This is a genomic window from Actinomadura soli (genome assembly GCF_005889715.1).
In the GTDB taxonomy this organism is placed as follows: Bacteria; Actinomycetota; Actinomycetes; order Streptosporangiales; family Streptosporangiaceae; genus Spirillospora; species Spirillospora soli.
This window is the reverse complement of record NZ_VCKW01000002.1, coordinates 1-56,848: the sequence shown is the minus strand read 5'-3', so window position 1 is coordinate 56,848 and position 56,848 is coordinate 1. Positions and strand designations below refer to the sequence as shown.

General features: G+C 72.0%; 50 protein-coding genes and 1 pseudogene (1 of these 51 cut by a window edge). 33 read left to right on the top strand and 18 right to left on the bottom strand.

The genetic code is table 11. From position 1 onward, the window contains the following. Positions 1-767: the 5' portion of an endonuclease/exonuclease/phosphatase family protein gene (locus ETD83_RS01015; RefSeq protein ID WP_138643131.1), read on the bottom strand. 211 nt of this gene lie to the left of the window's left edge; only the first 767 of its 978 coding nucleotides appear in the window; it begins with the start codon at positions 765-767; its stop codon lies off the left edge, out of view. 645 nt (positions 768-1,412) lie between these two features. Here ETD83_RS01015 and ETD83_RS01010 point away from each other — a divergent pair. Continuing rightward, on the top strand, positions 1,413-1,949 hold the full coding sequence (locus tag ETD83_RS01010) for a hypothetical protein (RefSeq protein ID WP_138643130.1): 537 nt from the start codon (positions 1,413-1,415) through the stop codon (positions 1,947-1,949). A 178-nt stretch (positions 1,950-2,127) separates the two neighbouring features. Beyond that, the gene (locus tag ETD83_RS01005) at positions 2,128-2,514 is read left to right on the top strand and encodes a hypothetical protein (RefSeq protein WP_138643129.1); all 387 of its coding nucleotides are present in this window, start codon (positions 2,128-2,130) and stop codon (positions 2,512-2,514) included. Between the two features lie 363 nt (positions 2,515-2,877). On the opposite strand, the gene ETD83_RS45220 is transcribed toward ETD83_RS01005, so the two are convergent. After that, positions 2,878-4,407 (bottom strand): amidohydrolase family protein, encoded by a 1,530-nt coding sequence (locus ETD83_RS45220; RefSeq protein ID WP_138643128.1) that lies wholly within the window; start codon positions 4,405-4,407, stop codon positions 2,878-2,880. Between the two features lie 111 nt (positions 4,408-4,518). Between ETD83_RS45220 and ETD83_RS00995 the strand changes: the two genes are divergently transcribed. Continuing rightward, entirely contained in the window at positions 4,519-5,103 is a 585-nt protein-coding gene (locus ETD83_RS00995) for a TetR/AcrR family transcriptional regulator (RefSeq protein ID WP_138643127.1), read from the top strand. Between the two features lie 11 nt (positions 5,104-5,114). Here ETD83_RS00995 and ETD83_RS00990 read toward each other — a convergent pair whose 3' ends face one another. The 3 genes from ETD83_RS00990 to ETD83_RS00980 form a co-directional block, all read right to left on the bottom strand. Continuing rightward, entirely contained in the window at positions 5,115-6,194 is a 1,080-nt protein-coding gene (locus ETD83_RS00990) for an amidohydrolase family protein (RefSeq protein WP_138643126.1), read from the bottom strand. A gap of 18 nt (positions 6,195-6,212) precedes the next feature. Continuing rightward, positions 6,213-6,443, bottom strand: a complete 231-nt coding sequence (locus tag ETD83_RS00985; protein ID WP_138643125.1) for a hypothetical protein — start codon at positions 6,441-6,443, stop codon at positions 6,213-6,215. Positions 6,444-6,505: 62 nt separating this feature from the next. Next, the gene (locus tag ETD83_RS00980; protein ID WP_138643124.1) at positions 6,506-7,009 is read right to left on the bottom strand and encodes a DUF1269 domain-containing protein; all 504 of its coding nucleotides are present in this window, start codon (positions 7,007-7,009) and stop codon (positions 6,506-6,508) included. Positions 7,010-7,403: 394 nt separating this feature from the next. Between ETD83_RS00980 and ETD83_RS45215 the strand changes: the two are divergent. The 5 genes and pseudogenes from ETD83_RS45215 to ETD83_RS00960 all read left to right on the top strand — a co-directional run. Then, positions 7,404-7,841: pseudogene (locus ETD83_RS45215) on the top strand (alkyl sulfatase dimerization domain-containing protein); the annotation flags it as partial. 21 nt (positions 7,842-7,862) lie between these two features. Further along, the gene (locus tag ETD83_RS45210) at positions 7,863-8,354 is read left to right on the top strand and encodes an STAS domain-containing protein (RefSeq protein ID WP_268920391.1); all 492 of its coding nucleotides are present in this window, start codon (positions 7,863-7,865) and stop codon (positions 8,352-8,354) included. A gap of 114 nt (positions 8,355-8,468) precedes the next feature. Beyond that, complete coding sequence (locus ETD83_RS00970) at positions 8,469-9,848, top strand: LLM class flavin-dependent oxidoreductase (RefSeq protein ID WP_138643122.1); 1,380 nt, start codon at positions 8,469-8,471, stop codon at positions 9,846-9,848. A 94-nt stretch (positions 9,849-9,942) separates the two neighbouring features. Continuing rightward, complete coding sequence (locus tag ETD83_RS00965; protein WP_138643121.1) at positions 9,943-10,467, top strand: flavin reductase family protein; 525 nt, start codon at positions 9,943-9,945, stop codon at positions 10,465-10,467. Between the two features lie 20 nt (positions 10,468-10,487). Beyond that, complete coding sequence (locus ETD83_RS00960; RefSeq protein WP_138643120.1) at positions 10,488-11,003, top strand: NADPH-dependent FMN reductase; 516 nt, start codon at positions 10,488-10,490, stop codon at positions 11,001-11,003. A 48-nt stretch (positions 11,004-11,051) separates the two neighbouring features. Here ETD83_RS00960 and ETD83_RS00955 read toward each other — a convergent pair whose 3' ends face one another. The 3 genes from ETD83_RS00955 to ETD83_RS00945 all read right to left on the bottom strand — a co-directional run bounded on the left by ETD83_RS00955 (position 11,052) and on the right by ETD83_RS00945 (position 16,102). Continuing rightward, entirely contained in the window at positions 11,052-11,462 is a 411-nt protein-coding gene (locus ETD83_RS00955; RefSeq protein WP_138643119.1) for a hypothetical protein, read from the bottom strand. A 97-nt stretch (positions 11,463-11,559) separates the two neighbouring features. After that, positions 11,560-13,326 carry a phospholipase D family protein gene (locus ETD83_RS00950; protein WP_138643118.1) on the bottom strand — a complete coding sequence of 589 codons (1,767 nt, stop codon included), beginning with the start codon at positions 13,324-13,326 and terminating at the stop codon, positions 11,560-11,562. Between the two features lies 1 nt (position 13,327). Next, positions 13,328-16,102, bottom strand: a complete 2,775-nt coding sequence (locus ETD83_RS00945; RefSeq protein ID WP_205717425.1) for a hypothetical protein — start codon at positions 16,100-16,102, stop codon at positions 13,328-13,330. 210 nt (positions 16,103-16,312) lie between these two features. On the opposite strand from ETD83_RS00945, the gene ETD83_RS00940 reads away from it, so the two are divergent. The 4 genes from ETD83_RS00940 to ETD83_RS00925 all read left to right on the top strand — a co-directional run bounded on the left by ETD83_RS00940 (position 16,313) and on the right by ETD83_RS00925 (position 19,700). Continuing rightward, entirely contained in the window at positions 16,313-16,876 is a 564-nt protein-coding gene (locus ETD83_RS00940) for a toxin-antitoxin system HicB family antitoxin (protein ID WP_138643117.1), read from the top strand. Between the two features lie 77 nt (positions 16,877-16,953). Further along, positions 16,954-17,811 carry a DUF4097 family beta strand repeat-containing protein gene (locus tag ETD83_RS00935; protein WP_138643116.1) on the top strand — a complete coding sequence of 286 codons (858 nt, stop codon included), beginning with the start codon at positions 16,954-16,956 and terminating at the stop codon, positions 17,809-17,811. 30 nt (positions 17,812-17,841) lie between these two features. Further along, positions 17,842-18,900 carry an ATP-binding cassette domain-containing protein gene (locus ETD83_RS00930; protein WP_138643115.1) on the top strand — a complete coding sequence of 353 codons (1,059 nt, stop codon included), beginning with the start codon at positions 17,842-17,844 and terminating at the stop codon, positions 18,898-18,900. Then, a complete protein-coding gene (locus tag ETD83_RS00925; RefSeq protein ID WP_138643114.1) occupies positions 18,897-19,700 on the top strand; it encodes an ABC transporter permease in 804 nt (267 codons plus the stop codon). Before ETD83_RS00930 ends, ETD83_RS00925 begins: the two co-directional genes overlap by 4 nt. 73 nt (positions 19,701-19,773) lie before the next feature. On the opposite strand, the gene ETD83_RS00920 is transcribed toward ETD83_RS00925, so the two are convergent. Next, positions 19,774-20,754 carry an NAD(P)-dependent alcohol dehydrogenase gene (locus ETD83_RS00920; RefSeq protein WP_138643113.1) on the bottom strand — a complete coding sequence of 327 codons (981 nt, stop codon included), beginning with the start codon at positions 20,752-20,754 and terminating at the stop codon, positions 19,774-19,776. A gap of 110 nt (positions 20,755-20,864) precedes the next feature. Beyond that, positions 20,865-21,632, bottom strand: a complete 768-nt coding sequence (locus ETD83_RS00915) for a TetR/AcrR family transcriptional regulator (protein ID WP_171063961.1) — start codon at positions 21,630-21,632, stop codon at positions 20,865-20,867. A 158-nt stretch (positions 21,633-21,790) separates the two neighbouring features. Here ETD83_RS00915 and ETD83_RS00910 point away from each other — a divergent pair, with 158 nt between their 5' ends. Beyond that, positions 21,791-22,900, top strand: coding sequence for a DUF6461 domain-containing protein (locus ETD83_RS00910; RefSeq protein ID WP_205717424.1), 1,110 nt, complete (start codon positions 21,791-21,793; stop codon positions 22,898-22,900). Here the strand turns inward: ETD83_RS00910 and ETD83_RS00905 are convergent. The 3 genes from ETD83_RS00905 to ETD83_RS00895 all read right to left on the bottom strand — a co-directional run bounded on the left by ETD83_RS00905 (position 22,897) and on the right by ETD83_RS00895 (position 26,129). Next, positions 22,897-23,568 carry a family 16 glycoside hydrolase gene (locus tag ETD83_RS00905; RefSeq protein ID WP_205717423.1) on the bottom strand — a complete coding sequence of 224 codons (672 nt, stop codon included), beginning with the start codon at positions 23,566-23,568 and terminating at the stop codon, positions 22,897-22,899. The genes ETD83_RS00910 and ETD83_RS00905 overlap by 4 nt on opposite strands. 22 nt (positions 23,569-23,590) lie before the next feature. Further along, positions 23,591-24,727 (bottom strand): non-hydrolyzing UDP-N-acetylglucosamine 2-epimerase, encoded by a 1,137-nt coding sequence (wecB, locus tag ETD83_RS00900; RefSeq protein WP_205717422.1) that lies wholly within the window; start codon positions 24,725-24,727, stop codon positions 23,591-23,593. Between the two features lie 154 nt (positions 24,728-24,881). Then, positions 24,882-26,129 (bottom strand): glycosyltransferase family 2 protein, encoded by a 1,248-nt coding sequence (locus ETD83_RS00895; RefSeq protein WP_205717421.1) that lies wholly within the window; start codon positions 26,127-26,129, stop codon positions 24,882-24,884. 501 nt (positions 26,130-26,630) lie between these two features. On the opposite strand from ETD83_RS00895, the gene ETD83_RS00890 reads away from it, so the two are divergent. Further along, the gene (locus tag ETD83_RS00890; RefSeq protein ID WP_205717420.1) at positions 26,631-28,472 is read left to right on the top strand and encodes a DUF2334 domain-containing protein; all 1,842 of its coding nucleotides are present in this window, start codon (positions 26,631-26,633) and stop codon (positions 28,470-28,472) included. Between the two features lie 84 nt (positions 28,473-28,556). Here ETD83_RS00890 and ETD83_RS00885 read toward each other — a convergent pair whose 3' ends face one another. Both ETD83_RS00885 and ETD83_RS00880 read right to left on the bottom strand, forming a co-directional pair. Further along, complete coding sequence (locus tag ETD83_RS00885) at positions 28,557-29,588, bottom strand: glycoside hydrolase family 113 (protein WP_138643111.1); 1,032 nt, start codon at positions 29,586-29,588, stop codon at positions 28,557-28,559. A gap of 115 nt (positions 29,589-29,703) precedes the next feature. Continuing rightward, positions 29,704-30,975 carry a S8 family peptidase gene (locus ETD83_RS00880; protein ID WP_138643110.1) on the bottom strand — a complete coding sequence of 424 codons (1,272 nt, stop codon included), beginning with the start codon at positions 30,973-30,975 and terminating at the stop codon, positions 29,704-29,706. Between the two features lie 235 nt (positions 30,976-31,210). Between ETD83_RS00880 and ETD83_RS00875 the strand changes: the two genes are divergently transcribed. From ETD83_RS00875 to ETD83_RS00855, 6 genes are all read left to right on the top strand, one after another. Then, on the top strand, positions 31,211-32,386 hold the full coding sequence (locus tag ETD83_RS00875) for an epoxide hydrolase family protein (RefSeq protein WP_138643109.1): 1,176 nt from the start codon (positions 31,211-31,213) through the stop codon (positions 32,384-32,386). Between the two features lie 398 nt (positions 32,387-32,784). Next, on the top strand, positions 32,785-35,631 hold the full coding sequence (gene lanL / locus ETD83_RS00870) for a class IV lanthionine synthetase LanL (protein ID WP_138643108.1): 2,847 nt from the start codon (positions 32,785-32,787) through the stop codon (positions 35,629-35,631). Further along, complete coding sequence (locus ETD83_RS00865) at positions 35,628-37,574, top strand: S9 family peptidase (RefSeq protein WP_138643107.1); 1,947 nt, start codon at positions 35,628-35,630, stop codon at positions 37,572-37,574. The genes lanL and ETD83_RS00865 overlap by 4 nt, the downstream gene beginning before the upstream one ends. A 4-nt stretch (positions 37,575-37,578) precedes the next feature. Continuing rightward, positions 37,579-37,734: a VenA family class IV lanthipeptide gene (locus ETD83_RS42195; protein WP_171063960.1), complete on the top strand. Its 156-nt coding sequence runs from the start codon at positions 37,579-37,581 to the stop codon at positions 37,732-37,734. 146 nt (positions 37,735-37,880) lie between these two features. Continuing rightward, the gene (locus ETD83_RS00860; RefSeq protein WP_138643106.1) at positions 37,881-39,680 is read left to right on the top strand and encodes an ABC transporter ATP-binding protein; all 1,800 of its coding nucleotides are present in this window, start codon (positions 37,881-37,883) and stop codon (positions 39,678-39,680) included. Further along, a complete protein-coding gene (locus tag ETD83_RS00855) occupies positions 39,677-41,380 on the top strand; it encodes an ABC transporter ATP-binding protein (RefSeq protein ID WP_138643105.1) in 1,704 nt (567 codons plus the stop codon). The genes ETD83_RS00860 and ETD83_RS00855 overlap by 4 nt, the downstream gene beginning before the upstream one ends. Positions 41,381-41,423: 43 nt before the next feature. Here the strand turns inward: ETD83_RS00855 and ETD83_RS00850 are convergent, their stop codons facing one another. Both ETD83_RS00850 and ETD83_RS00845 read right to left on the bottom strand, forming a co-directional pair. Further along, entirely contained in the window at positions 41,424-42,068 is a 645-nt protein-coding gene (locus ETD83_RS00850) for a GAF domain-containing protein (protein WP_138643104.1), read from the bottom strand. A gap of 129 nt (positions 42,069-42,197) precedes the next feature. Continuing rightward, a complete protein-coding gene (locus ETD83_RS00845) occupies positions 42,198-42,590 on the bottom strand; it encodes an STAS domain-containing protein (RefSeq protein ID WP_138643103.1) in 393 nt (130 codons plus the stop codon). A 176-nt stretch (positions 42,591-42,766) separates the two neighbouring features. Here ETD83_RS00845 and ETD83_RS00840 point away from each other — a divergent pair, with 176 nt between their 5' ends. From ETD83_RS00840 to ETD83_RS00790, 11 genes are all read left to right on the top strand, one after another. Continuing rightward, the gene (locus ETD83_RS00840; protein WP_138643102.1) at positions 42,767-43,636 is read left to right on the top strand and encodes an alpha/beta fold hydrolase; all 870 of its coding nucleotides are present in this window, start codon (positions 42,767-42,769) and stop codon (positions 43,634-43,636) included. A 155-nt stretch (positions 43,637-43,791) separates the two neighbouring features. Beyond that, complete coding sequence (locus tag ETD83_RS00835) at positions 43,792-44,799, top strand: MaoC family dehydratase (protein WP_138643101.1); 1,008 nt, start codon at positions 43,792-43,794, stop codon at positions 44,797-44,799. 269 nt (positions 44,800-45,068) lie between these two features. Then, positions 45,069-46,043 carry an ABC transporter substrate-binding protein gene (locus ETD83_RS00830; RefSeq protein ID WP_138643100.1) on the top strand — a complete coding sequence of 325 codons (975 nt, stop codon included), beginning with the start codon at positions 45,069-45,071 and terminating at the stop codon, positions 46,041-46,043. 58 nt (positions 46,044-46,101) lie between these two features. Next, positions 46,102-47,043 carry an LLM class flavin-dependent oxidoreductase gene (locus ETD83_RS00825; protein ID WP_171063959.1) on the top strand — a complete coding sequence of 314 codons (942 nt, stop codon included), beginning with the start codon at positions 46,102-46,104 and terminating at the stop codon, positions 47,041-47,043. Between the two features lie 52 nt (positions 47,044-47,095). After that, positions 47,096-47,920: an ABC transporter ATP-binding protein gene (locus ETD83_RS00820; protein WP_138643098.1), complete on the top strand. Its 825-nt coding sequence runs from the start codon at positions 47,096-47,098 to the stop codon at positions 47,918-47,920. Next, positions 47,917-48,711 carry an ABC transporter permease gene (locus ETD83_RS00815; RefSeq protein ID WP_171063958.1) on the top strand — a complete coding sequence of 265 codons (795 nt, stop codon included), beginning with the start codon at positions 47,917-47,919 and terminating at the stop codon, positions 48,709-48,711. Before ETD83_RS00820 ends, ETD83_RS00815 begins: the two co-directional genes overlap by 4 nt. Continuing rightward, positions 48,708-49,556: an ABC transporter permease gene (locus ETD83_RS00810; RefSeq protein WP_138643096.1), complete on the top strand. Its 849-nt coding sequence runs from the start codon at positions 48,708-48,710 to the stop codon at positions 49,554-49,556. The genes ETD83_RS00815 and ETD83_RS00810 overlap by 4 nt, the downstream gene beginning before the upstream one ends. After that, entirely contained in the window at positions 49,553-50,473 is a 921-nt protein-coding gene (locus ETD83_RS00805) for an NAD-dependent epimerase/dehydratase family protein (RefSeq protein ID WP_138643095.1), read from the top strand. Before ETD83_RS00810 ends, ETD83_RS00805 begins: the two co-directional genes overlap by 4 nt. 48 nt (positions 50,474-50,521) lie before the next feature. Continuing rightward, on the top strand, positions 50,522-51,349 hold the full coding sequence (locus ETD83_RS00800) for an alpha/beta fold hydrolase (protein ID WP_171063957.1): 828 nt from the start codon (positions 50,522-50,524) through the stop codon (positions 51,347-51,349). A gap of 49 nt (positions 51,350-51,398) precedes the next feature. Further along, a complete protein-coding gene (locus ETD83_RS00795) occupies positions 51,399-52,166 on the top strand; it encodes a GntR family transcriptional regulator (protein ID WP_138643093.1) in 768 nt (255 codons plus the stop codon). Between the two features lie 28 nt (positions 52,167-52,194). Then, positions 52,195-53,193 carry an asparaginase gene (locus tag ETD83_RS00790; RefSeq protein ID WP_205717419.1) on the top strand — a complete coding sequence of 333 codons (999 nt, stop codon included), beginning with the start codon at positions 52,195-52,197 and terminating at the stop codon, positions 53,191-53,193. Between the two features lie 12 nt (positions 53,194-53,205). On the opposite strand, the gene ETD83_RS00785 is transcribed toward ETD83_RS00790, so the two are convergent. Continuing rightward, positions 53,206-54,144, bottom strand: coding sequence for a LysR family transcriptional regulator (locus ETD83_RS00785; RefSeq protein ID WP_138643091.1), 939 nt, complete (start codon positions 54,142-54,144; stop codon positions 53,206-53,208). A gap of 86 nt (positions 54,145-54,230) precedes the next feature. Between ETD83_RS00785 and ETD83_RS00780 the strand changes: the two genes are divergently transcribed. Continuing rightward, on the top strand, positions 54,231-55,415 hold the full coding sequence (locus ETD83_RS00780) for a CaiB/BaiF CoA transferase family protein (RefSeq protein ID WP_138643090.1): 1,185 nt from the start codon (positions 54,231-54,233) through the stop codon (positions 55,413-55,415). 20 nt (positions 55,416-55,435) lie between these two features. Further along, entirely contained in the window at positions 55,436-56,602 is a 1,167-nt protein-coding gene (locus ETD83_RS00775) for an acyl-CoA dehydrogenase family protein (protein WP_138643089.1), read from the top strand. Positions 56,603-56,848 lie beyond the last annotated feature (246 nt).

The following is a 56,848-nucleotide window of genomic DNA, read 5'->3' as shown; positions in this document are numbered from 1 at the left end:
AGGAGATTCGGTTCGTTGTTGAAATAGAAGCTGCCGTCCGGGGCGCCGATGGCCGGCCACATCAGGTTCCACAGGCGCGGGGTGTCGGCCTCCAGCACGCGCCGCCGCTGGCGGGTGCTGAGGGCGTGGGTGACGAGGGAGGTGTCGGACGGTTCGTCGTTGAAGTCGCCCATCGCCAGCACCGGCGTGTCGGCGCCGTGCTCCTCCAGCACCCGCTCATGGAAGAACGCGAGCGTTTCGGCGGCGATGTGCCGGTAGCCCGCGGACTCGAACGCGCCGCCGCTGCGGGACGGCCAATGGTTGCCGAACACCGCCCATGTGCGGCCGTGCCGGGTGCGGAAGTTGACCTGAACGATTTCCCGCGTGGCGTTGCGCCGCATCACCACATGGAAGAACACCTGGTCCGCTGGGGCCTCCAGCAGCTCCGGGTCGTAGAGGAACGCGACGTCGATACCGCGGGCATCGCTGGTGTCGGCGTGGACGATCGAATACCGCCGCCGCGGAAGCCGCTCGTGGACGGCGCCGGCGAGCAGATCCAGCACGAACCGGTTCTCCACCTCGCACACCCCGAGCAGGTCCGGCCCGGCGCCGTCGTTCATCTGCGCGATGACCGACGCCAGCTGGGCGACCTTCCGGTCCCGGAGCCGGGGCGTCCACCCGGCGATGCTGTTCTTGATCACCCGCGCCACCTTCTCGGTGCGGCGCGGCGAGTTCTCCTCGTCGAAGAGATTCTCCAGATTCCACCAAGCCGCATGATAAGTCGCCATCGCCGCGCCCCCCAGCCCGGATCCAGACCCGTCCACTACCGAATATGAGAACACAATGTTCTAACGGGTAAAAGGCTCGTCGATAAACGCCCGCCCCGGTTGGACGCGCGCCGCCCGGCACCCGGGCCGCCGGCCTTCGGGACGGCGCGACCGGCGCCCTCGCACGGCCGGATCGGCGCGGACTCGCCGCCCCTCGGCATGGAACCGGCGGACACGGCCCGCTGGCCGGATGCGGCCCTCCGGCGGGACCCGCCGCGCCGAAACCGGGGCCCGCGCCCTCGATGGGCGGCGGACTCGGTCGCGACCGCCGGGCGTCCGCGGCCGCTTCGTACGATCGCCGGCGCCCGGCTTTGCCCGAGCGGATGGCACGGTCCCACTGGTCAGGGAGCCATACGGACGGGCCGGACGCGTTCGCGCCCGTTCCGGCCCGCCTCCCCGCCGGAAGATCTTTCCCACCAAGATTTCGTTTTCGTTGCCTGCAAAAGGCGAAACCCATAATCTGGGATTCGCCGTCACGCGATGCCGGCCGCCGGTAAGGCCGACTGCTTGATGGCGGCCCATTGGGTGGGTGGGCTTTATGCACGCGAGACGCCGAAATAGCCTGGGGAGATCATGCGGCCCGACCGGGGACCTGCTTCCAGCTCCGTGCCCGAAAATCCCGCCGACCGGGTGCGGCGCCGCGTGGTCGAGGCGGTCAGCGACTCCATGCGCTCGGTGCAGCACAGGGAACACGGTGAGCTGCACCTCTACCTGTCGCTCCTGCAGGACCGGCTACCGGTCTACGTGGGCACCGTCGCCGACCTTCTCTCCCATGTCGGACAGGCCAGCGTGCACAAGAACCTCGTGATGGTCGCGGAGGCGACCATCGGTTTCTACAACGAGGTCCTGGCCGCCAAGGTCGCGGTCCTGGCCAACCCGGTGCAGCTCGTCCGGCTGCGGCAGGTGATGGAGCCTCGCCAGCTCGGGCCCCACCAGGCCGAGAACTCCGTCGCCGCCTACCTGCAGAAGGAGCAGGAGCTGGGACGGGTGGCCGCGCGGGTGGAGCCGCTGGGCGCCGCCCGGCTGCTGATAGGCGCCTGCCTCAATTGCGCCTTCACCGTCCTGCTGCTCGGAGACGACGCGCTGCCGCCGCGCCACGAGTACGCCACCGGTCTAGTCCATGGCCTGCACCTGTCTCCCTGATGGACGCCCTCCCCGGTGGCCGACTGCGGACAAGGTCATCGGCTTGAAATGTCGCTGGAACGTTCGATAGATCTATCGATGTCGAACACAGTGTCAATTCATCCTGGGAGAACACATGAAATTACGGGCATCTCATCGCCTGGCGGTCGTCACGGGGGCGGCCGTTCTCGTCACCGCAATGAGCGGAACGGTCGGCGCCGCCGCCGAGTCAACGGAAACCGTCTGCGGAACAGAGGTCGAGCTCGGCTCCCTCGTTTACCAGATGTGCAGCGACGTCGTCCACGTGGGGGAAACGTCCTACGGCACCCAGCCGTTCATGGAGGCGCGGAACCGCGGCATCTCATCGGTCGATCTGAGCCTGACGCTCCAGCACTGGGACCCCGCGGCGAGCGGCTGGGCCACCGACTCCAACGGCTCGCGGACGCTCGAGGCGGGCTCCTCGACCCGCTACTTCGGCCCGCCGAGCTTCTGGCCGTGCGGCCTGAACGCCCAGGAGCGCGGCCAGGCCACCACCACCGTCGGAACCGGCGACTGGGCCGACGTGATCACTCCTCCGGCCTGCTGACGGCCTGCTGAACCAACCGCCCCGCCCGTCGTGTCATGACGGGCGGGGCGCGGCCGATCGCGCGCGGAACACGCCGCCCGGCCGGATCCGGAGCCCCTCATCTCATCCAACCGGCGCTCTTGAACGAACACCCCTCGACCGAGACCGGCAGGTCCGCTCGGCGGCAGGTCTTCGAGAGCGAGGAGGGCTCGATGCGTCGACCATGCATCGCCACGCGCGTGGAACTGTCCGGTCTACAGGACACCGCGTTCGTGGTGCGCGATGCCGAAGGCATCCCGCACTTCAGGGCGAAGAACGCCCGGGACCGGTGACCGCGACGGCCGTCCCGGCCGCGTCCCGCGCGCGGCCGGGGCGGCCATCGCCTCAGCGGGGTCTGCGCGGGGTGTGGCAGCCGCAGCCGATGGGGGCGGCGCGCGTGGTCGCGTCCGGGGTGCGGGCGGCGGCCTTCTCGACGTCCGCCAGCATCCGCCTCCGCCGGGCGGACGTGATCAGCCGGCCGTCCGCGACCACCGCGTGGATCCTCGTCGTGTTGGTGATGTCGGCGAGCGGATCGGCGTCCAGCACGACCAGATCGGCGCGCTTGCCGGGACGGATCGACCCCAGATCCCGCTCCATGCCGAGGTACCTGGCCGGTTCGAGGGTGGCGGTGCCGATCGCCTCCAGCGGTGTCAGCCCGGCGCGTACCAGCAGCGCCAGTTCCTCGTGCAGGCTGAAACCGGGATAGGCGAAGATGAATCCCGCCTCGCTGCCGTTCAGCAGGCGGACCCCGGCGCGCCGCATGGCGCCGACGAAGCGCAGCCTGCGGTCGAACAGCTCGCGCTGCTGCTCGATCTCGGCGGGCGCGCGTCCGGGAAGGTAGATGTTGTCCACGGCCCACTGCCACCACTCCCGGTCCTCGGCCGGGATGTACTTGAGCCGCTGGTCGTCCCGGACGAGGTCTTCGGGGCGGTCCACGATCAGGTGCATGCTCAGCGTGGGCGTGACCCAGGTGCCGCCCGCGTTCAGCGTCTCGAAGAGCCGCTCGGCACGCCGCGGGCTGTAGTGGCTGGCCGCCAGCCATTCCGCTTTGTGGAACTGGCGGAACCAGCCCGCGTAGTCGCCCGGTTCGATCGCGATGGCGTCCAGCGTCTCGCGGACCTGCCGATCGCGGCCGGACGCGGCGCACCACAGCGTGTGGACGTGCTCGATGCTGCGCTGCCGGAGACGACTGGCCTGGTCGGGGGCGACTTTGTCGGGGCAGTGCCCGGCCAGCGGAAGGCGTTGCCGCCGCGCCTCGTCCGCGATCGCCGCGAAGGCCCCGGGGGACAGCCGGGAGTAGATCTTGACGAAGTCGGCGCCCTCGGCCTTGACCCGCCGCACCGCCCCGCGGGCCTCGGCCTCGCTGGTGACCAGGAGGGCGCCGTCCGGATCGTCCGGTCCGGCGAGGAGGGACGGGGAGCCGTCGATGATCTCGCTCGCGATCGTCCACCGCGGGCCCGCCAGGACGCCGCGCTCGATGTCCTCGCGCCACCGGCGGACCACCGCCGACCCGGCCATCTCGCGCACCGTCGTGACCCCGTTGGCGAGGTAGAGCGGCGGGGAGATCTCGTGCGTTCCGATGCTGTGCGCGTGCATCTCGCACAGGCCCGGGATCACGTACCTGCCCGGCAGGTCGACGACCGTGACGCCATGGTGGACGGGCACCTCGTCACGCCGTCCGACCGCGACGACGCGGCCGTCCTCGATCAGCACCGTGGAGCCGGGCCGGGGCCGCGGACGGGTCGCGTCGATCACCGTCACACCCCGCAGCGCCAAGCGCGGCCGCCGTCCGGCCTCGGCCGCCGGCGGCCGCGCGCCCACCGCCAGTGCGGCGCCGCCGATGAGGACGCCCCGTCGTGAGATCAGCTGTGACACCTGAACCCCCTGCTCCGCATGCCACGCCGCCCGGTTGCGGCACGACCGAACGTACACAGCGTCTTAGACAAGTTTCAAGACGTTTGTCTAAGACGCTGATATCATTCCGGGGTGGGAAACCGAGAGAAACTGCTGATCGCCGCCCGGGAGTGCCTGGAGCGGAAGGGCTACACGCGCACGACCGCCCGTGACGTCACCGAGGCGGCGGGGACCAGCCTGGCCGCCATCGGCTACCACTTCGGCTCGACGGAGGCGATGCTCAACACCGCGCTTCACCAGGCGATGGAGGAGTGGGGCGACCGCCTGGAGCGGACGATCGGGGACGCCGGCGACCGGTCATCGTCCCCCGTCCGGCGCTTCGAGCGGGTGTGGGCGCAGATCGTCGCGTCGTTCGAGGACGACCGCGCGCTGTGGGCCGTGCTGTCGGAGATGCTGGTGCAGGCGCAGCACGTCCCCGAACTGCGCGAGTCGCTCACCGCGAGCATGGCCGAGGGACGCTCCGGCCTGGCGGAGATCTTCGGCGACATCGCCGCCCCCGCCGATCCCGGCAGCGCCCGGCTGATCGGATCGCTGTGCCAGACCCTGCTCACGGGCCTGATGATGCAATGGCTGATCGACCCGGAACACTCCCTGACAAGCGGCGAGCTCACCGACGCGTTCCGCCTCCTGGCCACGACCGCACTGACCGAGCACTAAACCGCGGGTCCTCAGCGGAGTCGACGCCCTGCGGCGAACGTCGCGGCCGGCCGCCGGAGCACCTCGGGGTCGTCGCGGGGGTCGTCGTCGTAGGTGACCAGATTGGCCGGACGACCCGGCGCGAAGTCGCCGGTCGTGTCGTCGATGAGCAGGTAGCGGCGTGCGTCGCTGCTGGCGGCGGCGAGCGCGCTCCGCGGGGGGAGGCCCAGTTCGGTCAAGAGGCGGACCTCCCGGGGCAGGTTGCCGACGGCGTCGGTGCCCGCCAGGACGGCGACGCGGTGCCGGACGGCCTCGTCCAGCAGGTGGGCGAGCCGTTCGCGGCGCTGGGCCAGGCGCCGTCCGCGCCCGGGGTCGTCGGCCGGTGCGGGCGCCAGGACCGCGCAGAGGGTGGGCGTCCAGGCGCCGCCCCGGGCGGCCAGGGCGCGCAGGGCGTCGCCGGTGAGAGCGTCGCCGTGCTCGATGGAGTCCACGCCGGCCGCGACCAGGTCGGCGGCCCAGGCCGTGGTGGTGTGCGCGGCGACGCGGGCGCCCTCGGCATGGACGGCCTCCACCAGCCGCCGGACGTCCTCGATCGGGTAGGTCGGCACCGCCAGATCCGGACGTGTCACGCCCTGCTCGATGGCGGGGAAGTCGGCGATCAGCTTCACCCATCGTGCTCCCGCGGCGATCTGGGCGCGGGCGGCTTGGACGAGGTCGTCGGCGGTCACCGGTTCGTAGAGGGCAGGGAAGTATCCGCCGGGCGGGGCCAGGAACCGTCCGGCCGCCAGTAGCCCGGCGCCCTCGTCGGCGGCGGGCATTCGCAGGGTGACGGGGCCGGGGCTGCCCATGTCGCGTACCAGCGTGATCCCCGCCTGTAGCGCGGTGCGCAGGTTCCGCTGGGCCTGGGGGAGAGGCAGTGGGCGCGGACCAGCGCCGTCGTCGGCGATGCTCAGATGGCAGTGCGCGTCGACGAGTCCGGCCAGTACGAACCGGCCGGGGAGCGGCTCGGCTTCCGGGGGCGGAACATCGGTCCAGCGCCCGTGCCGGTCGACCCCGCCCTCCACCGGATCGCCGTCAGGTAGCCCGACCGCCGTCACCCGCCATGGCTTCATGACGACCACGCTAGGCCGTCAGATGTGGTGGTGTTCGGCTTCGAGTTCGGTTGCGAGGGTCGCTCGTTCGGCCTGGTGCCGGGCGAGGAGTGCGGCGCTGAAGTCAGCCCAGGCGGCTTCCTGGTCCGCGGTCATCTGGGCGCCGTCGACCTCGGATTCGACGTCCGGATGGGCGTCGAGGAATTCCGCGAACAGGCGGCCCATCTCCATGCTGTGCCGCCGGTTGAGCTGGACGCGTCGGGGGTCCATCGGCCCATCCTCGCAGAGCGCCCGGCGGCTCCAAGGGGAGCCGCCGGGCGCGGAGACGCGGGTCAGGCGGGTTGCGGTGCGCGGGCGGCCTTGACCGCCTCGCGCAGGTGCTCCTCCTCGTCGGCGGACAGCGACGTCTGGATGATCGTGCCGCCCAGCGGCGCCATCTCCGGGATGACCTTGTCCGGGTTGCGCTTGTCGACCAGGACGAACACGGCCGCGCCGCCGGGCGTCAGGTGCTCGCCGAGGTTGTGCATGAAGTCGTCGTCGATGCCGGCGTCGGACGCGGCGCCCATGGCGGCGCCGGTGGCCCCGCCGACCGCCATGCCGAGCAGCGGCATGAAGAAGATCAACCCGATGAGACCGCCCCAGGCCGCACCGCCCAGCGCTCCGCCGGCCGTGAGGTTGCGGGCCTGGTGAAGCTTGATCTTGCCGTTCTGCTTGCGTTCGACGACGACGACGTCCGCCAGCTCGATGACGTGTTCCTTCTGGAGCCGGACGAGCTTGTCGCGGGCCTGTTCGGCGGTGGCCAGGTCGTCGTAGGCGACGGAGATCAGGTCGCTCATGCGTTTCCCCCGGTTGGTCTGTTCCCTGCCGATGGGGCAGGAAATATACGTATGTCTTTCCTACCTCTGTAATCGCCAGGTCCTCCGGCGCGTTCGTCAAGATTCCGTTGTGCCGGGCGATGAATTGGCAAAGGGGCGCGGAGGGGCCGCCGGAGAGTTCTCGATCTTTTGTCCTGCGCTGGTCGTGGGTTCCCGTCAGGCCGGGAAGTTCTCGGATACTGGCGAAATTCACTTCGAGGAGAAGTCGTGGGCGCTATGCCGTCGATGGACGACCGGGCCGATTTCGAGAACGCCGACAAAGGGTTCGTCGGGTCGGCGTCGCAGGCGAAGATCAAGGACGCGTCCGGCCGGGTCGTCTGAGACCTCGACGCCTACGCCTTCCGACGGCAACCCCGCGCATTTATGGGAACTGCCGCCTGAGGAGTCGGCGAGGAAGCACGTCGAATTCATGGGCGGTGCTGAGAACGTCCTGACCAGGGCGAGGGCCGCGTTCGAGGGCGGGGAGACGCGGTGGGCCGCCCAGGTCCTCAACTACGTCGTCTTCGCCGACCCGGGCAATTCCGAGGCCCGCGAGCTTCTCGCCCGGGTCTACGACGCGCTCGGGCAGGGCAGCGAGAACGGCACCTGGCGGAGCTACTACCTGCAAGGTGCCACCGAACTGCGCGGAAACAAACCCGCCGCCGCCCTCGACAGCGCGTCCCCGGACGTCCTCAAGGCCCTCAGCGTCGAGCAGGTCTTCGACTCCATCGCCATCCGCGTCAACGGTCCGCGCGCCTGGGAGCAGCGGCTGACCGTCGACTGGAACTTCACCGACCTCAAGGACGAGGTCAGGTTCTGGATCGCGGCCGTCTGCATGCTCGGCGTCCCGGTGCTCGGCTCGCCGGCCGCCGTGGTGATCGCGTTCCTGCTGTCGGCGGTGGAGGTGGTGCGGCGCGCCGCGCGTCCCGGCGGCACGACGCTGCGGCCCGGCCCGGACGGCCGCTTCACCGCGGCGGCCCGCCCGCAGGAGGCCGCCGCCGGCCTGGTGCTCTACCGGTTCGGGAACGAGCTGTTCTTCGCCAACGCCGCCGAGTTCGCCGCCGAGGTCGACGACCTCACGGCGGCGGGGGACGTGCGCTGGTTCGTCCTGGACGCCGAGGCGATCACCGACATCGACACCACCGGCGCGCAGACCCTGGCGGAGATCGCCCGCAAGCTCGCCGGCCGCGGCGTCATCTTCGCCGTCGCCCGCGCGCCCCGGTCCCTGCGCGACCTGCTGGCCCACTACGGCCTCGGCGACCTCACCCACTACGACTCCAACGAGGCGGCGCTCGACGCCTACCGGCAGGACGGGGCCCACCGATGATCGAGGCGTTCGCGGTACGCGGTCGGCCTGCCCGTCTCGCCGTAGTCCGTCTTGAGGTATTCCTACTTAAAAGGTAGGATTTGCATGAAATTGACTGGAAGGAGCGGGCGGACGATGACCGCGCGACGGCTGCACCTCAACGCCTTCTTGATGAGCAACGGACACCACGAGGCGGCCTGGCGGCTCCCGGGCGCCGACCCCTTCGTCAACCACGACGCGGCGTACTTCACGCGGCTCGCGCGGACCGCCGAGCGCGGCCTGCTGGACTCGGTGTTCTTCGCGGACAGCCCCTCGATCATGGGAGAGGTGGCACAGCGTCCGACGAGCGTCCTGGAGCCGACCGTCCTGCTGGCCGCGATGGCGACCGCGACCACGCACGTCGGGCTCATCGCGACGGCGTCCACCACCTACAACGATCCGTACAACCTGGCCCGCAGGTTCGCCTCGCTGGACCACATCAGCGGCGGCCGGGCCGGCTGGAACATCGTGACCACCGCGACCCTGGACGCCGCGCGCAACTTCGGCCTCGACGAGCTGCCCGCGCACCGGGACCGCTACGAACGCGCGGCCGAGTTCGTCGACGTCGCGCGCAGGCTCTGGGACAGCTGGCGGGACGACGCCGCCATCGGCGACAAGTCCGGCGGCACATGGGCGGTCCCGGAACGGGTGCGCGCGATCGAGCACTCCGGGCCCTACTACCGGGTGCACGGGCCGCTGAACACCGCGCGCCCACCCCAGGGGCATCCGCTGCTCGTCCAGGCGGGCTCGTCGGAGCACGGCCGGGACTTCGCCGCCCGCCACGCCGAGGCGATCTTCACGGCGCAGCAGACCCTGGCCGACGCGCAGGCGTTCTACGCTGACGTCAAGCGCCGCGGCGCGGCGGCGGGACGTGACCCGGAGCAGATCAAGGTGCTGCCGGGGATCGTCCCGGTGATCGGGAGCACCGAACGGGAGGCGCGGGCGCTCGACGAGGAGCTCGACCGGCTCATCCTCCCCGAGCACGCGCGGGCGCAGCTCGCCGGGACGCTGCGGCTGGACCCCGAGCGGCTGCCCCTGGACGCGCCGCTCCCGGCCGACCTGCCCGCCGAGGACGAGATCGAGGGCGCCAAGAGCCGGTACACGCTGATCGTCAAGCTGGCCCGGGACGAGAACCTCACCGTGCGCCAGCTCATCGGCAGGCTCGGCGGCGGACGCGGGCACCGCACGTTCGCCGGCACCCCGGAACAGATCGCCGCCACCATCGAGCACTGGTTCACCGCCGGCGCCGCCGACGGCTTCAACGTCATGCCGGCCGTGCTGCCCTCCGGGCTGGAGGCGTTCGTGGACCACGTCGTCCCATTGCTGCAGGCGAGGGGCCTGTTCCGCACCGAGTACACCGGCACCACGCTCCGCGAGCACTACGGGCTTCCCCGTCCACCGGACGGCCGGACGCCGCCCCTCGCCGGGCCCGTCCGCCCCGTGACCGCCCTGACCGGCGGGAAGGCGGGTCGATGAGCCTCGACCGGCAGCTGCGCCTGAACCTGGTCGTCCACCCGGCCGGTGGTCCGCCCAGCGGGTACGCGGAACCGGGCACGGAAGGACGACCGTCATGACCGCCCCGCATCCCGCCGCGCCGCGGCACCCCCTCGACGGCGTCGGACCAGACCTGTTCAGGGAGGCGCTGGGACGTCACGCCTCCGGCGTCGTCGCCATCACCGCCATCGTCGGCGGCACCCCGGTCGGGCTGACCGCCACGTCGTTCACCAGCGTCAGCCTCGCCCCGCCGCTGATCTCCTTCTACATCGCCGACTCGTCCACCACCTGGCCCGAACTCCGCCGGGCCCGGCTCTTCGGCGTCCATCTCCTCGCGGCCGAGCAGGCGGACCTGGCCGCCCGCTTCGCCGCCAGGGGAGCCGACCGGTTCGCCCCGCCCACGGCGTGGCGGCCGAGCGAGGAGAACGTCCCGCTGATCGACGGCGCCGTCGCCCACGTCATCTGCGACCGGCACGAGACCCATGCCATCGGCGATCACTGGCTCGTCGTCGGGCACGTCAGGCGAGCGCTGCTGAACCGCCAGAGATCACCGCTGCTCTACCACAAGGGCGCTTTCGGCGGCTTCGCCCGGCTCCCCTAACCCGGTTCCGGAGGAACGACATGTCCATCACCGTCCTGGTCGGCAACCCGCGCCCCGCGTCCCGCACCGCGCTGGCGGCGGTCAGCGCCGCCCGCGCCGTGTCCCATCTCGTCGGGGACGAGGCCGAACCGCACGTCATCGAACTGGCCGGCCTGGCCCCCCGGCTCTTCAACCGGAAGGACCCGTTCGTCGCCGCGGCGGTGCGCCAGGTCAACGAGGCCGACCTACTGATCGTGGCGAGCCCGACGTACAAGGCGACCTACACGGGCCTGCTGAAGGTCTTCCTCGACCAGATCGACACCGGCGCCTTGGCGGGAACCGTCGCCCTTCCCCTGCTGGTCGTGGGCTCTCCGGCCCACTCCCTGGCGGTGGAGGTGCACCTGCGTCCCCTGCTGGTCGAACTCGGCGCCACCGTCGTCACCCCGGGCCTGGCGGTCGAGGAGGGCGACATCCCCCGGATCGAGGAGATCACCACCGCATGGGCGACGCGGGTCGAACCCCAGCTGCGCCCGCGGCCGGACGTCGTCCGCCGGTGACCCAGGCCGGGCGATCCGCGTCGCCCGGCCTGCCGCCCGCCGGACGCGCTACGCCGGGCCGTAGTCCACGGTGTAGAGCGCGTCGTCCAGGTTGAAGACCAGGCTTCCCCGGTCGCCCTCGATCACGTCGGAGCCGAGGTGGTCGTCGGAGTCGCCCGGCAGGTCGCCGTCCTTGTCGTACAGCGTGATCTGGTCCCCGGTCTTGGCCCTCCGGTTGATCGGCCGGTGGTTCGGGTGGTCGTGGTCGCAGTTGATGGAGTCCGCCGTCGACCAGACGGTCCTGCCGTTGATCTGGAGATAGATCTCGTCGCCGCCCGAGGTGTCCTCGGTCTCGTAACAGGTGAGCCTGAGCAGGTTCACCTCGGCCTTCGTCCTGGTCTCCTGCGCGGTGGCCGCGGCAGGCGCGCCGCCGGCCAGAACCAGCGCGAGGACGGGCACGGCGAGCACACCCCGGTTCACAAAAGACCTCATTGCCACGTCCCCCTCATGGGTCACTCATCATGATCAAGTAATCACGGATAGTAATCAGATCTGGCGGCCAATGTCCACGCCCGCGTCAGGGGAGCAGGTCGGCGTCGGGGTCGATCGACTCCGTCCACAGCCGGTTCGCGCCGGGGTCGTCCCGTACCAGGCCCTTGGATCCGAGGAGCTCGCTGTACTCCAGCGCGCTGGCGTCGACGACCATCGCCTCGGGGGGCGGCTTCCGCCAGACCTTCAGGCCCTCCTCCCAGGATTCGAGCCGGGCGCGCGGGACGGCCAGGTGCTTGTGCCACAGGTTCACGCGCAGGTCCCGGGCGAAACGATGGCCGCCCATCCTGCCCATCAGGTCGTCGGTGATGCCCGCGGCGATCTCGCTGTCGAAGGTGTAGCCGCGGTCGTTGACGTTGACGGTGCCGATGACGGCGAACTCGTCGTCGACGAGGCACGTCTTGGCGTGGACGTAGGGCCCGCACCATTTCTTGCGCTCATCGTCCGGGCTCGCTTTCAGCGAGAACATCCGCCATTTGCGCCCGCTGGGATCGGCCGCGGCGAAGTCGGTACGCCACTCGTTGCGCGCTCCGACGAGATAGGGAAACTCGTTCGGGAAGGAGACCTCCTCTATGTCCCTCCCGTATTCGTCCTTCATGACATTGCCGTCCTTGTCCTTCTTCTTCTCCCTCTTGAGCAGCTCCTTGTAGTGCTCGAAGGTGGTCGATTTCTCCATGAGGATGAGCAGGAACTTGAACTGGGGATCGCGGAGGCGGTCCACCAGCAGCGCCTTGAGCCGCCGGCTCACCAGGTACTGGTCCTCGATGTAGATGTAGTGGCGCGCCTGGCCGACCGCCTTCTTGACCAGTTCCCAGGCGGTCCGCTCCCCTTTCGGCGCGAACCCGTACCTCTCCTGCGACCTGTTCATCCTGCCCAGGTCGGCGTAGGTGCGGCCGATGGCGACCGCATACGATCCGGGTGCCCGCGACCCGCGTCCGAGAGTGACGGACGGGACGGGCGCGGGCGCCTGTCCGGTGGCGACCAGCGCGAAGTCGGCCTCCACCCGCGCCCGCGGCATCGCGAACTTGGCGGCGTCCAGCCGGTGGGTGTCCGAATGGTCGAGCCACCTTTCCCGGAAGACCCGCAGCAGCACTGCCGCGGCCGGGCCGGTGACGCGGAAATGGACGTCGTGGTACGGGTCGTCGCCGACGCGGCTGCCGTTGACGTCCATGCCGCCGGTGAACGCGATCAGGCCGAGCGCGCCGTACACGACGAGCAGCTTCTGGTGATGAGCACTGCCCGCCGGCAGGACGGGAATGCCGCCGTACCGCAGGAACGGGAGCTTCCGGTCCAGGATCGCCAAGCCGTTGGGCAGGCCGTTGATGAAGTCGGTGATGGGGACGTTGTTGCCGCCGGCCGGATTCATTTTCGGATCGTTCGCGACATCCGGGTTGTCCCAGAACACGCCCCGGATCTGGGCCTTTGTCTTTTGCAGCAGGTCGCGCAGCCTGACCGCCGGGGAGCCGCCCGCCGCCTCCAGCATGACCGTCACCGGGTCGACGCCCCAGCCGAGGAGGTAGATCCGGTGGTCGGCGGACGTCGCGGTGGCGATCGCGGTGCCCATGTCGTGGAACGCGCACCTGCCGTAGATATACGGGACGACGGCGTTGCCCATCGTCGGCAGCGCCGCATCGGGGTACCAGCCGCGCAGCTTCGCCAGCACCTGGTCAGGTTTTCCGGCGCCCCGCGGATCCGACGCGTCGGGGGAGGGCTTGTGAGGCAGCTTGGCGACTTCGGCCGCGTCCTCCTGGCAGGTGGTGAACGGTTTCGATGCTCCAGGTGGTTTGGGCGGCATGTCAGCCGCCCTCCGCCGGGTTGTAGGTGACGGTGATGTCGATGCCGGACGTGGGCGTGTACTCGTTCCACTCGGCGATCAGCTCGCCCTTCTCCCCGGGCTGGGTGACCTGGAACGGGGACGCCGCCGTGCCCGTGTGCGCCTTGAGGAGCCGGCCCACCCTGATGTGGGTCGCGTCCGGGATGTCGACGATCGTCTGGGCCTCCTGGTCGTGGTCGAGCCCCCGGACGGAGTCGATCACCACCTGCGCCCCGGCCAGGAAGCCCGCGCTGCTCGCCACCTGGATCGAGACCGGGCCCGGGCTCGGGCCGACGCTGACCGGGGACGTGGTGATCACCGCGTCCTGCAGCCGGGTGGCCGTCTTGCCGGGATTGGCGGCCGGGATCCCGGGATAGTTGCGGTCGTCGTAGGCGGCGATCTCCTGGGCGATGGTCCAGTACGGCGACTCCGGGTCAGGCGCGTGCGGGTCGTCGAGCAGGCCGCGGTCGACGAAGTTCGCCCACCGCGTCTCCCAGCCCCGCCGGACGGTCAGCACGACCCGGGCGCTGCCCGCGCGCAGGAACGCCTGCCGCGTGGCGTCGGGGTGTTCGAGCTGCCTGATGAAGTCCCAGCTGGCGGGCACGTCCCAGAAGTAGGAGTAGAGGAACGTCACCACGTTCTCCCACTCGATCGCCTGGTTGACGAACCGGACGATCTCCTCGTACTGCCGCACCAGCGTCCACTCGATGGAGTCGGGGTTGATGGCGCCCGACTCGAAGCCCGTGCCGTGCGCGACGTCCACCCCGGCCTCCTCGAGCACCGTGAGGACATCGCCCGGCACCGTGGGGAAGCGGTTGCCGAGCAGGTACCGCAGCACGCCCTTCATCACCTCGTCGTTCTCCTCGCGCCGCAGCGTGAGGGTGTCGACGTCGGTCAGCCGCTCCTCCAGCGCCGCGATCCTGCCCGCGATGTCCTGCTGCTCGGCGAAGTACTGCGTCTGCGCCGCGTTGTACAGGACGTTCCACACGTCCGCGCGCCACTGCTCCATGGACTCCTTGGTGGGGACGCACCGGACGGTGAACACGATGGTGGCCGTGCCGACGTCCTCGAACAGCAGCCGGATGGGCTGGGTCTCCGTGGCACCTGCCAGGAAGGGGGTGCCGTCGTGGGCGAAGAGGTGCTCGTCGGCGTAGTCCTTGTGGTGCCCCCACGGTTCGAAGCTGATGTTGGTGCCCATGACGGTGAACCGTCCGGCATGCTCGGCGTGCTCCAGACTGGCGTTCATCACCACCAAGGCGACCTGGTAGCCCGGCGGCACGGTCGCCGTGACCTTTCCGCTGTGGCGGCCCTCCCCCAGGTCCAGCCCGTCCACGGACAGCGTGAGGGTCTTCGTCGGCGCGGGCGGCGGAGGCGGCGCCGGTGCGTGGTACCGGTCGGCGAGCACCAGGTAGTGCGGCTGGTCGGGGGTGGGCGGGTCCGTCACCGGCGGCTTCGGATCGTCCGCGCGGATGTCGGCCGTGATGTCGCTGTGCGGGAGGTTGAACACGAACGGCCCCAGCCGGGCCTTCAGCGCGGCCAGCTCGACGTAGGACCGCCGGATCGACGCGGCGGGCTCCGGCAGGACGATGTCGTACGTCGAGCGCAGCCCGTGCCGGTACAGGCGCACCCGCCACTTGCGCATCATGCTGTAGTAGTCGACCCGGATCGGGTTGGTGTCGTGCGGATTGCGCAGCGTCCGCGTGGTGGTCTGCGACGTCCCGGTCACCGTGGTCGTCGCGATGGTGACCTTGTGCTCCTGCTTGGCGCGGGAGGACGCCTTCTGCGTCAGGCCCGTCGCGTGCTTGCGGCTCTCGCCCGCCGACTGCGACTCCTTGCCCTGCCCGGTGAAGGACGACGTCACCGACCCGGAGATCAACGGGATCCCACCGGAGACCGTGCCGGTGATGTTGAACTGGTTCGAGTGCTCCTGCTGGGAGTTCGTCGACTGGGACAGCTCGGTGTTGTCGGTCACCCCCGTCTCGCTCAGCGTCTCCAGCGAGTCGGTGACGATCGAGGTGAACTCCTTCTTCTGGACGGACCACTCCTTCTGCGTCACCGCGGTCTGCTCCAGCGGCGCCAGCGGGACGGTCCCGACCAGCTCGCCGCGCTCGATCCCGGCGGGCGTCATCTCCAGCCGCTCCAGGTTCAGCGCGCCCACCAGGGACGTCTCGCTGCCGAGCTCCAGCCCCTTGACCGCGAGCAGGGCGCGGTGCAGGTCGTTGCGCGCCGCGCCGGCCGCCGTGTCCGCGCCGGTCGCCGTGTCCGCGCCGGCCCTCTCGGCGGTGCACCGCTCCAGGTCGGCGCGACGCAGCTCCACTACGGCCCGGCCGAACCTCTGGAGCACCTCGACCGGAACGCCGGCGAGCACCTGCGCGGCCGGCAGCAGCGGCGGGACGCCGGGTTCCTCGAACGAGGCCAGCAGTTCCAGCACGGGTTCGTCCGGCACGGGTTCGTCCGGCACGGGGGCCGTCGCGGCTTCCGCCCCGGTGCCCGCGTCCGCCTCGCGGAGCCGCCGCACCGCGTTCTCGACCTCTGCCGGGCGCAGCCCGAGCCGGTGGAGAAAGCCCAGCTTGGCCATCGCCTGCCCTGCCGACCCTGACGGGACGCGCAGCGGCACCAGGGTCGCCTTGTGCAGCTCCCTGGTCGCGCTCTCGATCAGCGGCGACGGCGGGGGAGGGGGCGTGCTCTCGGGCCGCCCTGCCGCGCCGGGATTCTCGATCACTTCACGGCCGTCGGTAGCGGCCCTGCTCTCCGCCATTTCGTCACTCCCCGTGATGGGTGTTAACGCTGGCGACAATACGTGGCCACTGTGCATCGTCGACCGACTACTTAGAGGCATGCTCGCGTCCCCAATCGTGACGGAGTGGTGGCCTTTTGGATGGGGTGCGCGGATGTGACGTCGCGTGCGCGTCAGAGTGACGTCAGTTTGGCGCTTGACATGACGTCGATCTGACGTCATGATGGGGGCATGGATCTGATGCCGTACGTGGAGAACCTCCGCCGCGAACTCGTCGTCGCCGCCGAGGCGGGCGGGCCGGACGCGCGCGCGCTGGCCGAGCGCCTCACCGGTGTCCTGGAGTCGGCCACGCGGCTCGCCCTGCTGGAGGCGCTGTCGGCGGCGGCGGACGAGATCACCGGTGAGCTCGCGCCGGGGTCGGTCGACGTGCGGCTGCGCGGCGGCGAACCGGCGTTCGTGGTGACGCCGCCGCAACCGCACCCGGGAAGCGCGGCCGACGCCGGAGCGGAGGCCGCGTGGGAGACCGGGCCGCCGATGGCCGGGCCTCCTGCGGCCGGGCCGCCCCCGGCCGGGCCTCCGGTGGGTGAGGAGGGCGGCACCGCGCGGATGACCCTGCGGCTGCCCGAGCACCTCAAGGTGCGCGTGGAGGAGGCGGCCGGCGCGCAGGGGATCTCGGTCAACGCCTGGCTGGTCCGCGCCGTCTCCGCCGCGTTCGAGACCGGTGCCGGAGGCCGTCCCGCCGCCCGGCCGCAGCAGCCCCAGTCCGGGCGCAGTTACACCGGCTGGGTGCGCTAGCCCGCAGCCCGCCGCATCACTCATCGCCCGGCCCCGAGGCCGGGAAATTCCACCAGACCCATTTGGAGGGCTCCGCCATGCCTGCTTTCGACACGCCCCAACCGATCATCGCCGACATCGACGTCTTCGCCGGCCAGGTCCACATTCACGCCGGCGACCGTGCCGACACCGTGGTCGAGGTACGTCCCAGCGACCCGTCCATGGAGGCGAGCGTGCACGCCGCCGAGCGGACGGTCGTCGAGTTCTCCAACGGACGGCTGCGCATCAGGGGACCCAGGCCTAAGGGCCTCGGGTACCTGCGGTCCTGGCGCGGGTCCATCGAGGTGACCGTCGAGATGCCGACCGGGTCCGGCGTCGAGGCCGGGGTCGCCGCGGGGGGCATGGCCGGCTTCGTCGCCACCGGCTCGCTCGGACGGACCGTCCTGCACAGCTCGAACGGCGACCTGCGCCTGGAGGAGACCGGGCCGCTGGAGATCAGGACGTCCATCGGCGAGGTCTCCGTGGACCGGGTCACCGGGCCCGTCGAGGTCACCGGCTCCGTCGCGGCGATCCGGATCGGGACCGTCGACGGGTCCGGCCTGGTGAAGAACTCCACGGGCTCCATCACGCTCGGCGAGGTGACCGGCGACCTGCGGCTGAAGACCGGCACCGGTGACATCACCGTCGACCGCTCGCTGGCGGGCCTGGTCCTCACGTCCGCGCACGGCCGGATCCGGGTCGGCGCCGCGGCGCGCGGCAACGTCCAGGTGGAGGGCGGCCACGGGAAGGTCGGCATCGGCATCCCCGAGGGCACGGCCGCCCTGCTGGACCTGAGCTCCAAGAACGGCGTGGTGCGCAACACCCTGACCTCCGCCGACGGACCCGAGACCACGGACAACGTCGTCGAGGTGCACGCCCACACCAACTGGGGCGACATCGACGTCCACCGGTCCTGACCCCCTGAACAGAACGTAAGGAGACCCCTCATGAGCGACGCGATCATCGCCGAAGGGCTGGTCAAGAGGTATGGCGAGGTGACCGCCCTGGACGAGCTGAGCTTCTCCGTCCCGCAGGGGACGGTGCTCGCCCTGCTCGGCCCGAACGGCGCCGGGAAGACCACCACGGTAAGAGTTCTGACCACATTGCTGCGCCCCGACGCCGGCCGCGGCATCGTCGCCGGGCATGACGTCGTCGGCGACGCCCGCCGGCTGCGCGCGAAGATCGGGCTGTCCGGCCAGTACGCCGCCGTCGACGAGCACCTCACCGGAGCCGAGAACCTGGAGATGGTCGGGCGCCTCTACCACCTCGGCGCGAGGCGCAGCAGGGCCCGCGCCCGCGAGCTGCTCGAACGCTTCGACCTCACCGGCGCCGCCGACCGTCCGGTGAAGGGCTACTCCGGCGGCATGCGCCGGCGCATCGACCTCGCCGGCGCGCTGGTCGCCGACCCGCCGGTGCTGTTCCTGGACGAGCCCACCACCGGCCTGGACCCCCGGGCCCGCACCGCGCTGTGGGACACCATCTCCGAACTCGTCTCGGGCGGCAGCACCCTGCTGCTGACCACCCAGTACATGGAGGAGGCCGACCACCTCGCCGACCAGATCCTGGTGGTCGACCACGGCCGCGCCATCGCCCGCGGCACCGCCGACGAGCTCAAGGACCAGGTCGGCGGCAACCGCATCGAGCTGACCGTGACCGACGCCGCCGAGCTGGACACCGCCCGGGAGACGCTCGCCTGGGTCGCCGTCGGCGCCATGCGGACCGTGCCGGAGTCGCTGCGGCTCACCGTCCCGGTCACCGACGGCGCCGAGGCGCTCCGCCAGGTCCTCGGCCGGCTCGCCGACGCCGGGGTCCGGGTGCGGGACGCCGGTCTGCGGCGGCCCACCCTCGACGACGTCTACCTCACCCTGACCGGGCACCGGGCGCCCGGTTCCGGCACCGACTCCGACCCCGAGCCCGGCACCGACCCCGAGCCCGGCACCGACCCCGAGCCCGGCACCGACCCCGAGAGCGGCACCGACCCGCGGGCCCAGGAGGCCAACCGATGAACGCCATCACCCTGCCCATCGCCGACGGCTGGACGATCGCCAAGCGCAACACCCTGAAGATCAGGCGGCAGCCGGACCTGCTCAGCGGCGCCCTCATGCTCCCGATCGTGCTCATCCTGCTGTTCGCCTATGTCTTCGGCAGCGTCATCGACGTCCCGGGAATGTCGTACAAGGAGTTCCTGCTGCCCGGGATCTTCGTCCAGGCCGTGATCATCGGCGCGCAGACCACCGGCTACACGCTGACCCTCGACCTGCAGAAGGGCATCTTCGACCGGTTCCGCTCGCTGCCGATGGCACCGTCCGCGGTGCTGATCGGGCAGACCGTGAGCGACCTGCTGATGAACCTCGCCAGCCTGGTCGTCATGGCGGGGATGGGGCTGGTCGTCGGCTGGCGGGTGCACACCTCGCCGTACGAGGCCGCCCTCGGGTTCGCGCTGCTGCTGGCCTTCGCCTACGCGTTCTCCTGGTTCACCGCGACGGTCGCGCTGGCCCTGCGCACTCCCGAGAACTTCAACAACATCGCCACGATGGTCTCGTTTCCGCTGATGTTCGTCTCCAACGCGTTCCTCGACAGCTCCAACCTGCCCACGCCGCTCCGCGTCGTCGCCGACTGGAACCCCGTCTCCGCCTTCACCCAGGCGGCGCGGGAACTGTTCGGCAACACCAGCACCGCGATGACGACCTCGGACGCCTGGCCCATCCAGCACGCCGTCCCGGCGTCGCTGCTCTGGATCGTCGTCATCCTGGTCGTGTTCGTCCCGCTGGCGACCCGCCTCTACAAGCAGGCGGTCAGCGCCTGACCGGCGAGCACAACGCAAGGCGCCCATTCGCCGACGCGGGGGCGCCTTCAGCGTTGCCCGGCCGGGCGGCCGGTCAGAAGGTGATGGCGACCTTGCCCCGTGCGTGTCCGCGCTCGATGTAGCGCAGTGCCTCGGGGATCTGGTCGAACGGATACGTCCGGTCGATGACGGGTGTGAGCCGGCCGTCCTCCATGAGGCCGGCCAGGAGGCGCAGGTCGGCGGAATTGGGCTTCCAGTGGACGGTGCCGATGCGCTGCCGGACGAAGGGCGAGGCCAGCGCCCCGCGGAACACCTGCGCCGCCGGGCCGAGCAGCCTGCCCCGGCCCGAGGCGATGCCGCCCACGATCACGAGTGTCCCGCGGGAGGTCAGGGGGCGCCGCAGCCGCGCCAGTGACCGGTCGCCGACGATGTCGATGAGCAGGTCGTACCCTCCCTTCCGCGCGGTGAAGTCCGCGCGGGTGTAGTCGACGACGTCGTCCGCCCCGAGGGAGCGGACCAGCTCGACGTTGCGGGTGCTGCACACACCGGTGACCTCGGCCCCGAACGTCCTGGCGAGCTGGACGGCGAACGTGCCGATGCCGCCGGAGGCGCCGTTGACGAGGACCCGCTGCCCGGCGGCGATCCTCCCCACGTCCCGGAGCGCCTGAAGCGCGGTGTGCGCGGCCATCGACACCGACGCCGCCTGCTCGAAGGTGAGCCGGGCGGGCTTGACGGCGAGCCGGTTCTGCGGGACGGCGACCATCTCGGCGAACGAGCCCAGCCGGACCTCCCCGAAGACCTCGTCCCCGGCCCGCAGCCCGGTCACCTCGTCGCCCACCCGCTCGACCACCCCGGCGAGGTCGGCGCCGGGGACCAGGCCCGGCTTCGGCCGCCGCAGGCCGACGCTGAGCCGGACCAGCTTCGGGTCGGCCCCCACATGGCGCCAGTCGTAGGGATTGACGGACGCCGCCCGCACCCGGACGAGCACCTCGTCCCGGGCGATGGCGGGTTCGCCGACGTCCTTGAGCGCCAGCACGTCGGGCGGGCCGTAGCGATCCCAGCTCCAGGCTTTCATCGGCTCTTCCTTCCGGCGGGGCGTCCGGCCGTCGTACGGCGTAAGGTTGTCATACGCCGTAAGGCTATCGTACGGCGTAAGGGAGTCAAGGGGCGGTGCGGAAGAGGGGATCAGTGGCCGGCGGTGCGGCGCCGCTCCAGCCCTTCGAGGATCAGGTCGAGCGCGAACTCGAACTCGAACTGGTCGTCGCAGAAGCCCAGGGTGCCGTCCGGATCGTTGTGGACGGCCTCCGCCAGCATCCCGGCGAGGTTGGGGAACTGATCGGCCATCTGCTCCATGAGCTCCGCGGCCCCGGCGTCGGCCGCGGTGTGGCCCCCGGCGTCGGCCGCTCCATTACCGGCTCCCGCCTCGCCGGGCTGGGCGCTGTCGGGAGTGAACAGCTCCTGCGTGAAGCCCAGGGCACGGCTGCCCAGGACGTGCAGCGCCCGGTGGGCCAGATCGTAGGAGAACCCGCCCGCCCGGAGCACGGCGACGACGTGGTCGTAGTACGCGATGACGAGCGGGCTCGTGGTGCTGCGGCTTTCGAGGACCTGCGGGGCCCAGCGGTGGCGCAGGAAGACGTCCCGGGCGGCGAGGATCTGCGCGCGAAGCGCGGCCTGCCAGTCCCGTTCCGGAGGGGGAGCCTCGGCGTGCTCCACCGCCGCCATGATCTCCCCGAGGATCACCTCGACGATGCCGTCGAACACGGCCTCCTTGTTGGCGACGTGGTGATACAGCGACATCGCCTCGACCCCGACCTCCTGCGCGAGCCTGCGCATGGTGAGCGAGCCGAGGCCGTCACGGTCGGCGAGCGCCACGGCCGCGCGCAGCACCCGCCTGCGGCTCAGCGGAATCCGCGGCTGCTCGGTCACCTCGTCGGCGCCGGTCCGTGGGGTCATGGATGGATCTACCTCCCGGCGAACGCGCTACCCGTACACGGTAAGCCTGCCCGCTCCCGTCCGGGCACCTGCCGTGTCCAACGGATTCGCCGTCCTTTGTCACAGGACGCTGGCATGCTCTACGGGGCCAGGCCCCCGACGACCCTCCGGAGAAAGCCATGCTCAAGGTCACGCACGACGGCGTCGAGTGGATCGACGATGGCGGACCGCTCGGCGAGATCTTCTGCCTCACCTTCCTCAAGGGGGTCGATGAGACCGAGGCGCTGTCGCGCCTGGGCGGCCTGCCGGACACGCTGCGTCCCCGCACCCTGGAGGAGGCGGGCGAGGCGTACCTGTCCTACGAGGCGGGCTACGCGGAGTTCGCGTTCGCGCTGAACCTGGGCGACTGGACGGTGCTCATCGAGCCCGACGGCTTTCAGGGGTCGCTCATCGAGCCGCTGGCGGCGCTGTCCCGGGGCACCGAGGCGGTGGCGGTCCAGCGGCACGACTACGCCGACCACGCCTTCCGGTACGCCGTCGACGGCACGCTGGTCACCGGATTCGAGCCCACCTGGCCCGACCACCGCTGGGGGAGCGAGCCCGACCGGCTTCTCGGCCAGATGCGCGCCGTCGGCCTCCACCTGGACCTTGACATCGACGACGAAGACGAAGAAGACGACGAAGACGCCTACGTGCCGAGCGCCTACGTCCCGGCGCTGCTGCTCGCGGGTCTGATCACCGGCGCCGTCCCGCACCCGGACGCCCTGGCCGGGGAGCTGCCGTCCGCCGAGATCGAACCCTGGTTCAGCGCCGCCTCGCCCTCGCTGTCCCACGGCCCCACCGACCCCACCATGGTCGCGGCCCTCCAGTCCGCGCGGCCGGACGCGCTCCGTGCGGTCGCCGCGCGCGAGACGATGCGCCTGGCCTCCGTTCTCGGCCTGGACGGCACTCCCGGCCTGGCGGAGGCGGTCGCCACTGCCGGGCGCGGCGAGCCCGTCACCGTCCCCCCCGGTTCCGAGCTCGGCGCGCACGTCCGCTCCTGGCTGACGCGCTCGCGTCAGGCGGGCCGATCGCTCAACGACCCGTTCGCCCGCGCCAAGCTGGGCGACGACGAGCGGCGCGCCGGCCTCCTGCTGGGCTGGTTCACCAGTGCGCTGAACGCCGCGCTGTGGCCGGAACCGCAGGCCGCGGCCCGCGCCGTGCTCCGCCCGCTGACCGAGGGCCCTCCCGAGTTCCGTGACTCCGCCGCGGAGACCGGCGCTTTGCGCACCCTCCGCGGCAACGCCTAGGTACCGGGCTGGACGGAGATGTCGCGGAATTCGACCTCGGCGTCCTCGGTGTAGAGGCCGACGGAGCCTCCCGTGTAGGGGCGTTCCGCGTCGGTGAACTCGGTCACCGGCCGTCCGCCCACCCGGACGGTCATGGTGGCGCCGCTGTGGACGACGCTGACCTGATACCACTTGCCGAGGGTGAACGCGCGATCGCCGGTGGCGAGGAACCGCTGGCCTCCCCGGTAGGAGGGGTCGCGCTTGCCCAGCTCCCAGCCCGTGGGCTTCAGGATGAAGTAGTAGAAGTGGTGTTCGTCGGAGTAGGCCCAGACGACCCACGCGGCCTCCCAGGGATTGGGGGCCTGCTCGCGCAACTGGGAGACGGTGCGGGCGCGCAGGCGAAACGTCATGTCCGCGTAAGGGGTCTGGGAGACGACCAGGCCCGCGTGCGTCTCCGCCGGGTCGGTGGCCGGTTTCGGACGCAGCGAGATGACCCCGCCGCGGGCGCCGTTGACGCCGTGGCCGTCGAACACCGCCCGCCAGGAGCCGTGGACGGTGCCGTCCCGCCACCGGACGAACCGGTCCCCGCCGCGGTCGACCACGGTGGTCACGGCGGCGATGGTGAGCAGGGTGGCCAGGGCGAACGCCGGTGACCACCGGAAGGCGCGGGGCATGGCGGAGGGCGACATGGTTGCCATCATGCGGCAGGGCTCAGTCCCGTGCCGGGAAGCGCGCGGCGTCCGGCCGGAGGCAGCCGCGGACCAGCGCGGCGAGGATCCGCTCGGCCGCCCGGCCGTCTCCGAAGGGGTTGACGGCGCGGGCCATCCGGTCGCGTTCCGCGGGGTCGTCCAGGAGCCGGGACGCCGCGGCGTAGACCTCGCCGGGGTCGGTCCCGACGAGCCGGGCGACACCGGCGTCGATCGCCTCGGGACGTTCGGTGGTGGTGCGCAGGACCAGCACGGGCTTGCCCAGGCTGGGAGCCTCCTCCTGGACGCCGCCGGAGTCGGTGAGGACCAGGTCGCAGGCGGCGAGGGTCGCGGTGAAGTCGGGGTAGCCGAGCGGCTCGCAGATCGTGACGCCGGGATGCCCGGACAGGCCGGGGAGCAGGGCCTCGCGCACCGCCGGGCTCTTGTGGAGCGGTAACAGCACCTCGCAGTCGCCCCGGTCGGCCAGGCGGCGGACGGCCCCGGCGAGCCCGCGCATCCCGCTGCCCTGGTTCTCGCGGCGGTGCAGGGTCACGAGGACCCGCTTGCCGGCGGTGCGGAACGCCGCCTCGCCCCTGCCCTGGCGCAGCATCCAGTGCAGGTTGTCGATGACGGTGTTCCCTGTCGTCCGGACGTCCGGGCCCGCGATCCCCTCGGCGCGCAGGTGCGCCGCGGCGCTTTCGGTCGGCGCGAAGTGCCAGCGGGCGATGCGGGCGATCAGCCTGCGGTTCAGCTCCTCGGGGAACGGGTTGTACAGGTTGCCGGTCCGCAGCCCCGCCTCGACGTGGGCGACGGGGATCTGCTCGTAGGACGCGGCCAGGGCGCCGCACAGCGCGGTGGTGGTGTCGCCCTGGACGACCACCACGTCGGGACGTTCGGCGCGGAGGGTGACGTCGAGGGCGGTGACCAGGCGTCCGGTGAGCGAGGACAGCCGCTGGCGGTCGCGCATCACGGCGAGGTCGGTGTGCGCCTTGACGTCGAGGGCGGCCAGCATCGGCGCGAGCATCTCCCGGTGCTGGCCGCTGCTCACCACGAACGGCTCCCAGAGCGGGGAGGCGTCCATCGCCCGGACGACGGGGGCCAGCTTGATCGCCTCGGGCCGGGTGCCGAGGACGATCACGGCCCGGACCGGAGGTTCGGTCACGACGTTCCGCGGCCGGTTCCGTGCGGGGTCACGCTGAGGGAGGACGGCCATGTTTCTGCTCCTCGCAGGCATGTTCGGAAAGCGCGACGGCCGACGGGTGAGAAGGCCGCCGCGCGGCGGAAGGTCCGGGGTGGGGGTCGGGTGGCGGTCGCGCCTAGGTCCGTGCGGTCTTGAACCAGGTGTGCCTGCCCGTGAGGACGCGGCCGAGGGCCCACCAGCCGGAGACGAACCAGATGTAGCCGTAGATCACGTAGATGTGGCCGAGCAGCAGTGAGTACGGCCTGCTCACCGGCTCGCGCTTGCGGTAGACGAACGCGTAGGCGGCCGCGAGGCCGAAGGTCATGACGTAGAACCAGGGCAGCCACCACAGGGACAGGGCGCTGTGCCCGGTCCGGATCGAGGTGACGGCCGTGTCGCCGAGCATCAGCGCGAACGAGATCGGCAGCAGCGACGTGAGCAGCAGCAGCGCCGGGCTCGACAGGTGGTAGAGCAGGTCCGCCGCCGGCCGCGGCGCGATCTTGTGCAGGATCAGCGGTGCCAGGCGGGACGCCTGGATGTGCCCCTGGAACCAGCGGGACCGCTGCCGGAGCAGCCGCCCGAGGGTGAGGACGGCCTGCTGGTGGACGGCGGCCGTGCCGCAGTAGGAGTTGGTCCACCCGGCCGCGATCAGCCGGACGCCGAGGTCGAGGTCCTCGGTGAGGCAGTCGCTCCAGGGCCTGCCGGGCAGCGAGCGCAGCGCGGCGAGCCGCATGAACTGGCCGTTCCCGCCCATCCCGACGCTGCCGAGGTGGCGCCGGGCGTTCTGGAAGATCTCGCCGTAGACGACGAATTCCATGTCCTGCAGCCGGGCGAGAAGACGGTTGTTGCGGTTGTACATGCGGACGCCCACCTGGACGGCACCGACGTCGGGATCGTTGAAGAATGGGTCCACCTGTTCGGCGGCGTGATGGTCGAGGCGGCCGTCCGCGTCCACCACGCAAATGATGACGTCGCGTGGATCTTTCCCATCCAGGACGTTCGTTTCGGACAGCCATTCGAGTCCGGCGTTGAGCGCCGCGCCTTTTCCTTTGCGGGCGTCCGGAAATACGCGCCGGTAGAGGTGGATTCGGCCCTCCGCGGCGGCCGCGGCGGCGGTGACGAGCTGAGGCGTTCCGTCATCGGACGCATCGTCCACTACGAGGACCATAAAGTCCTCCAGCGGGAGACCGGCGAGGCGCGCCAGGCTTTCGCCGATCACTTTTTCCTCGTTCAGGCACGCGAGCATGAAGACATAGGTTCGATCCCTTCCCGTCTCGCGCGGTTGTGGTGTCCGGCGCCGGGACAGTACGAACATTCCGCTGTTGTACGAGACGGCCAGCACGATGATCGCCAGGCTTCCGGCCACCGCGAACTGGCCGATCACGGCCACTCCCGGCCGCGCCGCGCCCTTACCCCGGCCGCGGCGCGAATCCGCGCACCGGCGAGGAAAAGGCCGAAAGCGGCCACGCAGTATAACCCGAAGCCGATTCCAGTTATCTGCAGAAAGGTTCGTGCCACCTGCATGACAGGCGTCTGATCCGGTGTGGCCACGATGCCCGTGAAGGCGAGAAGGACACCGATGGAAGACTTTATGTACACCGCCATATACCCCCGTTTCCGCGCATGCCTGCGAGCGGAAGGACCCCGTTCTCCGTAGCTCCCCTTCGACGGATGCGGGATCTCTCCGTGCTGTTCCACTCGGGACTCGTCAAGTGTTCCTGGGGAACGGTACCTCGAAGTAAAGTCCTGTCAAAGTCGAGAAGATGGAAAAGCCGCGGATCGGCCGGATCGCGCCAACGTCGCAACGTTTACCGTGGCTACGGCACGACTTTTCGCCCAGTGTGCGGCGTTTTCACTCTTCGTTGAGGTACGTGGAGGCAGTTCCATGACCATGAAATGGCGCAGCCGAAAAGGGGCTGTACTGCTGGCGGCGGTGACCGCGCTGGCCCTGCCCGGACCGGCGGCCGCCCATGCCGCCGGGACCGCGCACACCGGCCAGGCGGCCCGGACCGCCCCGGCCGCACCGGGCCACGCCGGGCCGGACGCGCGGCACGCCGGGCCGCTCTCCCTCGGGCGCCCGGCGCCCGCGCTGAAGCTGAAGGAGTGGGCCACTGCACAGAGGGCGGCCGACCGGCTCCGGCGAGCGCAGCCGCGGGCGATCCGTCCGCTCCCGGGGTTAAGGCTCACGCCGCCCAAGCCGGGGCCGCGGCGAGACGCCGACGCCTCGGCGCTGGTGCTCTACGACACGGCCGGCCCCTACGGGTTCCTCGGCGAGCTGTACGGCATGGCCACCGCGAACCTGGCCGGCCACTTCGGCACGGTCACGGCCAAGCCCGTCGCGCAGTACGCCGCCGGGGAGGTCGAGCAGCACACGGCCACCATCTACGTCGGCTCGACCTACTACGGCGGCACCGTCCCCGACGAGATCCCGAACGCCTTCTACGCCGACGTGGCCACCACGGCCAAACCCGTCGTGTGGATGAACGACAACATCTGGACGCTCGCCGGCAAGGTCGGCGTCCCCGCCTTCACCCGCAAGTACGGGTGGGACCCGACCCGGTCGTCCTTCGAGCCCGTCGGGAACGTGACCCGGGTCGACTACAAGAACGAGCAGCTGACCCGCACCTTCCCGGCAGGGGCCGACGGCGGCATCCTGCGCCCCCTCGTCACCGACCCGGCCGTGGTGACCACCCTCGCGACCGCCCAGGACACGAGCACGACGCCGACGACGGCCTTCCCCTGGGCGATCAAGTCGGCCAACCTGACCTACCTCGGCGAGATCCCGTACGCCTACACCAACGAGACCGACCGGCTCATCGCCTGGCACGACCTGCTGTTCGACGTCCTCGCGCCCGACACGCCCACCCGGCACCGCGCCGTGCTGCGGCTGGAGGACATCAGCCCGGCGAGCGACCCCGCCGACCTGATGGCCGTCGCCCAGTACCTGGCCTCGCAGAACATCCCCTACGCGTTCCAGGTGATCCCCGTCTACACCGACCCCAAGGGCGTGTACAACGACGGCGTCCCGGAGACCATCACGCTGGCCCAGCGGCCGCAGGTCGTCGACGCCCTCAAGTACATGGTCGCCAACGGCGGACGGATCGTGGCGCACGGCTACACCCACCAGTACCAGGACGTCCAGAACCCCTACACCGGGGTGACGGGCGACGACTTCGAGTTCTTCCGCTCCCACATCGACGCGAACAACTCCGTCATCCTCGACGGCCCCGTCCCCGAGGACTCCCTGGCCTGGGCGTCCCAGCGGATCACCACGGGCAAGGCCGCCTACGCCCCGGCCGGGCTGCCCATACCCGCCATCTGGACGACCCCGCACTACGCGGGCTCCGCCCTCGCCTACGAGGCCGTCAAGCAGTCCTACGCCGCCCGGCTGGAGCGCAGCCTGTACTTCGCCGGTCAGCTCTCGGGGGGCCCCATCGACGGGCAGCGGTACATCGGCCAGTACTTCCCCTACCCGGTCCGTGACATCGGCGGCGCGACCGTCCTGCCGGAGAACCTCGGCAACTACGAGCCCGAACCGGCGAACAACCACGCGGCGCGGCTTCCCGCCGACATCATCCGGGCGGCCCGGTACAACCTCGTGGTGCGCGACGGCTTCGCGAGCACCTTCTACCACCCGTACTTCGGGACGGGCCCGCTCACCGACATCGTGACCGGCATCCGGGACCTCGGCTACACCTTCGTCGACCCGGCGAGCCTGATCCAGTGAGGATGAGCCTGATTCCGTAAGGAACGGCGGATCCTCCGGCGCGCGCAGCCAGCGTCCGGGCGTCACCCGGGGCGCGCTGGGATGTTACCCGGGGCGCCACCAGCGCCGGAGGATCCGCTCCGCGGGCTTGCCGTGCGGCGAGTACGAGAGGCTCCTGGGGGTCTCGGCCGCGCCGGGCCAGTCGTCCCACATCCACCAGTGGACGCCCGCCCACCACGACTGCCCGGTGCAGCTCGCCAGAAGGGCCTCATAGGCGGCGGCCTGCTCCGCGGCGCCGTCCACCTTGCTGATGTCCCAGGCCCACGGCTCGGTCGTGGACCCTCGCTGGCTCACATACCCGGCCTCGGTGAACAGGACCCGGCGTCCCCGGCTCGCGGAGAAGCGTCCGACACGCCGCAGGATCGGGTTCCACGCGCGCCGCAGCGCCGCGACGTCGGTGGTGGGACGGTCCGCCAGCGGCCAGTAAGCGTCGATCCCGATCAGGTCGAGGACGTCCCAGAACGCCACCCGTTCGTACTCGTCGTAGTTGGCGGCGTAGACGAGCGTCCCATCGAACTTCGCGCGCACCGCCTGGACGATGGCGAGCCAGGGGCGCCGGTCGCCCGACAGCCCGGCGAGCTCGGTGCCGACGGCGAACTCGTCCACGCCGGTCTCCCGTGCCAGGTCGGCGTAGTGCCCGATGAAGCGCGCGTAGGCGGCGTACCAGCGGGGCGCGTCCCGTGGCCTGATGTCGGCCCGGTCCTGGTCGCCGGGCAGATCCACATGGGGTTTCAGCAGGACCCGCAGCCCGGCCCGCCGCGCCAGACGGACGATGTGCCGCACGCTCGCGTCGCTGGCCGTCTGCTTCGTGGGGTGCATCTCGCCGTCCTGCGGCGCCCGCTGGTACCAGGTGGGGTTGAGCTGTATCCAGGTCGCGCCCGCCGCGGCGATCGACGCGACATAGGCGCCCGCCTGCGGCCCGGCGTAGTCATCGGAGTCCCAGGACGGCAGCGCGATCCCGTACTGCCGCACTGCCTGCGCCGACGGGCGGTTCACCTGATCCTCCGGACCCGCGTCACCGGACATCGAGCACGAGGTGGCCGCGGACATGGCGACGAGCAGCGCCGCCGCCCGCATTCCCCTGCCATGGGCCGAAGGCCCATCCCCCTTTGTCACTCGTCCCATTCCATCTGAACTGGCCGCGCCGCGCGAGCGGAGACCCCTTCATGGCCGGAATGCGACAGGTCCGGTGCTAGCGGCGTCCGCCCGGCGTCCCGAGCGCGGTGACGTTCAGCAGGAGGTTGGGGGAACCGGTGCCCGGGTTGGAGATGACGCCGCGCTGCGCCGCGTTGACCACCGCGTTCCGCGCCTCCAGCGGTGTCGCGTTCGGGTGCTTCTCCAGATAGATCGCGAGCGCCCCGGCCGCGTGCGGCGTCGCCATCGACGTGCCGCCCAGCACCGTCGAACCGGTGTCGGACCCGTTGTCCGCCGAGACGATGTCGCCGCCCGGCGCGAACAGGTCGAGGCAGCGGCCGTAGTTGGAGAAGAAGCTCACCCAGTCGCCCTCGTCCGTCGACCCGAGCGTGACGGCCTCGGGCACGTCGCCTGGCGCGTCGCAGCCGTTCCTGGAGTCGTTGCCGGCGGCGATCGCGAACTGGATGCCCGCGCGGATGGCGCCCCTGGTCGCCTCGCGGAACGCCTCCGGCTCGGGGGCGGGCGGGTCGGAGGCGATGCTCATGTTGCCCACGGCGGGCTTCTGGGCGTTCTTCGCCACCCACTCCAGGCCCTGGATGGCGAGCCGGTCGGGGGAGTAGCCGTCGCAGTCCAGGACCCGCACCGCGACGATCTTGGCGTCCTTGGCCACCCCGTACTCCTTGCCGCCCACGGTGCCCGCGACGTGCGTGCCGTGGCCGTGGCAGTCCTGCGCGGTGGTGTCCCTGTCGACGAAGTCGTAGCCGTCGACCGCCCTGCCCTCGAACGTCCGGTGGCTGATCCGGACTCCGGTGTCCAGGACGTAGACGCTCACGCCGGTTCCGGCGCCCGGGTAGGTGTACACGCGGTCCTGCTTTCCGTCGACGCGGTCCGTGCCCCAGCTCGGGGGGTTGGGCTGCGTGCCGCCCCCGGCCGTGCGGACCATCACCGACTTCTGCACGTACCGCACCGCCGGATCCGCGGCGAGGCGCCGGGCCTGTGCGGCGCTCATGTCGGCGGCGAAGCCGCGCAGCACGGCGCTGAAGACGCCTTGGACGGAGCCGCCGTAACGGCGCGCCAGATCGTTCGCCTCGGCGGCCACGGGGGCGTCGGCTCCGGGCGCGAGGGACGTCGCGCCCTTCAGGGCGACGATGTACTGGCCGTCGACCGTGCCGGGCGCGTCCGCGTTGATCACGTGGCCCCCGGCGGCGTTCGCCGTGGCGCCGGCACCGCCGAGACCGCCGGCGCCGCCGACGCTCAGCAGCGCGGTGACCGCGATCACGATCGTGCGCCGGGCCCTCGGCCCTTTCCGGATCTTCCTGACCGTTTCCATCCTCGTTCGCCTCCGTACCCGTGGCGCGGGCGGCCGGGAGCTGGGCCGCCGGGGCATAACACTAGGCTTTGGGATAAAGCGGAACAATCCAACAAAACTGACCAAAAGGGGAGCTTCTTCCGGCAGTTTCTCCTCGCCTCCGGTGCTCAGGCGCCATTCCCGGGGCCATCGACGGTGATCATCACCGGTGAACTCCTAAAGGCTGCGATGCGGCGGCGCGCGTAGGGTGTGGATCATGGCGGACACGGCGCATCTTCCCGAGGCATTCACGGCTGAGACCGAGCCCGCGGCGCTTGAGGATCTCCGTGCGCGGCTGCGCGCGACGCGCTGGCCGGACGCTCCCGAGGACGCCGGGTGGTCGCTCGGGACCGACGTCGCCTACCTCCGCGAACTCGTCGCCTACTGGGCGGACGGGTTCGACTGGCCGGCGCAGGAGGCGTGGCTCTCCCGGCTCCCCCGCTTCCGCGTCCGGCTCGGCGGGCTCGGGATCCACTTCGTGCACGCCCGGGCGGCCGCACCGGCCGGGCCCGTCCTGCCGCTGGTCCTCAGCCACGGCTGGCCGGACTCGTTCTGGCGCTACGCGAAGGTCATCCCGCTTCTCACCGACCCGGGCGCGCACGGCGCCGACCCCGCCGACGCGTTCGACGTGGTCGTACCCGACATTCCCGGCTTCGGCTACTCCGATCGTCCCGGTCGGCCGCTCGACTCCATCGCCGTCGCCGGGCTGTGGGCCGAGCTCATGCGCGTCCTCGGCTACGAGCGGTTCGGCGCGGCGGGCGGGGACCTCGGCAGCCACGTGAGCCGCTACCTCGGGCTCGACCATCCCGGCCGCGTCGTGGCCGTCCACCGGATGGACGGGGGCCTGCCCGTGTTCACCGGCGACCCGGCCGATCTCACCCCCGAAGAGCGCGCCTGGTTCCAGACCGTCGCGGAGTGGGGCGCCGCCGAGGGCGCGTACGGGGCCGTCCACCGCACGAAACCGCAGACCGCCGCGTTCGGGCTCACCGACTCGCCGGCCGGGCTCGCCGCGTGGATCGTCGAGAAGCTCCGGGCGTGGAGCGACTGCGGCGGGGACGTCGAGCGGCGCTTCACCAAGGACGAGATCCTCACGAACGTCACCCTGTACTGGCTCACGGGGACGATCGGCTCGTCGATGCGCATGTACCACGCGAACGCCGCGATCCCGGCCGCCCAGCACGCCCGCCGGGTCGAGGTGCCGTCCGGGTTCTCGCTCTTCCGCGGCGACATCGTCCGGCCCCCGCGGGCGTGGCTTGAGCGCACCACCAACGCCGTGCACGTGACCGAGCCTCCGCGCGGCGGGCACTTCGCGCCGTTCGAGGAACCCGAGCTCTACGCCGAGGAACTCCGCGCCTTCTTCCGCCCCTACCGGACGGCGGCGACCGGCACGTAGCACACCGCGTCGGCGATCCGCCAGCGGCGGATGTGGCGGTGACCGGCCATGACCGGTGCCGAAACTGATTCGCCGCCGAATTGGTAAAATCCAGACCGATTCCTTAGACATTCGAGGCGGACATTATTCGCATTTCAGGGCGCCGCTAGTATTTGGATCATCTCTGCCCGCCACATTCGTCCCACGATCTTCAGGTGCCGGTAAGGCTCTTGTATCGCTTTGGTAAAAGCCCTCGACGGGCCTCCTCTGGTGCCTCCGGGGTTCCGTGGCTACCGTGTTCTCGTTCGCCGGATACCTCCATTAAATGAGCTAAGGCGATAGATCGGAAAGACGGCGAGATCACACCGCGAAACGGACCAGGAAACCGGGACGAAGCGCAAAGAGGGCGGCAATCCACCATGGCGGAATTCAGTTTCAGCGTCTTCTCCGGCGCGGCGTCTCCCGGCGCCGGGGACGGCCGTCTGATCGAGGTGCTGGACCGGGCGCTCGCCGCGCCGTCCGGCACGTCCCGGTGGACGGTGCGCCGCGGCGCCCTGTGGTGCCACGTCGAGCCAGAGGACGGGATCTGCCCAGCACAGGGATGGAAGCTGCACGTCTCCGCCACGCCGGCCTCGGCCGTCGAGGTGCTCTCGCGCTCGCTCGCGGTGCTCCTCGCCGGAGGCTCCTCCTTCAAGTTCGCCGCCGGCCACGACCACGTCGCGGCGCTGAACGCGCGCAACACTTCCCGCGGCCATTCGGGCAAGTTCATCACCGTCTATCCGCGGAGCGACGGCGAGGCCGTCCGGCTGGCGCTGGAATTGCACCGGGCGACGGAGGGCCTGCCCGGGCCGCGCATTCTGTCCGATCGGCCCTACGCTCCGGGCAGCCTCGTCCATTACCGTTACGGCGCCTTCATCGAAGATCGCCGGATCACCAACGACGGGTTCTACGCCTGGATGATCCTCGACCCCGACGGCAATGCCGTGGAGGACCGGCGCACCGGCAGATACCTGCCTCCCTCCTGGGTGGAATGTCCCTTCCCGGATCACCGGCCGAGCGGTCAGCCCGCGACCGCCGGGGCCAATGGCGGAAACGGCGGGAACGCCGATGGCGGTGCGGCCGGCGGCCGGAGCGAGATCCTCATCGGAACGCGGTTCGCGGTCCGCGAGGCGATCCGCCACACCAACAAGGGCGGCGTGTACCGCGCGGTCGACACCCGCACCGGCGACCCCGTGGTGATCAAGGAGGCGCGCCCGCACGTGGCCGCCGACGAGAGCGGGGCCGACATCCGCGACCGCCTCCGGACGGAGGCACGGACGCTCACCGCCATCGAGCCCCTGGGGCTCGCGCCGCGTCCGGTCGAGCTGTTCACCCAGAGCGGGCACCTGTTCCTGGCGGAGCAGCTGATCCCGGGAACCTCGCTGCGGCAGTGGACGGCGGACCTGATCGCCGACCGCGGCTGGGGGCCGCACCTGCCCCCCGCGCTGGAGATGGCGCACCGGCTGGCCGGGCTGATGATCGAGGCGCACGGCGCGGGGCTCGTCCTGCGCGACTTCAACCCGAACAACATCATGGTCCGTCCGGACGGCACGCCCGTCCTCATCGACCTGGAACTGGCGGTGACCGCCGGAGACTCCGAACAGGCGCCGCTGCGCGCGGGCACCCCCGGCTACGCGGCACCCGAGCAGATGGACGGGGCGGACCCCCACCCCACCGCCGACCACTTCGGCCTCGGCGCGACCCTCTGCCATGTGATCACCGGCGGCCCGCCCTTCCTCCTGGACGAGCGTCCCGCCCCGAGGTCCTTGACCGGACGGCTCGCCGAGTGGCTGCGGGCCCGCACCCGCGACCTGGAACCGCCCGCGGCCGTGACCGCCCTGCTCCTCGGGTTGATGGCCGACGACCCCGGCCACCGCTGGTCTCCGGCGCAGGCCCGCGAGACGCTCGCGGCCCTGACCGCGGGCCGGCCGGACGTCCCGTCCGCTAGAGCGGCGATGGCCCCGGCTGCTGTCCCGACCCCCGGCGACGGGGTGACCGCACGCCCGGACGGCGACGGCCCGGAGTGGCTGCGGGAGCAGTGCGAGCGAGCGGCCTCCGGCATCGTCGGGCATCTGCTCACCTCGATGACCCGCGGGGAGGGCGTCACCTTATGGCCCGCGTCCTGCGTTCACGGAGCACCTGACCCGTGCAGCGTCCAGCACGGCGCCGCCGGGGTCCTGGGCGCGCTGGTCCGCTGCCACGAGCTCGCCGCCGTCCCCGCCCCCGGCCTTCCGGAGGCGATAGCGGACGCGAGCCGGTGGATCCTCACGCGACTGGACGACGGCACGGCGCGTCCCGCCGGGCTCTACTTCGGCACCGCGGGCGCCGCATGGGCCGTCCTGGACGCCGGGCTGGCGCTGGACGACGGCGCTCTGGTCGACGCCGCGCTGGCCGTGGCCGACCGCCTGCCGACCGCCGTGCCCGGCCCCGACGTCACGCACGGGACCGCGGGCATCGGCCTGACCGCGCTCCACCTGTGGGCCCGCACGGGACGCGAGCGCTACGCCGACCGTGCCGTGGCCGCCGCCGACGCGCTGGTCGCGGGCGTCGAGCGGGGGCCGGACGGGCTCGGCTGGAGCACCCCCGCCCAGCACGAGTCCAAGCTCGCCGGGCAGCGGTACTACGGGTTCGCGCACGGCATCGCCGGGGTCGGGTCCTTCCTGATCGCCTGCGCCGAGGCGACCGGCCGCGGCGACTACCGGAGCCTGGCCGCCGACGTCGGGGAGCACCTGCTCGCCGCGGCGGCCGTCACCGAGCGGTCGGCGCAGTGGGGCGCCGGTCCCGGGGACGCACCGACGGCGCCGTACTGGTGCCACGGCGCGGCGGGGATCGGCGCGTTCCTGGCGCGGCTGGGCACCGCGACCGGCGACGAGCGGTTCGTCCAGTACGCCGGGCGCTCAGCGCAGGCGGTCATGGACGACCGCTGGCGCGCCCCGCTCGGGCAGTGCCACGGGCTGGCCGGAAACGGCGACTTCCTCCTCGACCTCGCGGCGCTCACCGGCGAGGACCGCCACCGCGACGGCGCCTGGCGCCTCGCCGAGATCATCGTCGCCAACCGGGCGCACCGCGACGGGCACAGCGTGTTCCCCGACGAGTTCGGCCAGGTCTCGGTGACGTGGGGGGACGGCATGAGCGGCGTCCTGGCCTTCCTGCTGCGGCTGCTGCACGGCGCCCCCCGCCTGTGGACGGCCGACGCCGCCGCGATCGGTTCGGGGCGGGCGTCGTGAGGGTCGCGCCGGGCCTCGCCCTCCCGGAGGCGCGGCTCGTGCCGAGCCGGTTCGGGTTCGCGTTCTCCGCGGGCGGCCGGTGGGCCGCCTGCCTGAGCACCGTGCAGGACGACGTCACGCTCGAACGATGGGACCTCGCGTGTCCCGCGCCGTCCCGCCGCGCGCTCGACCGCGCCGGCGTCGGCAGGCTGATGATCGACGGTCCGGTGATCGACCGGCACTGCGGAGCGCTGCCGCTGGACGACGGCCGCGTCCTGCTCGTGCGGCCGGCGACCGACGATCACGGAAGACCCGCCGGGCACGGGACCGTGCTCGCGGTGGGACCGGCCGGGTCCGGGCTCCAGGTCACCCGGTCCTGGCCGGTCCCGGCTATGCTCGGCGGGTTCCTGCTCGCCGGGCCAGGACCGGCGCGGACGGCGCTGCTCGTCACCGTCGAGGACGGGCGGAACTCGCGGATCTGGCGGCTCACCGCGTCCGGCCTCGAACCGGTCCTGCGCATCCCCGGGACGCTCGCGGGCGGCGTCTGGGTGGACGACGGCCGCACCCTCGCCCTCGACCACACCGCACCGGGGCACCGCACCGACGGCATCCTGGTCGACCTGCGCGAACGCACCTGGCGCCGGGTCTGGTCGGTGGCCGACACGACAACCGACCGCATCGCGGCCTACAGCCTCCGCTCGGGCGCCCTGGCCGTCACCACCACGTCGCCGGGCGCCCAGCAGCCGGGCGCCGAGCGGACCGGGCTGCGGTTCCCGGGCGGCGGCCCCATCCGGTTCCCCGAGACGCTCAACCGGTCGTCCGGCCTCCGGACGCCGCTGACCTTCGACGCCGCGGGCGAGCGCCTGCTCGTCAGGGAGATCCGCGGCGCGGCGGCGCGGCTCGCGGTGTACACCCCGGCGGCGGACCGGATCACCGCGATCCCCGGCCCGCGCGGGATGGTGTGGGCGCCCGCCCGGTGGGCGGACGACGGCCGGATCCACGTGCGCTTCTCCGCACCGCACCGTCCGCCCACCCTGGCGACGGTGCCCGGTCCGGCGCGGCCCGGCGGGTCACCGTCCGGGGCCGGTGACGACCCGGCACCGTCCGGCTGGTCACTGGCCCCGGACGCCACCGGCACCGGCACCGGCGGCTGGCAGCGCGCCGAGCTGATGGAGCTGCCCGGCCCGGCGGGGCCGATCGAGGCGATCGTCTACGGCGGCCTGAATCGCCCGCGCCTCGTGATGGCCCTGCACGGCGGCCCGCTGGCGGCTTGGCGGTTCGAGTTCGAGCCGCTCTTCCAGCACCTCGCGGCCGCGGGCGCGGGCGTGGTCGCGCCCAACTACCGGGGCAGCACGGGCTATGGCGAGCGGCACCTGCGGCCGGTCATCGGCGACTGGGGCGGCCCCGACCTGGACGACGTCGTCCACCTGGCGAGCGCGATCGCCCGTGACCGGGACGCCGCGGGACTGCCCCGCCCGGTCGTGCTCGGCGGAAGCTACGGCGCCTTCCTCGCCCTGCTCGCGGCCTGCCGGTCGCCGGAGCTGTGGTCGGGCTGCGCGGCGCTCGCGCCCTTCACCTCGGCGGACGGTCTGCGTGCCGCCGCCCGCGGCGCGGTCAGGGAGCGCGTCGCACGGCTGAGCCGGCGCGCGGCAGGCGCGGGCGCGGGCCCGGGCGGCGGACCGGGAGCCGGACGTGACGTGCTGCGGGCGTGCACGTCGATCACCGCGCCGCTGCTGATCGCCCACGGCGCCCGGGACGAGATCGTCCCGGTCGGGCAGTCCCGGGCGCTGCGGCGGCGCCTCCTCGAACTCGGCAGGACCGAAGGGGTCGACTTCGACTACCTGGAGGTCGACGACGGCCACCAGGGCGTCGTCCAGGCCTGGCAAGCGGTCCTGCGTGCAGCGGTGGTCCGCTTCTGCCTCACCGCGGAGCGAACCTACGCCACCGACCAGGAAAGGAGGTGAAGACATGGACACGTTCGACGGTGACCTCGTGGCCGCTCTGCAGGAGCTGCCCGAGTCGGACCCCATCGAGCTCGAGGGGATCCAGCTCGGAGGCACGTGCGTGTGCGCCGGCCTGCTGACGCTGCTGAACACGGTATGCGTTGGCGTCTCTTGCGCGTAGTACCGCGCGCCCCATGCGGAACCCGGGACCCCTGAGAGGATTCCGGCCCGCAGAACCCCGGTCACGGACCGGCTGATGCCGGTCCGTGACCGGACCCACTACGAGTCTAGGAAACTTCCGCGCGAACGGAAACGGGGCCGACGAGCGTGACCCGGAAACCGACAGTCTCCGCCGGCGCCGGCGGGTCCGTCCCGCTGCCCGGCGGACCGGGGGCGTCCGCCGCCCTCCGGGCGGGTGGGCGGCGGCTGCTGCGCGAGGCCGTGCGCCGCTTCCGGGTGCGCATGGCCCTGCTGTCGGTGCTCACGACGATCCGTGTCACGGCGATGCTGATCACGCCGCTGATGCTGGCCAGGGCGGTCGACGCCGCCCACACCCAGGAGAATCTCGGCGCCGCCACGGCGCATCTGGCCATCACCCTGAGCGTCGCGCTCCTGGCCGACGCGGGGGAGGACGTCCTCGGCGCCTACTGCGGCAGCCACATCACCGTCTGGCTCCGGCACCGGCTGCTCGCACGGGTGCTGGCGCTCGGACCGCACGGCCGGCGGCGCTTCCCCACCGGCGACGTGCTCTCCCGGCTCACCGAGAGCGCGTCCGGGCCTTCGGCGTTCCCCGTCCTCGTGGTGACGGCCGCGGCCGCGCTGGCGACCACGGCGGGGGCCGTGACCGCGCTCGCCATGATCGACTGGTGGCTCGCGGCGGCGTTCGCGGCCGGGGTGCCGCCGCTGGCCGTGGCGCTGCGCCTGTTCGTCACGCGGGCCACCGACCCGTTCGCGCGCTACCAGGTCTGCCAGGCGGCGATCGCGACCCGGCTGCTGGACGCCCGGCAGGGCATCCGGACGATCCACGCGAGCGGCACCGCCGCCGCCGAGACCCGGCGGATCCTCGCACCGCTCCCCGAACTGCGCCGGGCGGGCGAGGAGACCTGGGCGGTGCAGGGCCGGGCCGGGCGCCGTCTCGCGCTCCTCGCGCCCCTCACCCAGGTCCTGGTGGTCGGCGTCGCCGGAATGCGCCTGGCCACCGGCGACGTCACCCCCGGCCAGCTCGTGGCGAGCGCGTCCTACGCCGCCATGGCCGTCGCCTCGGCCTCCCTGTTCGACACCTTCGTCGCGCTGCTCAACTGCCAGGTCGGCGCGGGCCGGATCAACGAGGTGCTGGCGGCCGTCCCAGCGGTGCGGCCGCCGGCACGTCCGGTGCCCTTTCCGGATGGCCCCGGACGGCTCCGGCTGCGGCAGGTCACCGTCCGGATCGGTGACCGTGCCGTCCTCGACCGCCTCGACCTGGACGTCCCGCCCGGAACCACCGTCGCCGTCGTCGGTGCCTCCGGGACGGGGAAGAGCCTGCTGGTGTCGACCATAGGCCGGCTCCTCGACCCGGACGGCGGGGTCGTCGAGCTCGACGGCGTGCCCGTGACCGACCTTCCGCTCCCACGGTTGCGGCACGCCGTCACCTATGCCTTCGAGCGCCCCGCGCTGCTCGGCGCCACCGTGCACGACACGATCGCCTATGCCCGTCCGGATGCGACGCGCGCCGAGGTCCGCCGCGCCGCCCGGGCGGCGGCGGCCGACGGCTTCGTCCGGGCGCTTCCGGACGGGTACGACACCCCGCTCGCCCGCGCCCCCTTCTCCGGCGGCGAGCTGCAGCGGCTCGGCCTGGCCAGGGCCGCTCTCACCGGCGCCAGGATCGTCGTCCTCGACGACGCCACCAGCAGCCTCGACACCGCCACGGAGCTGAGGGTGACCCAGGCACTGCAGCGCGTCCTGGCCGGCCGGACCAGTCTCGTGGTGGCCCGCCGTCCGGCCACGGCCGCCCGCGCCGACCTCGTCGCCTGGCTCGACGCGGGCCGGATACGCGTGCTCGCGCCCCATGCCGAACTCTGGCCGGACCCCGGCTACCGCGCCGTGTTCGCGACGCGTCCGGCCGCCGCACCGGAAGCCGCGGGCACGTGACGGCGGCGCCCGCCGCCCGCCTCCTGCACCGGCACGTCCGCGGGCAGTGGCCGGCGATGCGGCGGCTCGGCGCGTGGTCGGCGGTCGAGGCGCTCCCGGCGTTCGCCTCCGGCCTCCTGCTGGCCCGGGCCATCGACCACGGCTTCCTCGCCGGACGTCCGATGGCGGGCCTGGCCTGGCTGGCCGCCCTCGCCGCCCTGTACGCCCTCGGCGCCGTGGCGACGGGCCGGATCTACCCGTGGCTCGCCGCGACCGTCGAGCCGCTCCGCGACTCCCTGGTGGACGAGGTCGTGACCGCCGTCCTGCGCGGGGGGACGCGGGGAGCGGCGGGCGCCGGGGTCTCCCAGGTCACCGAGCAGGCCGAGGCCGTCCGGGCGCTGCTCGGATCGGCGCTGCGCAACGTCCGGCAGCTCCTGTCGGCCGGTGTCGCCGCGCTCGTCGGGCTGGCCCTGCTGTCCCCGCGGCTGGCGCTGGTGGCCGCCCTCTCGGTGGCGATCGGGCTGGGGATCTTCGGCGCGTTCGCCGGGGTCCAGGTCCGCCGCTACCGCGCCGTCGTGCTGCGGGCCGAGGAGATCGGCGAGGCCGCGGCCGTGATCGTCCACGGCGTCCGGGACGTCGTCGCCTGCGCCGCGGAGGACCGCGCGTCCGCCACGGTCGGACGGGTCGTCGACGCCCAGGCACGGGCCCTGCGCGCCTACGCCCGGACGCGCCTGGTCCGCGTGCCCGTGCTGGCGTTCGGGGTGCACCTCCCGCTGCTCGCGCTGCTCTTGCTGTCCCCCTACCTGACCGCGCACCAGGGGTTCACGACGGGGGAGATCGCGGGGGCCGCCGCCTACCTCGTCACCGGGCTGCAGCCGGGCATCACCGTCCTCGTCGACGCGGGAGGGACCCTGCTGCTCAGCCTCGCGGTGGTCCTCGGCAGGCTCGCCGAGATCTGCGCCACCGCCCCGGAGGCCGTTCCGGCCGCGACCGCCGTCCCGGCCGCCGCCAGGCCCTTCGACCTCGAAGCCCGGCGGGTGACGTTCGCCTACTCCCCGCGGGCGGCGCCCGTGATCGACGACCTGTCGCTCCACGTCCCGGAGGGCACGCACCTGGCCGTGGTCGGCCCCAGCGGGGCGGGCAAGTCGACCCTCGCCGACCTGCTCACAGGGCTATCGGCACCGCAGCGCGGCCGCATCACGCTCGGCGGAGCGCCCCTGGACCCCGCGTGGACGAGGACGGCCATCACCCTCATCCCGCAGGAGAGCTACGTCTTCGCCGGGACCTTGCGCGAGAACCTGACCTACCTGTGCCCCCACCCCGCCGAAACGCGGCTGGACGACGCCGTCCATGCGGTCGGGCTGGCCGAGACCGTCGACCGCCTCGGCGGATACGACGCCGCGATCCCGCCCGGAGGCGCCACGCTCTCGCAGGGCGAACGCCAGCTCGTCACGCTGGCGCGGGCGTACCTGTCCCCGGCGCCGGTCATCGTCCTGGACGAGGCGACCAGCCACCTGCACCCGGCGGCCGAGGCCCGTGCCGAACAGGCGCTCGCGGACCGGGGCGGCACCCTGATCGTCATCGCCCACCGGATCAGCTCCGCCGAGCGCGCCGACCTGATCCTGCTCCTCGACGGCACCGCCCACGTCCTCGGCACCCACGGCGCGCTGCTGCGCCGAAGCCCCCTGTACGCGGAACTGGTCGGCCACTGGCACACCTGAACCGGGGCAGGCCCGCGCCTGGCGGACCACACCCAGGTTCTGCTCATCCACGGGGCCAGTCGCGGACGAAATGATCCGTCACGTCCGCAGGGGCGACGGCGGGCGGAGCGTGACGATCGCCGCGCCCCCCGGGGCCCGGCCGGACGGCCGCGCGCCGGTCTTCGGCGAGCTGGACGAAGCGGGCGCACGTGTCGGCGAACAGCAGCAGCTGGTGGGCGGCGGACGGGGAGAACGGCTCCGCGCCCGGCCGTCCGAGGACGGCGAGGACCCCGCGCGTCGCCTCCCCGGTGTCCAGCGGCAGGATCAGGATGGGCCCGGCGGGCAGGGTGCTGAGCGTCTGGTCGGCCACGATCCGCGCCGACAGCGCCCGCCGGGAGCTGAACGCCCGGCCGAGCATCGACCGGCCGCGCCGGACCGTCAGCCCGCGTACGCGATCGCTGTCGGCGCCGACCGCGATGTCGATCCGCAGGGTGACGGCGTCTTCGGCGGGCAGCGCGATGAACGCCAGCGGAACGCCCGCCATGGCGCGGGCCCGCTCGGCCACGCGGGTCAGCAGGTCGGGCAGCTCGATCCCGTCCAGGACGGCCGCCATCAGGTCGAAGGACGCGGCCACGCGCGGGCTGTTGTCCGCGCCGCGGGACACCTCGGGCGCCCCCCAGCTCGGCGCGGGCAGATCGTCGACGGTCATGTCGTCATCACGCTTCCTCCTCCGTCCGGAGGCCGGCCCCGCCCGGACCCGCGCAGACCACACCTTGGCCCGGCGCCCGGCGGGACTGTGCCCGGTGCACCGGGAGCGCGCGCACCCGCTCGTCCGCGGTCAGGCCGCGGCCGATCGCGGGTCCGAGCCGGCGGTCTGCGCCCAGCCGGCGGAGTGATGGATGGTGAAGGCGTGGAGCAGCCCGGTGACCCGCAGCAGCTTGGCCGTCTGCGGGCGCGGGCGGGCGAGGATCAGGGTCGTGCTGGTCCCCTCCACCCGGCGGCGCGCGCCGACGAGCATCGCCAGCCCGGACGCGTCGCAGAACGTCACGCCCGACAGATCGATGATCACGTACATGCCCGGGTCCCGCAGCGCGACGTACAGGCGCTCCCGCAGCGAGGGGGTGGAGGACATGTCGAGTTCGCCGCTGATGGCGACGACGGTGTGGTCGGCGAACCGTTCATGGGTGAGGCCGGCCCCGGCCGTCCGGCCGGGATGGTGTTGCGGCGTCATAACGCCGGACCTGTCTGGCCCGCGAAGGGCCGAGTATCCAGAAACCAGGGGGCGCGTGCTTGGCCGCCCGCGTCGGGAAAACCCTAGTCACGGTGAGTCTACGCCCTCGTCGCCGTCGCGGGCGTTTTGAAGCCGGGGGCTCGATGAGTTCCGGACGTGGGGGCAGTCAACAGGGCATGAGCACACAGACACTTCAGATTCCCGGCGTCGACCTCGTCTACGACATCCACGGCCCGCTGCCGACCGCGGACGGGCGCCCGCCGCTGGTCCTGATCGGCCAGCCCATGGACGCCCGCGGCTTCGGCACGCTCGCGTCCCACTTCCCGGAGCGGACCGTGATCACCTACGATCCGCGCGGCCTCGGCCGCAGCACCCGCAAGGACGGCCGGGTCGACCACTCGGCCGAGACCCAGGCCGGCGACCTGCACGCCCTCATCGGGGCGCTCGGCGCGGGCCCGGTCGAGATGTTCGCCAGCAGCGGCGGCGCGGTGACCGCGCTCGCCCTCGTGGCGGCCCACCCCGGCGACGTGAGCACCCTGGTGGCGCACGAGCCGCCGCTCATCTCGGTGCTTCCCGACGCCCCGGCCGTGGAGCGCGCCCGGGCCGGCATCCGGGACGTCTACGAGGCCAAGGGCTGGGGCGCCGGCATGGCGGCCTTCATCGCGATGACGATGTGGGATGGCGAGTTCACCGGCGACTACTTCGCCCAGCCCGTGCCCGACCCCGCCGCCTTCGGGATACCCGCCGAGGACGACGGCTCCCGTGACGATCCGCTCCTGTCCGACCGCTCGTGGGCGGTCAGCGGTTACCGGCCCGACGTCGAGGCGCTGACCGGGGCACCGACGCGGATCGTGATCGCGGTGGGGGAGGAGTCCGCGAACACCTTCACCGGGCGCACGTCGGTGGCGATGGCCGAACTGCTCGGTCAGCGGGCGACGGTGTTCCCGAGCCACCACGCCGGCTTCCTGGGCGGCGAGTTCGGCCAGACCGGGCAGCCGGAGGACTTCGCGCGCAAGCTGCACGAGGTCCTCGACGACGCCGGCTGACGACCGCCCACCCGATTGCGGGCGGCAGCGGCGCCACCGCTGCCGCCGGTGCATATCCGCAGCCTGGTGCGGTCGTATCGAACGGATTTGCTAGGTTCGTGTCTTCGCTGGCCTGGCTTTCCGAGGAACCCGCCGGCCCGAGCCGGAGGTGACCGATGCTGAGCCCGCGCGTGGAAACGGTCGACGGCCCCTACTTCGAGGACCTTCACCACGGCCTGCGGTTCGAGGACGCTCCCGCGCGGACCCTCACCGAGGGCCTTGCCGCCGCTCATCAGGCAGTCGTCGGGTGCCGGTCACCGCTCGTCCTGGATCACGGGCTGTCCCGGCGGGTGCTCGGCGACGGCGTCCTGGCCGCCCCGAACCTCGTCTGGGACGTCGCCATCGGCCAGTCGACCACGGCCACGCACACGGTCGTGGCGAACCTCTTCTACCGTGGGGTCGTCTTCCGGCGGGCGCCCAGGCTGGGCGACACCCTGCGCACCACCACCGAGGTCGTCGGCCTCCGGCAGAACTCCCGCCGCCCCGGACGGCCCGCCACAGGGCTGGCCGCATTGCGGATCAGCACGGTCGACCAGGACGACCTCCCGATCCTGGACTTCTGGCGCTGCGCCATGCTGCCGCTGCGGGACCAGGCCGCCGAGACCGGGCACGCCGACGACCTGTCCGCGCTCGGCGCTCCCCCCGGACGGGACGACCTGGCCGCGGTCGCGTCCGGATGGGACCTCGCCGCCTACCGGGACGCGCTGCCCGGCCGCCATTTCGCCGGGCTCGCGCAGGGGGACGTCTACCAGGTGACCGGCGGGGACGTCGTGTCCTCGGCGCCCGAGCTGGCCCGCCTCACGCTGAACGTGGCCAAGGTGCACCACGATGCCACCGCCGGCGAGCAGGGACGGCTGGTCTACGGCGGCCACACCATAGGCATCGCTCTGCACCAGGCGGTCCGGGCCCTGCCGGACCTCGTCACCGTCGTCGGGTGGCACGGCTGCGACCACACCGGCCCGGTCCGTGAGGGTGACACGCTGACCAGCACCATCGAGGTCGAGCGGACCGAGCCCCTCGCGCAGGGCGGGCTGGCGCATCTGCGTTCGCTCGTCCGGTCGGTCCGCGCTGGGGCGGCACCCGCCGACGTCCTCGACTGGCGGTTCGTCGCCCTCTTCGCCTGACGGCTCCGTCCGGGCCCCGCGCCCGGGCCGCAACCCCTTCACCTGACGGTCGGTTGGTGCGCTCTGCCGGTGGATCCGCAGCTCAGACGCGCCGGTCTCCGCTTTAATCCGCCGTTGCCGTCCATTGACGGCAAGATGTTGTATGTGACAACATCCGCGGACGTGAGCGGCGCCACTTCCCCACGACCGTGGATTCGGTGGCGGTCAGAGAAGCGAACCTGCGTTGGCCCGGCACGGGTCGGCGGCGCGCCGCGGAAAGCGAGGGATTCATGAGGATTCGGGCACGCGTTCTCGGCTCGGTGCTGGTCGCCGCGTCGCTCGTCCTCGCCGGTTGCGGCGGGGACGGCTCGGACGGCGAGGGCGGAGCGAAGAAGATCACCGTCGCGACCCAGCCGGACTTCTTCGGGATACCGCTGTACTTCGCGGTGCAGAAGGGCTTCCTGAAGAAGCAGGGGCTGGACGCCAAGCTCCAGAAGTACCCGACCGGCGTGGAGGGCACGGAGGCCGTGGCGACCGGCCAGGCGGACTTCACCACGGTGGCGGGGTTCCCGGTCGTCAGCCTGGCGGCGCGGAAGGCGCGGGTGAAGGTCATCGGCCACAACGCGACGTCCGCCAAGTGGTGGGGCTTCGTCACCGACGGCAGCATCAGCAAGCCGTCCGACCTCGAAGGCAAGACGGTCGGGTTCCAGTCGAACTCCACCGCCAACTACTGGTTCGACAGGTTCGTGGAGCACCACCGGCTGGATCGGTCCAAGATCAAGGTGCTGGACGCCAAGTTCGCGCAGCTCGTCCCGTCGTTCGCGCAGGGCAAGGCCAACGCCGTCATCCACTTCGAGCCCAACGTCTCCAAGGCCGTGGCCAGCCGCGGCGGCGCCAAGGTGACCTGGTGGGGCGGCGACGACGGCCTGCTCCCGTTCTACGGCTACGTGTCGGCGGGTCCGAAGATCTACGAGGACAAGGACACGGCACTGCGCGTCCTGCGCGGGCTGCGCGAGACGGCCGCCTACATGAAGGCCAACGAGGCGGAGGTCGTCACGTTCGCCAAGGAACTGACCGGGATGACGGACGACGCGGCGGTCCGGAACATCCTCGCTCAGGTCGACTTCAGCCTCGCGTTCGACCCCAAGAGCATCGAGCAGATCCAGGCGATCGCCGACTACCAGCTCCAGCGCAAGAACATCAAGGCGCGCGTGGACGCCAAGAGCCTCGTCGAGACGGGCTGGGTCCAGGAGTCCGACCGGTAACGGCCCGCCCCTGGCCCCCGTCCGACCGGTATCCGTCGGCCCAGTGGAGGTACGACTCGTGGAAATCGGGATCTCACACCTGCCGGTGTCGCCGTCCCGAGCGCTGCGCCTGGCCCAGATCGCCGAGAGCACCGGCATCGGACGCTTCGGCGTCGCCGACTCCTCGCACCTGTTCGGCGCCATGTACCCCACCGTGCAGCTGATCCTGTCCCGGACGGCACGGATCAAGGTCGGCCCGTTCGTCACCAATCCCGTCACCCGTCACCCGTCGGTGCACGCGGCGGACGTCGCCGCGCTCGCGACGCTGTACTCCCCGGACCGGCTGGCGCTCGTCATGGGCACCGGCGACTCGGCGGTTCACAGCGTCGGGCTGCGTCCGGCCCCGGCCGAGCAGGTCGGCGCCGCGCTGCGGACGATCCGCGGCGCGGCGCCGGACGGCGTGACGCTGGAACTCGCGGCGAGCGGGCCGAAGGCGGCCGCGGCGATGGCCGCCGGCATCGACGGCCTGGTGCTGGGAGGCGGGCTGTCCGCGTCCTGGACGCGGCGGCTCACCGGGGCGGCGGGCCCGGCGGCGAGCGCCCGGGTCTTCCTGATCGGCCACCTGGTGGAGCGCGAGGACGAGGCCGCGCGGGCACGCGAGGCCGTGCGCGCCTCGGTCCTCGCGGTCGCCCGGCACGCCATCGGCACCGGGATGGCCGCCCGGGACGTCCCGGCCCGGCTGCGTCCGGGCCTGGAACAGGCGTTCGCCCGCTACGACTTCGCCGCGCACGCCAAGGCGTCCGGGGCCAACGGGCGGCTTCTGGACGACTACCCGGAGGAAGAGGCGTACCTGTTCGAGCGCTTCGCGGCGGTGGGCACCGCGGGCGGCGTCGCCGAGCGGCTGCGGGCGTTCCAGCGGGAGACCGGGATCACCGGTGCCGTGCTGAGCAGCACCGTGCCCGACCCCGAGTCGCACATCGCCCTCGCGGGGGAGCGGCTGATCGCCGCGCTGGGCCCATGAGCACGGACACCCCGATGACCCCTGACACCACAGCTGGCGGGAGAGGCAGCGCATGACCCCACCGATCACGGATTCGCGTCCGCGTCCGTCCGACGAGGCGTTCGTCGTCATCGACGACGTCTCCTTCGCCTATCCCGGCAGCCCGCAGCCGATCCTGCGGGACGTCAGCCTGGAGCTGCGGCGCGGGGAGTTCTTCGTCCTGCTCGGGCCCAGCGGATGCGGGAAGACCACGATCCTCAACCAGGTCGCCGGGTTCGAGCGTCCGACCACGGGCTCGATCAGCATGGACGGCAAGCCGATCACCGGCCCCGGACCCGACCGCGCGGTCATCTTCCAGGGGGACGACTCCCTGCTGGGCTGGCTCAACGTCCGGGACAACGTCGAGTTCGGGCTGCGGGCGCTGCGCACGCCTGCCGCCGAGCGGACCCGGCGCGTGCGGCAGGCGCTCGAAACGGTCGAGCTGGACCGGCAGCAGGGCAAGTTCCCGCACGAGCTGTCGGGCGGGATGAAGCAGCGCGTCCAGATCGCCCGCGCCCTGGTGGTGGACGCGCCCGTCCTGCTGATGGACGAGCCGTTCGGCGCCCTGGACGCGCAGACCCGCACCACCCTGCAGGACGCCCTGGCGGGCCTGTGGGAGCAGTCCCAGCGGACGGTGCTGTTCATCACGCACGACATCTCCGAGGCGCTCATCCTCGGCGACCGGATCGGGGTGATGACCTCCGGACCTGCCGCGCGGCTGCAGACGGTGATGGACAACCCGCTGCCCCGGCCGCGCGCACGCGGCGCCGCGGAGTTCGCGGAGCTGTACCGGGAGGTCGAGGAGGCGGTCACCGCCGCGAAGTCCCGTCCACCGGCCGCCGCCGGGGAGCCCGGGTGAACCGGGCCGGGCCTGGGGCGGGACATTGGCGCTGGCAGCGGCTCGCCCTCAACGTCCTCGCCATCCTGCTGGCGGTGCTCGCCTGGCATGGCGCGGCGCTGTGGAAGGACAACCTGCTGATCTTCCCCACCCCGCTGACCTGCCTGTCGGCGCTGGGCGACGTGCTGTCGGATCCGGAGCGGCGCGACCAGCTGCTCATCACGCTGCGGCGGGTGGTCGTCGGGTTCGCGCTGGGCAGCGCCCTCGGGGTCGCGGTCGGCGGCCTGATCGGCAGCGTCCGGAGCGTCGCGCTGACGCTCGAACCGGTCGTCCATTTCCTCCGGTCGGTGACACCGGTGGCCTGGATCGTCCCCGCCACCATCTGGCTGGGCGTCGGCGAGGGCTCGCTGCGGTTCATCGTGGTCTACGCGACGGTCTTCCCGGTGGCCATCAACACCCTGACGGGCCTGACCCAGGTGCCGGTCAACAAGGTGCGGATGGCGCGCACGTTCGGGGCCTCCCGGCTGCGCATCCACGCGTCGATCGTCCTGCCGAGCGCCGTGCCGTACATCGTCACCGGCATGCGCCTTTCGCTGGGCTACGCGTTCATGAGCGTCGTCGCGGCGGAGATGGTCGCGGGCAGGGACGGCATCGGCTTCCTGATCTACGACTCGCGCATCTTCTTCGACACCGCGACGATGTTCGCCGGGATCCTGCTGCTCGGCGCCGCCGGGCTGCTGGCCGACCGGGTGTTCAGCGTCGTCACCCATCGCGGCCTCGCCCGCTTCTACGCCGGGCAGGTGAACACGTGAGCGCGACGACACGGGCCAGGACCGGCGACGGCGCGGCGAACCGGACGCGGCGCGCCGCCGCGCGGCGGGCACGGCTGCGCGGGGCGCCCGTGGCCCTCGCCGGGATCTGCGTCATCCTCATCGGGTGGGAGGTCGTCTCCCGCGCCTACGGCAAACCGATGCTGTTCCCCGGGCCCGCGGACACGGGCTCCACCCTGCTCGACGGCCTGACCAGCGGGAACATCCCGACCGCGTCGGTCGCCAGCGTCATGCGTGTCCTGTCCGGCCTGCTCGCCGGGTCTCTGGCCGGAGTCCTGCTGGGGCTGCTGTCGGGGTCGAGCCGGGTCCTGGAGGCGCTGCTCGAACCGTTCATCAACGTGTTCCGGTTCATCCCGCCGCTGGCCTGGTTCGCCCCGGCGCTGCTGTGGCTGGGCTCCGGGGAGACGTCCAAGGTCGCGCTGATCGTCTACACCTCGGTGTTCGTCGTCGCCGTGAACACGGCCGCCGGGGTGAAGGCCGTCCCGCGCGACATGATCCGGATGGCGCGCACGTACGGCGCGAGCCCGGTCCGGCTGTTCTTCGCCGTCCGGTTGCCCGCGAGCCTCCCCTACATCTTCTCCGGGGTGCGCATCGCGCTCGGGAACGCCTTCATGACCGTGGTCACGGCCGAGATGCTCGGCGCCGAGTCCGGGCTCGGCGTCCTGATCACCGAGGGCACCGCCAACACCGATGTCCGCGGCGTCTTCGCCGCGCTGATCACGCTGGGCGCGCTGGGGCTGTGCGCCGACCGCGCGTTCGTCCGCCTGCTGCGAAGGTACGGCGGGCGGTTCTCGGCCGCTACGCGAGAGGAAGGTTCGATCCGATGACGACCCTGGTCACGGGCGCGTCCGGTTTCGTCGGCAGGTACGTGGTGCGCGAGCTGGTGTCGGCGGGAGCCGATGTCGTCGCGCTGGACCACGCCCCCGCCGCCGGGCCGCCGCCGAGGTCCCCGCGGGTGACGGCCGTCCAGGGCGATGTCCGGGACCTCAGGCGGCTGATGCGCATCGCCCACGAGCACCGGGTCGGCCGGATCATCCACCTGGCCTCGCTGCTGGCACCGGCGTCGCAGGACGACCCGTTCCACGCGCTCGAAGTGAACGTCGTCGGGACGCAGAACCTGATGGAGGTCGCGCTGGCGCACGGCGTCACCCATTTCACCTGGGCGAGTTCGATGGCGGTGTTCGGCCACCAGACGCGGGCGGACGACGGCGCCGAGGAGTTCACCGAGTCCAGCCGGCACTGCCCCGACAACGTCTACGGCGTCACCAAGTCCTACGCCGAGGGCATCTCCCTCGCGTACCGCGAGCGGTACGGGCTCAACACCGTCGGGCTGCGCATCGGCCTGGTGTACGGGCAGGGCAAGGAACGCGGCGAGGGCCTGTTCACCGAGCACCTCTTCGACCGGCCCGCGCGCGGCGAGGACTCCGTGGTCCCGTATTCGGACGACGTCTTCTCCTGGCAGTACGTCCGAGACGTCGCCAGGGCGTTCATCCTCGTCAACGGCCTCGATGAGACCGATCAGGGCATTTACAACCTGCCCGGCACGGTGGCGAGCATGCAGGACGCCGTGGACCTCGTCCGGGAGCTGCGTCCCGGTGTCTCCATCGGCACCGAGCCGGGACGGCTGGGATTCCCGCACCGGTTCAGCGTGCGCGCCTTCGAGAAACTCGCGGGGGGCGACTATCGGCCGACACCCCTGCGCCAGGCATTCGCGGAGACGCTGGACCTGATCGGCCAGGGCTGATTCTCCGCCGTTTCGCGGCCATTGACACGACGAGCACGGGAGGTGAGCGTGGGAACGCTCGAATTGAGCGACGGATCCGTGATCTGGTACGAGCGCCGGGGAAGCGGCCCGACGATCCTGCACATTCACGGGAGCGGTTTCGGCTACCGGAACTTCGCGATGCTGACACCGCATCTCGTCGGCTCCTTCGACGTGATCGACCTGGACCTGCCCGGCTATGGCGAGAGCGTCGCGAACGGTCCGCTGGGCGTCGCCGAATGGGCCGGTCAGCTCGCCGAATTCATCGAGCGGCTGGCCGGCGGTCCCGTCCACGTGCACGGCACGTCGATGGGCGCCCTTGTCGCCACCACCCTCGCGGCCCGCCACCCCGAAGTGGTGAAGGACCTGATCCTGTCCTGCTGCCTTTTCCGCTACGACAACGCCGCCCGGCACATGCGGCACACCTGGAAGCGCGGCGCGCTGGACAGCGGCATGGTCCAGGCCGCCGACCAGACGGCCGCGGCGGGGTTCTCCCGCGCCTTCTACGACCGCCCGGACGCCGCGGAGATCCTCGACCGGCTGAGGACGGGAATGGGCTCCAACGACCCGGCGTCGTTCGTCGCGGGCACCGAGAGCCTGGAGGCGATGGACCTCTCGGACCTGCTGCCCCGGCTGCCGCGGACCCTGCTGCTGGGCGGGGACGAGGACCAGATGACACCGCCCGTCCCGGCGGCCAGCGGCGTCGGCTTCGACACGGCCGTGAAAGCCATCCCGGACGCGGAGCTGCACATTCTGGAGAGCTGCGGTCACTATCTGGTACTGGAGCGGCCGGAGCGCGCCGCCGAGATCATCGAACGGTTCGTCCGCCATCCTCAACGGCCGGCGCATCTGTCATGATCCGCGACAGCCGTACCCCCATCGGCACGCCCACCAGGAGGAGCAGAGAATGAGCAGCGAGCCGTCGTCGCGGGCGAAGGCGTCGCCATCCGATCGGTCGTCTCGCGCCATCAAGCTGGACCTGCCCAGCGACGCCGGGAGCCAGCCGCAGGTCACCGAAACGGTGGAGCAGCGCATCGCGCAGGAACTGCGCCGGCTGATAGCCGAGGGCGACCTCGCTCCCGGGGCGCATCTGCCATTGCGTCAGCTCGCGGCGCACTTCGGCGTCAGCATCACTCCGGTGCGGGTGGCGCTGATCGAGCTGGCCGCGGCGGGTCTGGTGGTCAGCCGTCCCCATTCCGGGATGCGGGTGGCGCCGATGAGCCTGGAGGAATTCGAGGAGGTCTGGACGATCCGGGTCAGCCTGGAATGGTGGCTCACGCGCCGGGCGGTCGAGCAGGTGCGCGACCACGACATCGAGCGCCTGCGCGGCGCCCTGGAGAAGATCCAGCACGCCGCGCACAGCAAGGCGGAATGGCCGGAGTACGTCGGGCACAGCTGGAACTACCGCCGCTACCTCTATTCGCTCGCCGACCGCCCGCAGATGCTGAGCAACCTGGACACGATGTACGTGCGATCGGCCAGGTACAGCCGGCTCATGCTCGTCGACGGCGATCGCATCCACCGCGCCGCCGCCTCGATGGAGGAGGTCCACGCCGCCGTGGAACGGCGCGACGCCACCGCGGCGCAGGAGGTCCTGCGACGCGGAATGGAATGGACGATGGAGGCCGCGCTCAAGCAGTTCGTCAGCGATCTGCCCGCCACGCATGAATGGTGACCGCGCAGGAATGGTGACAGGGCGTCGGATGGTCACGGTGTTCTCGCTCGGTGGGACGATCGCGTCCACCGGCACGCCGGGAGGCGAGGGGGGCGGGGTCGCGCCCCGGCTCGGGGCGAAGGAACTGCTGGACGCCGTCCCCGGGCTGGACGGCGCCGTCCCGGGGCTGGACGGCTCGGGCGGGCTGGAGGCGGTGGCCTTCCGGCAGTGCCCGTCCGGAGACCTCACCTTCGAGGACCTCATCGCCCTGGCGGCGGAGATCAACGCGCGTTTCGAGGCCGGGGCGGCGGGGGTCGTGGTCGTCCAGGGGACCGACACCATCGAGGAGACCTCGTTCGTTCTCGACCTGCTGATCGACGCGCCGAACCCCGTCGTCGTGACCGGGGCCATGCGCAACCCGACGCTGGCGAGCCCGGACGGCCCGGCGAACCTGCGCGCCGCCGTCCAGGTCGCCGCCTCGCCCGAGGCGCGAGGGCTCGGCTGCCTGGTGGTGCTCAACGACGAGGTCCACGCGGCGCGGTTCGTCAGCAAGACCCATACGTCGAGCCCGGCGGCCTTCCGGTCGGTGGCGGCCGGTCCGGTCGGCCGGCTCGTCGAGGGACGGCTCAGGATCGCGGTGCGGACCACACCGCTGGCCACCGTCCCTCCGCCCACCGGTCCTGTACCGCCGGTGGCGCTGCTGACCATGGGCTTCGGCGACGACGGACGTCTGATCGAGCAGGTCGCCGCCCTCGGCTACGCCGGGGTCGTCGTCGAGGCGTTCGGCGGCGGGCATGTCCCGGCGCGTACCGTCGCGGCGTTGGAGCGGCTGGCCGCCGCCGTGCCGGTCGTGCTCGCCTCGCGGACCGGGGGCGGCGACATGCTCCGGACGACGTACGGCTTTCCCGGGTCCGAGCGCGACCTCATCGCCCGCGGGCTCATCCCGTCCGGGTTCCTTGACGGTCCGAAGGCGCGCGTCCTGCTCAGCCTCCTGCTCGGGAACGGCGCCGGCACCGAGCAGGTGCGGACGGCGTTCGCCGGGATCTAAGGGTTTGCGGATTCACGGGGCGCTGTCGGACGGCTGCGCCGAAGGCCACAGCCCTTGGCGCAGAGCCGCATGAACCTGGCGGGTCAGTTCCTGGGCGACGACGTCGGTGGCGGGTGCCGTCCGTCCTGCCCGGGGTGTGCCGAGCACGATGGAGCGCCACGTCGTGGGCTCGCACAGCGGCGCCGCGCTCAGGGAACCGGTGGCGACGTCTCCGGCGATGCCGACGCCGGGCAGGATCGTCCAGCCGTGACCGGCCCGGACGAGCTGTTTCTGCACGTGCATGGAGTTGGTCTGGACGACGACGTTCATCGCCGTCCCGGCCCGCGCGGCGGCCGCGTCGATCAGCGCCCGCAGCCCGTGCCCGGCCGCGGGCATCACCAGGGGATGCGACGCGACCTGCTCGAAGGGGACCGGAGTGGCGGCCCGGAGCCCGTCCGGGGGCGGCGCGACCGCCCACAGTTTCTCGCGCACCAGCGGCCGGACGTTCAGCGACGGGGTGCCGTCCAGGTCGTACAGGAGGCTCAGGTCGAGGTCGCCGTCGTCCAGCCACTGCCGCAGGTGCCCGGAGTACGCGGTGAGCACGCGCAGGTCGATGCCCGGATGGTCCCGGGCGATGGCGGACACGAGCGGTTCGGCCAGCAGGTCGCCGGCGCTGTCGAGCAACCCGATGGTCACGATGCCGGTGACCGCGCCCGGTGCGGGCTGGATCTCCGCGCGGGCCCGCTCCAGCTCGTTCAGGGCGCGCCGGGCGCGTTCGAGCAGGATCACGCCGGCGTCCGTGGGACGCATCCCCTGCCGGGTCCGCTCGAACAGCGCGACGCCCAGGTCACGCTCCAATGTGCGGATCTGCCGCGTGACCGCAGGCTGGACCAGGTGCAGCACCTCCGCGGCCCGGGTCACGCTCCCCACTTCGGCCACCGTGACGAGCGCTTTGAGTTGCTTGACGTCCATTGGTTCCCGCACCATCCGCGTTCAGCATGGAGACATCAGGAATCAGCATTTTACTCCAGGCATCATGAGCATCGATGATGGATGCCATGACAGAACGTCCGCTGACCGGCGTCACCGTCGTGAGCCTGGAGCAGGCCGTGGCGGCGCCGTTCGCCACCCGGCAGCTCGCCGATCTCGGCGCCCGCGTGATCAAGGTGGAGCGGCCGGGGGGCGGGGACTTCGCCCGCCGGTACGACACGACGGTGCACGGCCAGTCCAGCTACTTCGTCTGGCTCAACCGCTCCAAGGAGTCGCTGACCCTGGACGTGAAGTCCGCGCGCGGCCGCGAGGTCCTGGACGAGCTGCTCGCCGGAGCCGACGTGTTCGTGCAGAACCTCGCTCCGGGCGCCGCCGCCCGGCTGGGGCTGGACGCCGCGTCCCTGACCGCCCGGTATCCGTCGCTGATCCCGTGCACCGTGTCGGGGTACGGCACGTCCGGCCCCTGGGCGGACCGGAAGGCGTACGACCTGCTCGTCCAGTGCCAGACCGGCCTGGTCTCCCTCACGGGCACCGCCGAGGCCACTGCGCGCGTCGGGGTGTCGGTCGCCGACATCGCCGCGGGCATGTACGCCTACTCCGGGATTCTCACCGCGCTCTACACGCGGGCTACCACCGGTACGGCGCGTGCCGTGGAGGTCTCGCTGTTCGAGGCCCTGGGGGAATGGATGAGCCAGCCCGCCTACTACACGCGGTACGGGGGCACGCCGCCGCCGCGGATCGGCACGCGGCACGCCACCATCGCCCCGTACGGCGCCTACACGGCGGCCGACGGCGGGCAGGTGCTGTTCTCCGTCCAGAACGAGCGGGAGTGGGCCGCGCTGTGCGAGCGGTTCCTCGGGCGTCCGGACCTGGTGGACGACCCGCGCTTCGCCACCGGATCCGCGCGGGTCGCCCACCGGGACGAGCTCGACGCGATCATCGCCGAACGGTTCGGGCGGTCCGGCGGCGCTGAGGTCATGGAAGCGCTGGACGAGGTGGGAATCGCCAACGCCGGGGTGAACGGCGTCCAGGAATTCGTCGCCCACCCGGTGCTCGCCGACCGCGACCGCTGGCACGACGTTGACCTTCCGGGCGCCGTGATGCAGGCCCTCCGACCCCCGGCGGACCTGGCCGGGGTCCGCCCGCGCATGGATCCGGTGCCCGCGGCGGGGGAGCACACCGAACGGATCCTGACCGAACTGGGACGCACCGCCGCGGAGATCGACGCCCTGCGCGCGGACGGCGTGATCTGACCGAGCGAGGAGGGCACACAGTGAGCACCCTGGACATCCTGTCCGCCGACGAGCGGTTCGTCGTCGAGACCGTCCGCGACTTCGTGGACGGCGAGGTCAAGCCCGCCGTCCGGGAGCTGGAGCACGCCAACGCCTATCCCGAGGCGCTGATCGAGCAGATGAAGCGGCTCGGGATCTACGGCCTGGCGATTCCCGAGGAGTACGGCGGCAACGCCGTCTCCCTGCCCTGCTACGTCCTGGTCACCGAGGAGCTCGCGCGCGGCTGGATGAGCCTGGCCGGTGCGATGGGCGGCCACACCGTGGTCGCCAAGCTGCTGCTGGACTTCGGGACGGATGAGCAGAAACGCCGCTACCTGCCGAGGATGGCGACCGGCGAGGTCCGGGCGACCATGGCCCTGACGGAACCGGGCGGCGGCTCCGACCTCCAGGCCATGCGCACCACCGCCCGCAGGACCGCCGAGGGCTACGTCGTCAACGGAGCGAAGACCTGGATCAGCAACTCCAGGCGCTCGCAGCTGATCGCGCTGCTGTGCAAGACGGACCCCGGCGCGACGCCCGCGCACAAGGGCATCTCGATCCTCCTCGTCGAGCACGGGCCGGGCCTCACGATCTCCCGCGACCTGCCCAAACTCGGTTACAAGGGCGTGGAGAGCTGCGAACTCGCCTTCGACGGCTATCGGGCGCCGATCGACGCCGTCCTCGGCGGGGCCGAGGGCAAGGGGTTCGCCCAGATGATGAAGGGGCTGGAGACGGGCAGGCTCCAGGTCGCCGCCCGCGCGCTCGGCGTGGGCCGGGCGGCGCTGGAGGACTCGCTCGCCTACGCACAGGAGCGCGAGTCGTTCGGCAAGCCGATCTGGCGGCACCAGGCGATCGGCAACTACCTCGCCGACATGGCCACGTCGCTGACGGCGGCGCGCCAGCTCACCCTGTACGCCGCGCGGGAGGGCGAGGCGGGACGGCGGGTGGACATGGAGGCGGGCATGGCCAAGCTGTTCGCCTCCGAGGCCGCGATGCAGATCGCGCTGAACGCCGTCCGGATCCACGGCGGCTACGGCTACTCGACCGAGTTCGACGTCGAGCGGTACTTCCGCGACGCCCCGCTGATGATCGTCGGTGAGGGCACGAACGAGATCCAGCGCAACGTCATCGCGGGCCAGCTCGTCACCCGGGGCGGCCTCGACGCGTGACCGGCTCCGGGTCAGCGCAGCGGGCGGCCGGTGCCCGGGGACCGGGTCGCGGAGCGAGAGGAAGATGCCCCGGCCGCCCGCAGGGAGGAGTGGAGAGCGCACGGGCGGCCGGGGAGGTGGATGGCGTCCAGGTTGAAGGGTGGCAGCTACAGAGGCATATGGGGCCTGCTAATTCCGCATAGCTTCAGAGCTATGCCGCCGCGAGCTGCGGGGTGGCATGAGCTGCGGGCGGGCGGGTGCTCGGTC

Coding starts and splice junctions, on each gene's coding strand:
- ETD83_RS01005 (WP_138643129.1), top strand. CDS start 2,128: ATGAGCGGAACGGTCGGCGCCGCCGCCGAGTCAACGGAAACCGTCTGC.
- ETD83_RS00990 (WP_138643126.1), bottom strand. CDS start 6,194: ATGAAGCCATGGCGGGTGACGGCGGTCGGGCTACCTGACGGCGATCCG.
- ETD83_RS00985 (WP_138643125.1), bottom strand. CDS start 6,443: ATGGACCCCCGACGCGTCCAGCTCAACCGGCGGCACAGCATGGAGATG.
- ETD83_RS00980 (WP_138643124.1), bottom strand. CDS start 7,009: ATGAGCGACCTGATCTCCGTCGCCTACGACGACCTGGCCACCGCCGAA.
- ETD83_RS45210 (WP_268920391.1), top strand. CDS start 7,863: ATGCTCGGCGTCCCGGTGCTCGGCTCGCCGGCCGCCGTGGTGATCGCG.
- ETD83_RS00970 (WP_138643122.1), top strand. CDS start 8,469: ATGACCGCGCGACGGCTGCACCTCAACGCCTTCTTGATGAGCAACGGA.
- ETD83_RS00965 (WP_138643121.1), top strand. CDS start 9,943: ATGACCGCCCCGCATCCCGCCGCGCCGCGGCACCCCCTCGACGGCGTC.
- ETD83_RS00960 (WP_138643120.1), top strand. CDS start 10,488: ATGTCCATCACCGTCCTGGTCGGCAACCCGCGCCCCGCGTCCCGCACC.
- ETD83_RS00950 (WP_138643118.1), bottom strand. CDS start 13,326: ATGCCGCCCAAACCACCTGGAGCATCGAAACCGTTCACCACCTGCCAG.
- ETD83_RS00945 (WP_205717425.1), bottom strand. CDS start 16,102: ATGGCGGAGAGCAGGGCCGCTACCGACGGCCGTGAAGTGATCGAGAAT.
- ETD83_RS00940 (WP_138643117.1), top strand. CDS start 16,313: ATGGATCTGATGCCGTACGTGGAGAACCTCCGCCGCGAACTCGTCGTC.
- ETD83_RS00935 (WP_138643116.1), top strand. CDS start 16,954: ATGCCTGCTTTCGACACGCCCCAACCGATCATCGCCGACATCGACGTC.
- ETD83_RS00930 (WP_138643115.1), top strand. CDS start 17,842: ATGAGCGACGCGATCATCGCCGAAGGGCTGGTCAAGAGGTATGGCGAG.
- ETD83_RS00925 (WP_138643114.1), top strand. CDS start 18,897: ATGAACGCCATCACCCTGCCCATCGCCGACGGCTGGACGATCGCCAAG.
- ETD83_RS00920 (WP_138643113.1), bottom strand. CDS start 20,754: ATGAAAGCCTGGAGCTGGGATCGCTACGGCCCGCCCGACGTGCTGGCG.
- ETD83_RS00915 (WP_171063961.1), bottom strand. CDS start 21,632: ATGACCCCACGGACCGGCGCCGACGAGGTGACCGAGCAGCCGCGGATT.
- ETD83_RS00910 (WP_205717424.1), top strand. CDS start 21,791: ATGCTCAAGGTCACGCACGACGGCGTCGAGTGGATCGACGATGGCGGA.
- ETD83_RS00905 (WP_205717423.1), bottom strand. CDS start 23,568: ATGTCGCCCTCCGCCATGCCCCGCGCCTTCCGGTGGTCACCGGCGTTC.
- ETD83_RS00890 (WP_205717420.1), top strand. CDS start 26,631: ATGACCATGAAATGGCGCAGCCGAAAAGGGGCTGTACTGCTGGCGGCG.
- ETD83_RS00885 (WP_138643111.1), bottom strand. CDS start 29,588: ATGCGGGCGGCGGCGCTGCTCGTCGCCATGTCCGCGGCCACCTCGTGC.
- ETD83_RS00880 (WP_138643110.1), bottom strand. CDS start 30,975: ATGGAAACGGTCAGGAAGATCCGGAAAGGGCCGAGGGCCCGGCGCACG.
- ETD83_RS00875 (WP_138643109.1), top strand. CDS start 31,211: ATGGCGGACACGGCGCATCTTCCCGAGGCATTCACGGCTGAGACCGAG.
- lanL (WP_138643108.1), top strand. CDS start 32,785: ATGGCGGAATTCAGTTTCAGCGTCTTCTCCGGCGCGGCGTCTCCCGGC.
- ETD83_RS42195 (WP_171063960.1), top strand. CDS start 37,579: ATGGACACGTTCGACGGTGACCTCGTGGCCGCTCTGCAGGAGCTGCCC.
- ETD83_RS00850 (WP_138643104.1), bottom strand. CDS start 42,068: ATGACCGTCGACGATCTGCCCGCGCCGAGCTGGGGGGCGCCCGAGGTG.
- ETD83_RS00845 (WP_138643103.1), bottom strand. CDS start 42,590: ATGACGCCGCAACACCATCCCGGCCGGACGGCCGGGGCCGGCCTCACC.
- ETD83_RS00840 (WP_138643102.1), top strand. CDS start 42,767: ATGAGCACACAGACACTTCAGATTCCCGGCGTCGACCTCGTCTACGAC.
- ETD83_RS00835 (WP_138643101.1), top strand. CDS start 43,792: ATGCTGAGCCCGCGCGTGGAAACGGTCGACGGCCCCTACTTCGAGGAC.
- ETD83_RS00830 (WP_138643100.1), top strand. CDS start 45,069: ATGAGGATTCGGGCACGCGTTCTCGGCTCGGTGCTGGTCGCCGCGTCG.
- ETD83_RS00820 (WP_138643098.1), top strand. CDS start 47,096: ATGACCCCACCGATCACGGATTCGCGTCCGCGTCCGTCCGACGAGGCG.
- ETD83_RS00805 (WP_138643095.1), top strand. CDS start 49,553: ATGACGACCCTGGTCACGGGCGCGTCCGGTTTCGTCGGCAGGTACGTG.
- ETD83_RS00795 (WP_138643093.1), top strand. CDS start 51,399: ATGAGCAGCGAGCCGTCGTCGCGGGCGAAGGCGTCGCCATCCGATCGG.
- ETD83_RS00790 (WP_205717419.1), top strand. CDS start 52,195: ATGGTCACGGTGTTCTCGCTCGGTGGGACGATCGCGTCCACCGGCACG.
- ETD83_RS00785 (WP_138643091.1), bottom strand. CDS start 54,144: ATGGACGTCAAGCAACTCAAAGCGCTCGTCACGGTGGCCGAAGTGGGG.
- ETD83_RS00780 (WP_138643090.1), top strand. CDS start 54,231: ATGACAGAACGTCCGCTGACCGGCGTCACCGTCGTGAGCCTGGAGCAG.